Origin of the sequence: Phytobacter palmae (assembly GCF_039409775.1) — a bacterium.
GTDB lineage: Bacteria > Pseudomonadota > Gammaproteobacteria > Enterobacterales > Enterobacteriaceae > Phytobacter > Phytobacter palmae.
Map to the genome: position 1 here is coordinate 1 of NZ_JBCIVJ010000018.1, position 57,671 is coordinate 57,671.

General features: G+C 53.2%; 53 protein-coding genes (1 of these 53 running past the window's edge). 10 read left to right on the plus strand and 43 right to left on the minus strand.

Features of this window, described 5'->3' with window-relative positions:
- Positions 1 to 36: 36 nt before the first annotated feature.
- The 14 genes from nuoN to lrhA all read right to left on the minus strand — a co-directional run bounded on the left by nuoN (position 37) and on the right by lrhA (position 16,736).
- Positions 37 to 1,494, minus strand: a complete 1,458-nt coding sequence (gene nuoN, locus AAIG39_RS19390) for an NADH-quinone oxidoreductase subunit NuoN (protein WP_343194529.1) — start codon at positions 1,492 to 1,494, stop codon at positions 37 to 39.
- A 7-nt stretch (positions 1,495 to 1,501) separates the two neighbouring features.
- Positions 1,502 to 3,031, minus strand: a complete 1,530-nt coding sequence (gene nuoM, locus AAIG39_RS19395) for an NADH-quinone oxidoreductase subunit M (protein WP_090085264.1) — start codon at positions 3,029 to 3,031, stop codon at positions 1,502 to 1,504.
- 292 nt (positions 3,032 to 3,323) lie between these two features.
- The gene (gene nuoL / locus AAIG39_RS19400) at positions 3,324 to 5,165 is read right to left on the minus strand and encodes an NADH-quinone oxidoreductase subunit L (RefSeq protein ID WP_090085262.1); all 1,842 of its coding nucleotides are present in this window, start codon (positions 5,163 to 5,165) and stop codon (positions 3,324 to 3,326) included.
- Positions 5,162 to 5,464 carry an NADH-quinone oxidoreductase subunit NuoK gene (gene nuoK / locus AAIG39_RS19405; RefSeq protein WP_004388260.1) on the minus strand — a complete coding sequence of 101 codons (303 nt, stop codon included), beginning with the start codon at positions 5,462 to 5,464 and terminating at the stop codon, positions 5,162 to 5,164. The genes nuoL and nuoK overlap by 4 nt, the downstream gene beginning before the upstream one ends.
- Positions 5,461 to 6,015, minus strand: coding sequence for an NADH-quinone oxidoreductase subunit J (gene nuoJ, locus AAIG39_RS19410; protein ID WP_090085260.1), 555 nt, complete (start codon positions 6,013 to 6,015; stop codon positions 5,461 to 5,463). Before nuoJ ends, nuoK begins: the two co-directional genes overlap by 4 nt.
- An 11-nt stretch (positions 6,016 to 6,026) precedes the next feature.
- Positions 6,027 to 6,569, minus strand: coding sequence for an NADH-quinone oxidoreductase subunit NuoI (gene nuoI / locus AAIG39_RS19415; protein ID WP_039079885.1), 543 nt, complete (start codon positions 6,567 to 6,569; stop codon positions 6,027 to 6,029).
- A gap of 14 nt (positions 6,570 to 6,583) precedes the next feature.
- The gene (nuoH, locus tag AAIG39_RS19420) at positions 6,584 to 7,561 is read right to left on the minus strand and encodes an NADH-quinone oxidoreductase subunit NuoH (RefSeq protein ID WP_090085258.1); all 978 of its coding nucleotides are present in this window, start codon (positions 7,559 to 7,561) and stop codon (positions 6,584 to 6,586) included.
- A complete protein-coding gene (gene nuoG, locus AAIG39_RS19425) occupies positions 7,558 to 10,284 on the minus strand; it encodes an NADH-quinone oxidoreductase subunit NuoG (RefSeq protein ID WP_090085257.1) in 2,727 nt (908 codons plus the stop codon). Before nuoG ends, nuoH begins: the two co-directional genes overlap by 4 nt.
- 28 nt (positions 10,285 to 10,312) lie before the next feature.
- A complete protein-coding gene (gene nuoF, locus AAIG39_RS19430) occupies positions 10,313 to 11,650 on the minus strand; it encodes an NADH-quinone oxidoreductase subunit NuoF (RefSeq protein ID WP_343194530.1) in 1,338 nt (445 codons plus the stop codon).
- Complete coding sequence (gene nuoE, locus AAIG39_RS19435; protein WP_039079881.1) at positions 11,647 to 12,147, minus strand: NADH-quinone oxidoreductase subunit NuoE; 501 nt, start codon at positions 12,145 to 12,147, stop codon at positions 11,647 to 11,649. Before nuoE ends, nuoF begins: the two co-directional genes overlap by 4 nt.
- Before the next feature lie 2 nt (positions 12,148 to 12,149).
- Complete coding sequence (nuoC, locus tag AAIG39_RS19440; RefSeq protein ID WP_090085253.1) at positions 12,150 to 13,961, minus strand: NADH-quinone oxidoreductase subunit C/D; 1,812 nt, start codon at positions 13,959 to 13,961, stop codon at positions 12,150 to 12,152.
- A gap of 89 nt (positions 13,962 to 14,050) precedes the next feature.
- Complete coding sequence (gene nuoB, locus AAIG39_RS19445) at positions 14,051 to 14,713, minus strand: NADH-quinone oxidoreductase subunit NuoB (protein WP_039079880.1); 663 nt, start codon at positions 14,711 to 14,713, stop codon at positions 14,051 to 14,053.
- 15 nt (positions 14,714 to 14,728) lie between these two features.
- The gene (nuoA, locus tag AAIG39_RS19450; RefSeq protein ID WP_090085251.1) at positions 14,729 to 15,172 is read right to left on the minus strand and encodes an NADH-quinone oxidoreductase subunit NuoA; all 444 of its coding nucleotides are present in this window, start codon (positions 15,170 to 15,172) and stop codon (positions 14,729 to 14,731) included.
- 625 nt (positions 15,173 to 15,797) lie between these two features.
- On the minus strand, positions 15,798 to 16,736 hold the full coding sequence (gene lrhA, locus AAIG39_RS19455; protein ID WP_249569241.1) for a transcriptional regulator LrhA: 939 nt from the start codon (positions 16,734 to 16,736) through the stop codon (positions 15,798 to 15,800).
- Positions 16,737 to 17,685: 949 nt separating this feature from the next.
- Here lrhA and alaA point away from each other — a divergent pair.
- Positions 17,686 to 18,900, plus strand: coding sequence for an alanine transaminase AlaA (gene alaA / locus AAIG39_RS19460; RefSeq protein WP_090085245.1), 1,215 nt, complete (start codon positions 17,686 to 17,688; stop codon positions 18,898 to 18,900).
- 80 nt (positions 18,901 to 18,980) lie between these two features.
- Positions 18,981 to 19,580 (plus strand): 5'-deoxynucleotidase, encoded by a 600-nt coding sequence (gene yfbR, locus AAIG39_RS19465; protein ID WP_047369450.1) that lies wholly within the window; start codon positions 18,981 to 18,983, stop codon positions 19,578 to 19,580.
- Positions 19,581 to 19,658: 78 nt separating this feature from the next.
- Here yfbR and AAIG39_RS19470 read toward each other — a convergent pair whose 3' ends face one another.
- The 4 genes from AAIG39_RS19470 to yfbV form a co-directional block, all read right to left on the minus strand.
- Complete coding sequence (locus AAIG39_RS19470; protein ID WP_090085243.1) at positions 19,659 to 21,491, minus strand: SLC13 family permease; 1,833 nt, start codon at positions 21,489 to 21,491, stop codon at positions 19,659 to 19,661.
- 74 nt (positions 21,492 to 21,565) lie between these two features.
- Positions 21,566 to 22,243: a sugar phosphatase gene (locus AAIG39_RS19475; RefSeq protein ID WP_343194561.1), complete on the minus strand. Its 678-nt coding sequence runs from the start codon at positions 22,241 to 22,243 to the stop codon at positions 21,566 to 21,568.
- Complete coding sequence (locus tag AAIG39_RS19480) at positions 22,236 to 22,730, minus strand: YfbU family protein (RefSeq protein WP_039079873.1); 495 nt, start codon at positions 22,728 to 22,730, stop codon at positions 22,236 to 22,238. Before AAIG39_RS19480 ends, AAIG39_RS19475 begins: the two co-directional genes overlap by 8 nt.
- A gap of 94 nt (positions 22,731 to 22,824) precedes the next feature.
- Entirely contained in the window at positions 22,825 to 23,280 is a 456-nt protein-coding gene (gene yfbV / locus AAIG39_RS19485) for a terminus macrodomain insulation protein YfbV (RefSeq protein ID WP_047369446.1), read from the minus strand.
- A 337-nt stretch (positions 23,281 to 23,617) separates the two neighbouring features.
- Between yfbV and ackA the strand changes: the two genes are divergently transcribed.
- Together ackA and pta are read left to right on the plus strand one after the other, a co-directional pair.
- Positions 23,618 to 24,820 (plus strand): acetate kinase, encoded by a 1,203-nt coding sequence (ackA, locus tag AAIG39_RS19490; protein WP_090085238.1) that lies wholly within the window; start codon positions 23,618 to 23,620, stop codon positions 24,818 to 24,820.
- A gap of 76 nt (positions 24,821 to 24,896) precedes the next feature.
- The gene (gene pta, locus AAIG39_RS19495) at positions 24,897 to 27,038 is read left to right on the plus strand and encodes a phosphate acetyltransferase (protein WP_090085237.1); all 2,142 of its coding nucleotides are present in this window, start codon (positions 24,897 to 24,899) and stop codon (positions 27,036 to 27,038) included.
- 42 nt (positions 27,039 to 27,080) lie between these two features.
- Here pta and AAIG39_RS19500 read toward each other — a convergent pair whose 3' ends face one another.
- The 5 genes from AAIG39_RS19500 to yfcF form a co-directional block, all read right to left on the minus strand.
- Entirely contained in the window at positions 27,081 to 28,883 is a 1,803-nt protein-coding gene (locus tag AAIG39_RS19500; RefSeq protein WP_343194531.1) for a vWA domain-containing protein, read from the minus strand.
- 4 nt (positions 28,884 to 28,887) lie between these two features.
- The gene (locus AAIG39_RS19505) at positions 28,888 to 29,946 is read right to left on the minus strand and encodes an AAA family ATPase (RefSeq protein WP_249569244.1); all 1,059 of its coding nucleotides are present in this window, start codon (positions 29,944 to 29,946) and stop codon (positions 28,888 to 28,890) included.
- Positions 29,947 to 30,124: 178 nt separating this feature from the next.
- Complete coding sequence (gene yfcD, locus AAIG39_RS19510) at positions 30,125 to 30,670, minus strand: NUDIX hydrolase YfcD (RefSeq protein WP_090085230.1); 546 nt, start codon at positions 30,668 to 30,670, stop codon at positions 30,125 to 30,127.
- A gap of 52 nt (positions 30,671 to 30,722) precedes the next feature.
- A complete protein-coding gene (gene yfcE / locus AAIG39_RS19515) occupies positions 30,723 to 31,274 on the minus strand; it encodes a phosphodiesterase (RefSeq protein WP_139223058.1) in 552 nt (183 codons plus the stop codon).
- Positions 31,275 to 31,329: 55 nt separating this feature from the next.
- Positions 31,330 to 31,974, minus strand: a complete 645-nt coding sequence (yfcF, locus tag AAIG39_RS19520; RefSeq protein WP_090085226.1) for a glutathione transferase — start codon at positions 31,972 to 31,974, stop codon at positions 31,330 to 31,332.
- 130 nt (positions 31,975 to 32,104) lie between these two features.
- On the opposite strand from yfcF, the gene yfcG reads away from it, so the two are divergent.
- The 4 genes from yfcG (at position 32,105) to AAIG39_RS19540 (ending at position 34,644) form a co-directional block, all read left to right on the plus strand.
- Complete coding sequence (gene yfcG, locus AAIG39_RS19525) at positions 32,105 to 32,734, plus strand: GSH-dependent disulfide bond oxidoreductase (protein WP_090085224.1); 630 nt, start codon at positions 32,105 to 32,107, stop codon at positions 32,732 to 32,734.
- A 58-nt stretch (positions 32,735 to 32,792) separates the two neighbouring features.
- On the plus strand, positions 32,793 to 33,161 hold the full coding sequence (folX, locus tag AAIG39_RS19530; RefSeq protein ID WP_090085222.1) for a dihydroneopterin triphosphate 2'-epimerase: 369 nt from the start codon (positions 32,793 to 32,795) through the stop codon (positions 33,159 to 33,161).
- 13 nt (positions 33,162 to 33,174) lie between these two features.
- Positions 33,175 to 34,080, plus strand: coding sequence for a TIGR01777 family oxidoreductase (locus AAIG39_RS19535; RefSeq protein ID WP_090085220.1), 906 nt, complete (start codon positions 33,175 to 33,177; stop codon positions 34,078 to 34,080).
- Between the two features lie 66 nt (positions 34,081 to 34,146).
- On the plus strand, positions 34,147 to 34,644 hold the full coding sequence (locus AAIG39_RS19540; protein WP_090085218.1) for a GNAT family N-acetyltransferase: 498 nt from the start codon (positions 34,147 to 34,149) through the stop codon (positions 34,642 to 34,644).
- Positions 34,645 to 34,676: 32 nt separating this feature from the next.
- Here the strand turns inward: AAIG39_RS19540 and AAIG39_RS19545 are convergent, their stop codons facing one another.
- The 3 genes from AAIG39_RS19545 to dalD form a co-directional block, all read right to left on the minus strand.
- Positions 34,677 to 35,951, minus strand: a complete 1,275-nt coding sequence (locus AAIG39_RS19545) for an MFS transporter (RefSeq protein ID WP_343194532.1) — start codon at positions 35,949 to 35,951, stop codon at positions 34,677 to 34,679.
- A gap of 65 nt (positions 35,952 to 36,016) precedes the next feature.
- A complete protein-coding gene (gene xylB / locus AAIG39_RS19550) occupies positions 36,017 to 37,477 on the minus strand; it encodes a xylulokinase (RefSeq protein WP_343194533.1) in 1,461 nt (486 codons plus the stop codon).
- 9 nt (positions 37,478 to 37,486) lie between these two features.
- Positions 37,487 to 38,884 (minus strand): D-arabinitol 4-dehydrogenase, encoded by a 1,398-nt coding sequence (dalD, locus tag AAIG39_RS19555; protein ID WP_343194534.1) that lies wholly within the window; start codon positions 38,882 to 38,884, stop codon positions 37,487 to 37,489.
- A 200-nt stretch (positions 38,885 to 39,084) separates the two neighbouring features.
- On the opposite strand from dalD, the gene AAIG39_RS19560 reads away from it, so the two are divergent.
- Positions 39,085 to 40,032: a sugar-binding transcriptional regulator gene (locus AAIG39_RS19560; RefSeq protein ID WP_343194535.1), complete on the plus strand. Its 948-nt coding sequence runs from the start codon at positions 39,085 to 39,087 to the stop codon at positions 40,030 to 40,032.
- 32 nt (positions 40,033 to 40,064) lie between these two features.
- Here the strand turns inward: AAIG39_RS19560 and hisP are convergent, their stop codons facing one another.
- The 15 genes from hisP to pdxB form a co-directional block, all read right to left on the minus strand.
- On the minus strand, positions 40,065 to 40,838 hold the full coding sequence (gene hisP / locus AAIG39_RS19565; protein WP_039079858.1) for a histidine ABC transporter ATP-binding protein HisP: 774 nt from the start codon (positions 40,836 to 40,838) through the stop codon (positions 40,065 to 40,067).
- 7 nt (positions 40,839 to 40,845) lie between these two features.
- Complete coding sequence (hisM, locus tag AAIG39_RS19570) at positions 40,846 to 41,562, minus strand: histidine ABC transporter permease HisM (protein ID WP_090085211.1); 717 nt, start codon at positions 41,560 to 41,562, stop codon at positions 40,846 to 40,848.
- Positions 41,559 to 42,245: a histidine ABC transporter permease HisQ gene (locus AAIG39_RS19575; RefSeq protein WP_039079856.1), complete on the minus strand. Its 687-nt coding sequence runs from the start codon at positions 42,243 to 42,245 to the stop codon at positions 41,559 to 41,561. Before AAIG39_RS19575 ends, hisM begins: the two co-directional genes overlap by 4 nt.
- Positions 42,246 to 42,327: 82 nt before the next feature.
- The gene (gene hisJ / locus AAIG39_RS19580; protein ID WP_047369430.1) at positions 42,328 to 43,110 is read right to left on the minus strand and encodes a histidine ABC transporter substrate-binding protein HisJ; all 783 of its coding nucleotides are present in this window, start codon (positions 43,108 to 43,110) and stop codon (positions 42,328 to 42,330) included.
- 253 nt (positions 43,111 to 43,363) lie between these two features.
- On the minus strand, positions 43,364 to 44,146 hold the full coding sequence (argT, locus tag AAIG39_RS19585) for a lysine/arginine/ornithine ABC transporter substrate-binding protein ArgT (RefSeq protein ID WP_039079854.1): 783 nt from the start codon (positions 44,144 to 44,146) through the stop codon (positions 43,364 to 43,366).
- A gap of 273 nt (positions 44,147 to 44,419) precedes the next feature.
- The gene (locus AAIG39_RS19590) at positions 44,420 to 45,001 is read right to left on the minus strand and encodes a UbiX family flavin prenyltransferase (protein ID WP_090085209.1); all 582 of its coding nucleotides are present in this window, start codon (positions 44,999 to 45,001) and stop codon (positions 44,420 to 44,422) included.
- Between the two features lie 102 nt (positions 45,002 to 45,103).
- Positions 45,104 to 46,621 carry an amidophosphoribosyltransferase gene (purF, locus tag AAIG39_RS19595; protein ID WP_090085207.1) on the minus strand — a complete coding sequence of 506 codons (1,518 nt, stop codon included), beginning with the start codon at positions 46,619 to 46,621 and terminating at the stop codon, positions 45,104 to 45,106.
- A 35-nt stretch (positions 46,622 to 46,656) separates the two neighbouring features.
- Positions 46,657 to 47,145 (minus strand): colicin V production protein, encoded by a 489-nt coding sequence (gene cvpA, locus AAIG39_RS19600; protein WP_039079851.1) that lies wholly within the window; start codon positions 47,143 to 47,145, stop codon positions 46,657 to 46,659.
- A gap of 285 nt (positions 47,146 to 47,430) precedes the next feature.
- The gene (gene dedD, locus AAIG39_RS19605) at positions 47,431 to 48,117 is read right to left on the minus strand and encodes a cell division protein DedD (RefSeq protein WP_090085206.1); all 687 of its coding nucleotides are present in this window, start codon (positions 48,115 to 48,117) and stop codon (positions 47,431 to 47,433) included.
- Entirely contained in the window at positions 48,107 to 49,375 is a 1,269-nt protein-coding gene (gene folC / locus AAIG39_RS19610) for a bifunctional tetrahydrofolate synthase/dihydrofolate synthase (protein WP_343194536.1), read from the minus strand. The genes dedD and folC overlap by 11 nt, the downstream gene beginning before the upstream one ends.
- A 72-nt stretch (positions 49,376 to 49,447) precedes the next feature.
- On the minus strand, positions 49,448 to 50,362 hold the full coding sequence (accD, locus tag AAIG39_RS19615) for an acetyl-CoA carboxylase, carboxyltransferase subunit beta (protein ID WP_090085201.1): 915 nt from the start codon (positions 50,360 to 50,362) through the stop codon (positions 49,448 to 49,450).
- Between the two features lie 103 nt (positions 50,363 to 50,465).
- Positions 50,466 to 51,125 (minus strand): DedA family protein, encoded by a 660-nt coding sequence (locus AAIG39_RS19620; RefSeq protein ID WP_090085199.1) that lies wholly within the window; start codon positions 51,123 to 51,125, stop codon positions 50,466 to 50,468.
- 26 nt (positions 51,126 to 51,151) lie between these two features.
- Positions 51,152 to 51,964: a tRNA pseudouridine(38-40) synthase TruA gene (truA, locus tag AAIG39_RS19625; protein ID WP_090085197.1), complete on the minus strand. Its 813-nt coding sequence runs from the start codon at positions 51,962 to 51,964 to the stop codon at positions 51,152 to 51,154.
- On the minus strand, positions 51,964 to 52,977 hold the full coding sequence (locus AAIG39_RS19630; protein ID WP_343194537.1) for an aspartate-semialdehyde dehydrogenase: 1,014 nt from the start codon (positions 52,975 to 52,977) through the stop codon (positions 51,964 to 51,966). Before AAIG39_RS19630 ends, truA begins: the two co-directional genes overlap by 1 nt.
- Before the next feature lie 64 nt (positions 52,978 to 53,041).
- Positions 53,042 to 54,178, minus strand: a complete 1,137-nt coding sequence (gene pdxB / locus AAIG39_RS19635; RefSeq protein WP_343194538.1) for a 4-phosphoerythronate dehydrogenase PdxB — start codon at positions 54,176 to 54,178, stop codon at positions 53,042 to 53,044.
- A 113-nt stretch (positions 54,179 to 54,291) separates the two neighbouring features.
- On the opposite strand from pdxB, the gene flk reads away from it, so the two are divergent.
- The gene (gene flk / locus AAIG39_RS19640) at positions 54,292 to 55,299 is read left to right on the plus strand and encodes a flagella biosynthesis regulator Flk (RefSeq protein ID WP_343194562.1); all 1,008 of its coding nucleotides are present in this window, start codon (positions 54,292 to 54,294) and stop codon (positions 55,297 to 55,299) included.
- Positions 55,300 to 55,329: 30 nt separating this feature from the next.
- Here flk and AAIG39_RS19645 read toward each other — a convergent pair whose 3' ends face one another.
- Complete coding sequence (locus AAIG39_RS19645; RefSeq protein WP_090085190.1) at positions 55,330 to 56,760, minus strand: 6-phospho-beta-glucosidase; 1,431 nt, start codon at positions 56,758 to 56,760, stop codon at positions 55,330 to 55,332.
- 258 nt (positions 56,761 to 57,018) lie between these two features.
- On the minus strand, positions 57,019 to 57,671 hold the 3' portion of the coding sequence (locus AAIG39_RS19650; RefSeq protein ID WP_343194539.1) for an MFS transporter. It continues 523 nt past the right edge of the window; 653 of the gene's 1,176 nt are visible here — the last part of the coding sequence; its start codon lies off the right edge, out of view — the gene reads right to left on this strand; its stop codon occupies positions 57,019 to 57,021.

Here is a 57,671-nt window from a genome sequence, read left to right on the forward strand (position 1 = left end):
CCGCCGATTCGGCGGTTTTTTATTAGCGGTAAGGCCTTACATAAGCGGCCTTGCCAGTTGTACCAGCGAAATCAGCGGCTGCGGGTAGATACCAAGCAGCAGTACGAGTAGTGCAGAGATCAGTACCACAACACCACCGGCGCTGTACTGCCAGTTACTCGGTGCATCACGGTTAAGCTGTTGCGGCGCGCTCAGGTAGAGACTCACCGCCACACGCAGGTAGTAGTAAAGACCAATTGCAGAGCCCAGAACCACGGCTGCCGTCAACCACCACAGGTGTGCCTGTACACCCACGGCCAGTACGTAGAACTTACCGATAAAGCCCAGCGTCATTGGAATACCTGCCAGCGATAGCATCATCACCGTCATTACCGCTGACAGAATCGGACGATGCCAGAACAAGCCGCGATAGGAGAACAGGGATTCTGCATCCGGACCGCGATACGGGCTCGACATCAGGCTCACCACGCCGAACGCGCCGAGGCTGCTGAACAGATAACCGGCCAGATAGACACCTACTGTTTCCATCGACATCTCACCGCTTTGCAGTGCAATCAGCGCTACCAGCAGATAACCCAGATGGGAAATGGAAGAGTAACCAAGCAGACGTTTAATATTGGTCTGGCTCAGCGCCATCAGGTTACCGAAGATAATAGAAACGAAAGCGATCAGACCCAGTACGACACGGATGGCTTCGCTTTGGCCTACCGGTGCGTACAGGAACAGACGCATCACGACGCCAAAGATAGCAATCTTGCTTGCCGTCGCCAGGAAGGTCGAAACCGGCGCTGGCGCCCCCTGATAAACGTCCGGCGTCCACAGGTGGAACGGCACCAGAGACAGTTTAAAACCAAGACCAACAATCATCAGCCCCAGACCGGTCAGCAGCAGCGGTTCATGCAGCACATCCCCGGTAATGCTCTTGCCCAGCGCGACGAAAGACAGATTGCCGGACTGTGCGTAAACCAGCGCCATACCGAACAGCAGAAAAGAAGAGGCTGCGGCAGACAGGATGGTGTACTTGATACTGGCTTCCAGCGAACGTTTTTGACGAAAAGCGTAACCAATCAGCCCGAACAGCGGTAAAGAGATAAGCTCGATACCAAGGAACAGTGCGGCCATATGGTTGGCGTTCGCCAGCAGAATTCCGCCCAGTGCAGCTATCAGCACCAGTAAATAGAACTCTTCTTTGTTGTCGTTGTAGCCTTCAAGCCAGGGGTATGCAAACGTACAGGTGGCAAGGCTCGCCAGTAGCACCAGGCCGGTATACAGCATGGCGTAACCGTCGACGCGCATTAATGGCGTCACGTCCATCGCGCCCGCCTGGCCAACAAACCAGAGCGACAGCAGAGCGACGTTCAGACCAATAACCGATAGCGTGGCATTGAAGAAATGGTTGCGTCGCCACGCAATGGAGAGCATCACAACCACCACCGTCAATCCGACGATCAGCAGCGGCAGCAGCGCAATCAGGTGTTGTGTGGTTAAAGTCATAAGCGCTTTACGGCCTTGTAGTAGAAACTGAATTAACAAACCACTGCTGGATATTACTCATCGCGGAATGCGAGGTATCCAGAATCGGCTGCGGATAGAAGCCAAGCAGTACCAGAAGTACAACCAGCGACAAAATCATCAACAGCTCGCGCAGTGACATCCCTGGTAACGCTTTACTGGCCAGCTCGCTTTTTGCTTTACCGAAGTAAGCGCGATGCAGCATCGCCAGTGAGTAAACAGACGCGAACACCAGACCAAAGGTCGAAATAACGGTAATCACCGGAACGACCTGGTAGCTGCCGAACAAAATCATAAATTCGCCGACGAAGTTACCGGTGCCAGGCATACCCAGGGTGGCAACCGCGAAGAACATCGATAAGGCTGGCAACCATTTAATTTTGCCCCACAAACCGCCCATCATACGCATATCACGGGTATGCAGACGTTCGTACAGCTGGCCGCACAGGATGAAGAGGCCGGCGGCAGAAAGACCGTGGGCAATCATCTGAATAACCGCGCCCTGATAGGCCAGTTGGCTGCCGGTGTAGATGGCAATCAGCACGAAGCCCATATGCGAAACGGAGGTATAGGCGATCAGACGTTTGATATCGTACTGCGAGAAGGCCATCCACGCGCCGTAGAAAATACCAATTACACCCAGCCACATGGCAATCGGCGCAAACTCGGCAGAAGCGTTCGGGAACAGTGGCAGTGCGAAACGCAGCAGACCATAGGCCGCGGTTTTCAGCAAGATGCCTGCCAGGTCAACGGAACCTGCCGTCGGTGCCTGGGAGTGCGCATCCGGCAGCCAGCCATGCAACGGAACAACCGGCATTTTTACTGCAAACGCGATAAAGAAGCCCAGCATCAGCAGGTATTCAACGCCAGCAGACATCGGGGTTTTCAGCAGGTCTTCATAGTTGAAAGTCCAGACGCCTGTCGCGTTATGATGCACCAGTACCAGCGCCAGAATCGCAATCAACATCACCAGACCACTTGCCTGGGTATAAATGAAGAATTTGGTCGCTGCGGTGATACGCGTCTTCCCGTCGGAGGCTTTGTGGCCCCAGAGAGCGATCAGGAAGTACATCGGCACCAGCATCATTTCCCAGAAGAAGAAGAACAGGAACATGTCGATGGCCAGGAACACGCCGATGACGCCACCCAGGATCCACATCAGGTTCAGGTGGAAAAAGCCCTGATATTTTTCGATTTCACGCCAGGAACAAAGTACCGCCAGTACGCCGAGGAAACCGGTCAGCACCACCATCAGCAGAGACAAACCGTCGAGCGCTAAATGGATATTGATGCCAAAACGCGGGATCCATGGGAGTAAAAACTCCGATTGCCACTGCGGAATGCCAGCGGATTGCGTCAGTGAATAGCCGCCCTGCAACCAGAGTTGCAGGCCAAGCGCCAGCGTGAGTCCCATGGTTATCAGCGCTATCCAGCGCGGCACACGTACGCCGAAGCGTTCGGTCTGCCAGCACAGGAAGCCACCGATGAAGGGAATTAGTATTAGCCAGGGTAGTAACATGGCGATTTTTATTCCTTGTTAAAGTCCGGTTCAGGCTCTCTTGCTCGTCATAGCGAACTCCGGCTGTGCTCACAATCTTCACGTACTTTATACGCTCCGGTTGTTGCGCGCAGGCGGTGCCTACTTTGACTTCGCCGATAATGCCTGTCCTTACGGACCGATTTTCAACGAATTCTCACAACAGAAAATTCAATTCAGTTTGAGGCTTGTTATGCCGGGTGACGCCAACGCTTACCCGACCTACGGTGTCGTAGACCCGGCTGTCACACCGGGTAACACAACGCTCTCAAACTCAACGCAATACCATCAGCAATGCCAGAATCACCACTGCGCCAATGCTCATAGATGCCACATACCAGCGCAGGTATCCGTTCTCGCTGAACAGCAGGCCACGGCCAGCGAAGCGGGAAAGGATTGCCGGAATGTTCATCAGTGCATTGAGCGGATCGCTCTTAAGCAGCCAGGCCACGCCGAGGAACGGTTTAACGAACACGCGATCGTATAACCAGTCGAAGCCCCACGCGTTAAACCACCACGTACCGAAGAAACGACCCGCCGCACTGTTCGCGACAGCGTTGACCAGGCTGCGTTTACCCAACCACAGCCAGGCTGCCAGCAGGATACCGACGATAGCAACTGCGCCCGAAGCCACTTCCAGCATGACCACGCTACCGTGTTCAAGCTCTGTGGTTTCCGGCAGTACGCCATGCAGCGGCGGAACAATCATCGCGCCGACAAACGTGGACAGTACCAGCAGCACAATCAGCGGCAGATGATGGGTAATCCCCTTCCCTGCATGCGCATGAATTTGTTCTTTGCCATGGAAGACGATGAAAATCATACGGAACGTATACAGCGAGGTCATAAACGCGCCGACAAGGCCCGCAACCATCAGGTTGATATGACCGTTCGCCACGGCACCCGCAAGAATTTCGTCCTTACTAAAGAAGCCCGCCGTCACAATCGGTAATGCTGACAGCGCCGCACCACCGACAAGGAAACAGGCATAAACCAGCGGAATAGACTTACGCAAACCGCCCATTTTGAAAATGTTCTGCTCGTGATGGCAGGCCAGGATCACCGAACCCGACGAGAGGAACAGCAGCGCTTTAAAGAATGCGTGCGTCATCAGATGGAAAATCGCCGCATCCCACGCCTGCACGCCCAATGCCAGGAACATATAACCAATCTGGCTCATGGTGGAGTAAGCGAGAACGCGTTTGATGTCGGTCTGTACCAGCGCAGCAAAACCCGCCAGCAGTAAGGTTACTGCCCCGACAATCCCAACCAGATGCAGAATTTCCGGCGTTAACAGGAACAGGCCATGCGTGCGCGCAATCAGGTAAACACCCGCAGTCACCATCGTTGCGGCGTGGATCAGTGCGGAGACAGGCGTTGGGCCTGCCATCGCATCAGCCAGCCACGTTTGCAACGGCAACTGCGCCGATTTACCGACCGCACCACCCAGCAGCATCAGTGTCGCCCATTGCAGCATGGTGCTGCCGTTGGCGAAGTGCTGTGGTGCCAGTTCAACCATTTCGCGGAAGTTCAGCGTGCCCAGTTCGTTATAAAGAATGAACAGCGCAAAGGCGAGGAAGACGTCACCCACGCGGGTTACGACAAACGCTTTCATTGCAGCTGCGCCATTCTTCGGATCGGTGTAGTAGAAACCGATCAGCAGATAAGAACACAGACCCACGCCTTCCCAGCCCAGATACATCAACAGCAGGTTATCCGCCAGCACCAGAATCACCATGCTCGCGATAAACAGGTTGGTGTAGGCGAAGAAGCGGGAGTAACCCTCTTCACCGCGCATATACCAGGAGGCGAACATATGGATCAGGAAGCCAACCCCGGTGACCACAGAGAGCATGGTCAGCGACAGACCATCCAGCACCAGACTAAAGCTGATGTTGAAGTTGCCAACAGACATCCAGGTCCACAGCGGTTGGGTGAACCCCTGATGACCGTTATTGATGAAATCCAGTCCGACAATCGCCGTTACCAGCGCAGATAAGCCGATAGAGCCGATACCCACGGTGGCAGACAGATTTTCCGACCAGCGCCCGCGAGAAAAAGAGAGCAGCAAAAAGCCAATCAGAGGAAAAATAATGGTTAAGGCGAGCATGTTCATCCACGCATCTCACTTACTGAATCGATATTCAGATTCTGACGGCGACGATGGAGTTGCAGCAGCAACGCCAGGCCAATACTCGCTTCGGCAGCCGCGAGGCTAATGGCGAGGATGTACATTATCTGACCGTCAGTCTGCCCCCAGTAGCTGCCTGCCACCACAAAAGCCAGCGCAGCGGCATTGATCATGATCTCAAGCCCGATCAGCATAAACAGCAGGTTGCGACGAATAACCAGACCCGTTAAGCCCAGCACGAATAATATCGCCGCGAGGATCAGTCCATGTTGTAAAGGGATCATGCGCGCTCCTCCGTTTTTCTTTTCGCGCGATCGTCCGCCCGATTGCTCAGCACTTCACCCATGCGATCTTCACGACCAACATGGAAGGCGACCACCAGGCCTGCCAGCAGCAGCATAGAAGCCAGCTCAACCGCCAGCACATATGCGCCAAACAGGTCCTTGCCCACCGCTTTCGCGCTGATCGGCGTACCATCAATACCCTGATCGTTAACGCCAGTAATGGCATAGACAACCACGCCCAGCAGCACGGCAGACAACAGCGCCGGACCAACCCAGACTTGCGGTCTCAGCCACTGGCGCTCCTGTTCGATTTCGCTGCCGCCCAGATTGAGCATCATCACCACAAACACAAACAGCACCATAATGGCGCCCGCGTAAACGATGATTTCCAGCGCACCGGCAAAATAGGCGCCAAGTGAGAAGAAGACACCTGCAATCGCCAGCAGCGACACGATCAGGTACAGCAACGCATGCACCGGATTAGTATGGGTAATAACCCGTAGTGTCGCGAGGATGGCTACCAGGCCACAGATATAAAAAGCGAACTCCATTGCCCCTCTCCTTACGGTAACAGGCTCTTGACGTCGATAGGTTTGGCTTCGTTCTGCGCCTCGCCTTTATCTTTCCCGTCGATTGCCATACCTGCCATCCGGTAGAAGTTATATTCCGGATATTTACCCGGACCGGAGATCAGCAGATCCTCTTTTTCGTACACCAGATCCTGGCGCTTGTACTCACCCAGTTCGAAGTCTGGGGTCAGCTGGATTGCAGTCGTTGGGCACGCCTCTTCACACAGACCGCAGAAAATGCAGCGAGAGAAGTTAATACGGAAGAATTCCGGATACCAGCGGCCATCTACCGTCTCTGCTTTTTGCAGAGAGATACAGCCTACCGGACACGCAACCGCACACAGGTTACAGGCTACGCAACGCTCAGCGCCGTCCGGGTCACGCGTCAATACGATGCGACCACGATAGCGCGGCGGCAAATACACCGGTTCTTCCGGGTACATCCTGGTTTCGCGTTTTGCAAACGCATGCAGGCCGATCATCCAGATACTGCGCACCTGGGTGCCGAAGCCCACGAGTAATTCTTTTAAAGTCATGGTCTTTTCACCCCTTATTGCGCTTGCCAGAGAATGACAGCCGCCGTACCCAACAGATTGAGAAGCGTCAGCGGCAGACATATTTTCCAGCCGAAGGACATTACCTGGTCATAACGCGGACGGGGTAACGCTGCGCGAATCAAAATGAACATCATCATAAAGAACGCAGTTTTAATCGCGAACCAGATGAATGGCGGTAAGAACGGGCCATGCCAGCCACCGAAGAACAACGTCACCATCAGTGCAGAGATGGTCACGATACCGATGTATTCCCCCACAAAGAACAGGCCGAACTTCATACCGGAATATTCAATGTGGTAACCATCGGCCAGTTCCTGCTCGGCTTCTGGCTGGTCAAACGGATGACGGTGACACACCGCCACGCCCGCGATAGCAAAGGTAATAAAACCAAAGAACTGCGGAATAACGTTCCAGATATGAGCCTGGTTGTTGACGATGTCGGTCATGTTGAATGAACCCGCCTGCGCCACCACGCCCATCAGCGAAAGGCCAAGAAACACTTCGTAGCTCAGCGTCTGCGCAGAAGCACGCATCGCACCGAGCAGGGAGTATTTGTTGTTACTCGACCAGCCAGCGAACAGCACCGCGTAGACCGCCAGACCTGCCATCATCAGGAAGAACAAAATCCCGATGTTCAGATCAGCCACCACCCAGCCCGGACTCACCGGAACAATGGCGAAGGCCAACAGCAGAGAGGTAAAAGCGATCATCGGCGCGAGGGTGAAGATAACCCGGTCAGTAAATTTCGGGATCCAGTCCTCTTTAAAGAACATCTTGATCATGTCCGCGACAATCTGGAGTGAACCACCCCAGCCTACGCGGTTCGGTCCGTAGCGATTCTGGAACAGACCGAGCAGACGACGTTCGCCAAAACTCATGAGCGCGCCGCAGGTGACCACAACCAGCAGGATCACGACAGCCTTGATGATACCTAACAGAATGTCGATAACATCCGGTGTTAACCAACTCATGCTTGCGCCTCCTGCAGATTTTCAAGACGTGCTCCGGCCAGTACCGGCGCAATGCCCGGCATGCCCATCGGCAGCCCTACCTGCCCTGCCGTCAGCCCTTCGGAAAGCTGCAACGGCAGGCTGATAGTCTGACCGTCGTAACTGAACGAAATATACGCGCCCGCATTCACCCCCAACTTCGCAGCATCTGCCGGGTTGAGTTTGATATACGGCTCCGGCATACGGCTCTGGAAGACCGGAGAACGCTGAGACAGTTCATCACTGCCGAACAGATGGTAGTAAGGCGCAATTCGCCACTGGCCGTCCTGCGGTGTAAAGCCTGCCGGAACGGAAGTGAAGTAATCCAGGCCGGTAGCGGAGGCTTCAATCAGACGCACGCCCGGATCGCCGTGGCGCAGTGAACCGCCTACCTCAGCCTGGAACTTGTTCCATGCCTGCGGGGAGTTCCAGCCCGGTGCCCATGCGAACGGAATTTGTGAACGCGGTGCGGACGGCTGGTTGTTCCCTTCCATTGAGAAGGCGAACATGGTGTCTTTATCCTGCGGCTGGCGAGGTTCGTGAACACTGATATTGGCGCGCATTGCCGTACGACCACTGTAGCGGTGCGGCTCACGTGCCAGTTTCTGACCACGGATACGGAAGCTGGCATCCGGTGCGGCGTCTTTGATACCGGCGAACTGCGGCATTTTTTCAACTACAGCATCGATAACATGGTCAAGCTGCGTCCAGTCCACTTCCCGGCTCTGTACGGTGCTGTGCAGTGAGTGCAGCCAGCGCCAGCTTTCCAGCATAATTGTCTTGCTGTCGTAATAGGCCGGGTCATACACCTGGAAGAAGCGCTGGGCGCGTCCTTCGTTGTTGATAACCGTACCGTCGCTTTCCGCGAAGCTTGCCGCAGACAGCACCAGATGCGCATGGTCCATAATCGCCGTACGCTGATGATCAATAACCAGCACCAGCGGCGCTTTATCCAGCGCAGCATTCACACGGCTGGCAGCAGCATGACGATGCAGATCGTTTTCCAGCACGATGACTGCATCCGCAGCACCGGTTTCCAGTTCAGTCAGTGCGTCATCCAGCGAACCACCACCCATCAGACCCAGACCGACGCTGTTGGTCGAACGGGCAATCATGGTGATACCGACATCGGCACCGCGGCCTTTGAGCGCTTTCGCCACGTTAGCAGCGGCCTGAATTACAGCCGTGCTGCCTGTGTTGGTGCCAGAAATGATCAGCGGTTTTTTCGCGCCTGCCAGTGCCTGAACGATAACATCAACCTTGCCACGCAGATCGTTGCTCAAACCACCGACCGCTGGAGAAGCCTCATCCAGCGCATGGGCAATCGCAAAGCCTAAACGGGCCTGATCTTCTACCGGTGCGCGGTAAGTCCAAGCGGCGATATCGTCCAGACGGGTATCGTCAACGTTGGTGACAAACAATGGGTGTTTGGCGCGCTGACCAATGTTCAGGATCGCTGCAATCTGCCAGTCAGCTACTTTCTGCGCCGCTGCCATTTCACGTGCTTTCCCTTTCACTGCCTGACGGACCGCCAGTGCGACACGTGCGCCAGTCTGGGTAATGTCTTCCCCCAGCACCAGCACCGCATCATAAGATTCAATCTCGCGCAGCGCCGGGGTATGAATACCACCTTCACGCAGCACTTTAAGCATTAACTGCAGACGTTCCTGCTCGCCACTGGCGATACCGGTATAGAAGTTTTCTGCCCCTACCAGCTCACGCAGCGCAAAGTTGCTTTCAACACTGGCACGCGGGGAGCCAATACCGATCACTTTCTTCGACTGGCGCAGAATATCTGCCGCGCCCTGCATCGCCTGCTCGGCGTTGAGGGTGATAAGATCATCACCACGGCGCTGAACCGGCTGACGCGGACGGTCTTTCAGGTTCACATAGCCATAGCCAAAACGACCACGGTCACAGAGGAAGTAGTGGTTAACGGTCCCGTTATAACGGTTTTCGATACGACGCAGTTCACCGTAACGTTCACCCGGGCTGGTATTACAGCCCAGCGAGCATTGCTGGCAGATACTTGGAGCAAACTGCATATCCCACTTACGGTTGTAACGCTCGGAGTGGGTTTTATCGGTGAAGACGCCGGTCGGGCAGATTTCCACCAGGTTCCCGGAAAATTCGCTTTCAAGCGTGCCATCTTCCGGACGACCAAAGTAGACGTTGTCATGTGCGCCATAGACGCCAAGATCTGCGCCGTCTGCGTAGTCTTTGTAGTAACGCACGCAACGATAGCAAGCGATGCAGCGGTTCATTTCATGAGAGATGAACGGCCCCAGGTCCTGGTTGCGATGAGTACGTTTGGTGAAACGGTAGCGACGGAAGCTATGTCCCGTCATCACGGTCATATCCTGCAGGTGGCAGTTACCGCCCTCTTCACAAACCGGACAGTCGTGCGGGTGGTTGGTCATCAGCCACTCGACAACGCTTTCACGGAACTGCTTCGCTTCTTCATCGTCGATAGAAATAAAAGTGCCATCGGACGCCGGGGTCATACAGGACATAACCAGGCGACCACGCGTGTCTTCCGCGTTTTGATATTGCTTCACCGCACACTGGCGGCACGCACCCACGCTGCCCAGCGCCGGATGCCAGCAAAAATAAGGAATATCAAGGCCCATAGAGAGGCATGCCTGTAACAGGTTGTCCGCTCCGTTAACCTCGTATTCTTTGCCGTCTACATGAATCGTAGCCATTAGCGTGCTTCCAAATTAGAAATTTAACTCACCAGCGCGTTTTAAGCAGGTTCGGCTGAATCCCGTGAATAGCCTGGGTATTGCTGAACTGTTGCTTAATGCCTGCCTCGAATTCTTCGCGGAAGTATTTAATTGCGCTCTGCAGCGGCTCTACCGCACCTGGCGCATGCGCACAGAAGGTTTTACCCGGTCCGAGGAAACGACACAGTTGCTCAAGTGTCTCGATATCCCCGGGCTGGCCCTCGCCACGCTCTAATGCGCGCAGAATTTTCACGCTCCACGGCAAACCGTCACGGCAAGGCGTACACCAACCGCAGGACTCACGGGCGAAAAACTCTTCCAGGTTGCGCACCAGCGAAACCATGCCAATTTCGTGGTCCACCGCCATTGCCAGCGCCGTACCCAGGCGGCTACCCGCTTTACCAATGCTTTCGAATTCCATCGGCAGATCCAGATGCGCTTCGGTCAGGAAGTCCGTACCGGCTCCGCCCGGCTGCCAGGCTTTGAATTTCAGGCCATCACGCATGCCGCCCGCGTAATCCTCAAGGATCTCGCGAGCAGTGGTGCCAAACGGCAACTCCCACAGACCCGGATTTTTCACGCGACCGGAGAAACCCATCAGTTTGGTGCCAGCGTCTTTGCTCTTCGAAATATTCTGGTACCACTCCACGCCGTTAGCGAGGATCGCCGGGACGTTACACAGGGTTTCAACGTTATTAACACAGGTCGGTTTTCCCCATACGCCGGAACTCGCCGGGAACGGCGGCTTGGAGCGAGGGTTGGCGCGGCGACCTTCGAGGGAGTTAATCAGCGCAGTCTCTTCACCGCAGATATAACGCCCTGCCCCGGTATGCACGAACAGTTCGAAATCGAACCCGCTGCCGAGAATATTTTTGCCAAGCAGTCCTGCTTCGGTCGCTTCGGCAATCGCACGGCGCAAATGCACCGCCGCTTCAATATATTCACCGCGCAAGAAGATGTAGCCACGGTACGCTTTCAGCGCAAACGCGGAAATGAGCATGCCTTCAACCAGCAGGTGCGGCAGTTGCTCCATCAATAAACGGTCTTTGTAGGTACCCGGTTCCATTTCATCGGCGTTACACAGCAGGTAACGGAAATTCATGGATTCGTCTTTCGGCATCAGGCTCCACTTCAGACCCGTGGAGAAGCCAGCGCCGCCACGACCTTTCAGACCTGAGTCTTTGACCTCATTTACGATGTCATCCGGCGCCATACCGGTCAGCGCACGACGCGCACCGGCATACCCGTTTTTGCTTTGATATTCATCCAGCCACACGGGCTGCTTATCATCACGCAGACGCCAGGTCAGCGGATGCGTTTCGGGAGTACGGATAACGTTTTTCATTTATACCGCTCCAGTAATTCGGGAATGCCTTCCGGGGTCAGATGCGCATGAGTATCCTCATCAATCATCATGTTCGGCCCCTTATCGCAGTTACCCAGGCAGCAGGTTGGCAACAGCGTAAAGCGACCATCGAAGGTGGTCTGGCCCGGTTTGATTTTCAGATGGCTTTCAATAGCAGACTGAATACCCTGATAACCAGTGATATGGCATACCACGCTGTCGCAGTAGCGGATCACATGACGGCCTACCGGCTGGCGGAAGATTTGGCTATAGAATGTCGCCACACCTTCCACATCGCTCGCCGGGATACCCAGCACATCAGCGATGGCATAAATCGCACCGTCCGGCACCCAGCCACGCTGTTTCTGAACGATTTTCAGCGCTTCAATGGACGCAGCACGCGGATCTTCGTAGTGGTGCATCTCGTGCTCAATGGCTTCACGCTCTGCCGCACTCAGCTCAAAAGCCTCGGTTTCTGGTAATTGATTCTCGTGCATAATTAGCGGTCCACATCTGACATAACAAAATCAATACTACCCAGATACACAATCAGGTCAGAGACCAGACTGCCCCGGATGGCGGACGGGATCTGTTGCAGGTGCGCAAAGCTTGGCGTACGTACGCGAGTACGGTAGCTCATGGTGCTGCCATCACTGGTCAGGTAGTAACTGTTAATACCCTTGGTCGCTTCAATCATCTGGAAGGACTCCTGCGCCGGCATAACCGGGCCCCAGGAAACCTGCAGGAAGTGGGTGATCAGGGTTTCGATATGCTGCAGCGTGCGCTCTTTCGGCGGCGGCGTTGTCAGCGGGTGATCCGCTTTGAACGGGCCTTCCGGCATATTGTTGAGGCACTGCTCAAGGATGCGCAGACTCTGGCGCAGCTCTTCCACTTTCAGCATCACGCGGGTATAGCAGTCGGAAATGCCGCCGCCAACCGGGACTTCGAAGTCGAAGTTTTCATAGCCGGAGTAAGGGCGCGCCTTACGCACGTCGAAGTCAATCCCTGTCGCACGCAGGCCTGCGCCCGTGGTGCCCCACTCCAGCGCTTCTTTCGCGCCATAAGCAGCCACACCCTGAGAACGACCTTTCAGAATGGTGTTACGCAGCGCGGCTTTCTCGTAGGAGGCAAGGCGCTTCGGCATCCAGTCGAGGAATTCACGCAGCAGACGATCCCAGCCACGCGGCAGATCGTGTGCCACACCACCGATACGGAACCAGGCCGGGTGCATACGGAAACCCGTTATCGCTTCCACCAGATCGTAGATTTTCTGACGATCGGTAAAGGCGAAGAAGACCGGGGTCATCGCGCCAACGTCCTGAATAAACGTCGAGATGTACAGCAGATGGCTGTTGATACGGAACAGTTCGGAGAGCATCACGCGAATCACATTCACGCGATCCGGCACGGTAATACCGGCCAGTTTTTCCACCGCCAGCACGTATGGCATTTCATTAACGCAACCACCGAGGTACTCAATACGGTCGGTATACGGAATGTAACTATGCCAGGACTGACGCTCGCCCATCTTCTCGGCACCACGGTGGTGGTAACCGATATCCGGCACACAGTCGACGATCTCTTCGCCATCAAGCTGGAGGATAATACGGAATGCACCGTGCGCAGACGGGTGGTTCGGACCGAGGTTGAGGAACATGAAGTCCTCATTGTCGGTACCGCGCTTCATGCCCCAGTCTTCCGGTTTAAACTTCAGCGATTCCATCTCCAGATCCTGTTTCGCTTTCGTCAGCTCAAACGGATCGAATTCGGTCGCACGCGCCGGATAATCTTTACGCAGCGGGTGGCCTGTCCACGTCTGCGGCATCATAATGCGCGTCAGGTGCGGGTGGCCTTCGATATCAATACCGAACATTTCCCAGGTTTCGCGCTCATACCAGTTCGCGTTCGGGAAAAGTTTGGTGAAAGTCGGTACACGCAGATCGTTTTCAGATAACGCCACCTTGAGCATGATATCGCGATTGCGTTCAATGGAAATCAGGTGATAGAAAACGGAAAAATCCGCGGCAGGCAGACCTGCGCGGTGTGTACGTAGACGTTCGTCCATGCCGTGTAAATCAAACAGCATGACGTATGGTTTAGGCAGTTTCTTGAGGAAATCGCCTACTTCCAGTAACTGTTCGCGCTTCACCCAAACAACGGGCACCCCGGTGCGGGTAGCCTGAACGGTAAAGGCATCCGGCCCAAAACGGTTGCGCAACTCACCAATGACCGGATCATCAAGGTGATCCCGGGTCTGCCATGTGGCTTCTTTGGCTTCTTGCGCAGTTAAGTCAGTCATATTGTTCACCATTGCAAAAGGTCCGTGGTGACTGTCAGGTAAGGCTCCGCGTTAGTTGATTATTAAAATGCGAAGTGTTTGCCGTTACCTACAGGCGCAAATTAAATCTCGTCAGGTGTACGCAGATTCGTGACGGCAATACGTTCGCCGCGTTTACGCTCGCGCTCTGATTGCATATTGGCGCGATACACGCCTTGATCGCCTACAACCCACGACAGCGGGCGGCGTTCTTTACCAATGGATTCCTGCAACAGCATCAGGGCCTGCATATAGGCTTCCGGACGCGGCGGGCAGCCGGGGATGTATACATCCACCGGGATGAATTTATCAACGCCCTGGACTACGGAATAGATATCATACATTCCGCCGGAATTGGCGCATGCGCCCATGGAAATGACCCATTTTGGCTCAAGCATCTGGTCATACAGACGCTGGATAACCGGCGCCATTTTGGTGAACGGCGTGCCCGCGATAACCATCAGGTCGGCCTGACGCGGTGAAGCACGCAACACCTCAGCCCCGAAACGCGCAACGTCATGCACCGCAGTGAATGACGTCACCATCTCAACGTAGCAGCAGGAGAGGCCAAAGTTATAAGGCCAGATTGAATTTTTACGGCCCCAGTTAACCAGGTCATGGAGTTTGCCCATGAACACCGTTTTATTCACTTCCTGCTCCAGAGGGTCGGTTACGATCTCCTGTTTTTGCAGGGGGTAACGGTCGTTCTCACCGTTGGGATCTATGCGGGTGAGCGTATAATCCATCTTATTGCCTCGCGGTTAGCGTTGACGATTAGTGTAGCTGTCGGTTTCCGGATTGAGTCGTTCGCGACGTGAACGCTCAGGCGTCCAGTCCAGCGCACCGATTCGCACCAGGTAAACAAGACCTGCCAGCAGCACTAAAATGAAAATTGCGGCTTCGACAAAACCAACCCAACCACTCTCACGAATGGAGGTTGACCATGCATATAAATAGAGCGCTTCAACGTCGAAGATGACGAAGAACATGGCCACCAGGTAGAACTTGGCAGACAAACGAAGGCGAGCTGAGCCTACCGAATCGATACCGGACTCGAACGGGACGTTTTTGTGTCTTGCACGCGCCCGACCACCGAGGAACCGGCCGCCGACCAGCATCAGGCAGCACAGGCCAATAGCGACAATAAGAAAGATAGCGAATGCCCAATGATGAGCGATGATTTCAGTGGATGTTGACATACGCATTGCTTAACTCAAAAGGTAGCGCTTAATACCTCTGCTCTTCCCGGCAGATGGCGCCACATCGATTCATGGGGAGGAATAAAACCACACGTTCAGTGCGAATTTGACAAAGTCGGTCAAACGATGTGGGTTTTTACTCCTTTCTATAACCTTTTGTCAACTTTAACAAAAGTTTCCTCACATTAGTTTACATCGACAGCAATTCATTAACATTTAATGCCGTTTTCTTCTGCAACCTCAAAAAAAGCCCGTAAACAATCAGGGTGTTGAATCGTGTCCGTTGTGAAGTTTAACAAATATTACCCTCTTATTTTGACAGGATTTTGCCTGGATTCCTCCCCCTCTATGGGAGTATTTTCTTGATCTGAGACACGCTTTTGTTAATTCATTCCTAAAAAAGGCAACAAAATAGCTAGTTTTTTAACATGAATGTCCATTACCAAAAACTATAGAACAAAAGAGATGATATGACAGGAGGGATAATTAAATAATTGATTCATTTAATTATTTATTGACTTTTTACAACAAATAGCACCAATTTGTGCAAAAAACAAACCGATGACAGCTTTTTTGCTGCCAGCGGCCTGTTTTCACACTTACATTTTGTTACCAGTTTTTGGGACCAGTGTTACCCAAAATCTCCTTCAATCACCAGAGAATCCCCTCCCCCTTCGGTAGCACTACTGCCGTAATGCCATGGATTCTGATAGTGCTCCATTGCCTCGAAAATCACCTGCGCAAGTTCATTTTGGCTAAGCGGATTATAGCAAAGAAGATATTCCGTCTCAGGCAGCAGAGGTAAGCCATCAGATTTACCTAACACCCTTAAATCAGGACTCATCATCTCTACTGGCCTTGCAGTGATGCCAAGTCCGGCTTTAACTGCCGCTTTTACCGCTGAAAGGGTGGACGCCACATAGGCAATACGCCAGGGAATATTCGCTCCATTAAGCGTATTAATCACAATATCGCGGAAGGGGCTTGGTTCGTCTAACAGAACCAATGGCACTGCCTCACCTTTTTGCAACACAAACTCCGCAGAGCAGTACCAGTGCGTGGGTGAAGTCCGCAGTGTCAGGCAATTGAATTCACCTGGCCGGTTAGTAGTCACAACAAGATCGACATCATCTTCTTTCAGCCTGTCCCCGGCAAAGGGGTTGCGTTTGACACGCACATCCAATGCGAGTTTTGGATAAACAGAACTAATACGATTAAGCAGGAATGGCAAAATAGTGTCGGCAGATTCATCCGAAGCGCCGATCGTTAATGCCCCCTGTAAATTGCTAAACATTAGCGATGTACATGCTTCATCATTGAAACGTAAGATCTTTCTTGCATAGCCCAGTAACTGAATGCCGTGCTCAGTTAACAGCTTATTTCGACCATGACGGGCAAAAAGCTCCTTTCCTACTAACTGCTCCAGTCTTTGCATTTGCTGACTTACCGCTGACTGGGTGCGACAAACTGCGGCAGCTGCCGCAGCGAACGTGTTCAAATCAGCGACCGCAACAAAGGTTCTCAGCAGATCGAGGTCGAGATTCAGTATCGGACGATTTGCATTTATCATATTTTTTCACTTACGGGTTCCTCACTCGGAGTTACCCGGGTTTATGCTGTGCGCGTAAGATTTAAGCAATTCCCTTTTTAATGTGCATCCAGCAGAGTTATCACCCTGGTCAACTTGACAAAAAGTTCAGGTGTTTATAGGTCACAGTCTGGAGCAAGACAAACTCAACATCTTTATTCTGCATACTCCCTTCCCTATTGAATATATAAACCATGCGAATACTTGTTAATCCTTTTAAGGAAAAAACATTTTTTGCAACATTCTTAGCCGTACATGGCGAGCACGTCATATACAGCCAATTCATATGGCTGACCGGGAGTAGAAAAACGAGTAATAACAGCAAACTAATAATAACAAATAGTCCACACAGAAAGCATGGCTTTCCTGACAGAACCATTTCCGGGCATCATTTTAACCTAAAACCATTATATTTATAAGCATTATTGCGATTAATCTGATCGCCAAAAATCATCTCGCGAACGATTTAGTTTTATTAATATTAAAAAATTTTGGCCTTTCCATTCGCAATATTAAATAAACGTGAAAAATGAATCACCTTATGTATTAATAATACTTAACATTATCTTCACAGATTAGCTGTTTCTCAGACGGTGTGTTACTTTAAAATTTATCACTCTCTTTGAATTGAGAATGATTATGAGACGAAATCATTCTTCTTCATTGCCACCCACACTACATAACCTTTCTTTTTTAGCAGAAAAATCGACAAAAATCAGCGTAAGAAGAACCATAAACCACAAACAATATCTTTAACACTGATATGTAGAGATTTAACCAATAATGGTAGTTTAAAAAACGTTAATTGTGATGCGGTTAAGGCAAAATCTTGTTCTGCGCACCCTTCAAAACCTGCGCTCGTGGGAGTACATTGTTCGGTGCTGACTTCCACGGCAGGAAGTGGCACTCACAGCTAAAAGGTCAAAGATTCATGTCCTCCATCGAAAAATCCAGCAAATTAGATAACGTCTGTTATGACATACGCGGGCCGGTTCTCAAAGAGGCGAAACGCCTGGAAGAAGAAGGCAACAAAGTTCTTAAACTAAACATCGGCAACCCGGCGCCTTTTGGCTTTGACGCACCAGATGAAATTCTGGTCGACGTCATTCGAAATCTGCCAACCGCGCAAGGTTATTCTGACTCAAAAGGGTTGTACTCAGCGCGTAAAGCCATCATGCAGCACTATCAGGCACGTGGCATGCGCGATGTTACCGTCGAAGATATCTATATCGGTAATGGCGTTTCAGAGCTGATCGTACAATCAATGCAGGCCCTGTTGAACAGCGGTGATGAAATGCTGGTCCCGGCGCCGGACTATCCTTTGTGGACAGCGGCAGTGTCGCTCTCAAGCGGCAAAGCCGTGCACTATCTGTGTGATGAATCCTCTGACTGGTTCCCGGATCTCGATGATATTCGTGCGAAAATCACGCCACGCACGCGTGGGATCGTCATCATCAACCCGAACAACCCCACCGGTGCGGTCTATTCGAAAGAGCTGTTGATGGAGATTGTTGAGATAGCGCGTCAGCATAATCTCATTATTTTCGCCGACGAGATCTACGACAAAATCCTTTATGACGATGCCGAACACCATTCTATTGCAGCGATGGCGCCGGACGTGTTTACCATTACCTTTAACGGCCTTTCCAAGACCTACCGCGTTGCAGGGTTCCGTCAAGGCTGGATGGTGCTGAGCGGACCGCAAAAGCACGCCAAAGGTTATATCGAAGGGCTGGAAATGCTGGCCTCCATGCGTCTTTGCGCTAACGTCCCTGCACAACATGCGATTCAGACCGCACTCGGTGGCTACCAGAGTATTAGCGAGTTTATCGTACCGGGCGGACGCCTTTACGAACAACGTAATCGCGCGTGGGAGCTGATTAATGACATTCCTGGCGTGTCCTGTGTCAAGCCGAAGGGAGCGCTATATATGTTCCCGAAAATTGACGCTAAGCGCTTCAATATTCATGACGATCAGAAAATGGTGCTTGATTTCCTGTTACAGGAGAAAGTTCTTCTCGTTCAAGGAACTGCTTTCAACTGGCCGTGGCCGGATCATGTGCGCATCGTCACGCTGCCGCGCCTGGATGATTTGGAAATGTCGATCACTCGCTTTGGTCGCTTCTTGTCCGGTTATCACCAATAATCGCATGGGGGGAGGATTTGCATCTTCCCCCACTCTCTGCGCACAATGGCTCACCGTCGCAGTTTCAGACAAGGTTAACTATGAGCCAAAGCCATTTCTTCGCGCACCTGTCCCGTCTCAAATTAATCAACCGTTGGCCGCTGATGCGCAATGTGCGTACCGAGAATGTCTCCGAACACAGTCTGCAGGTCGCCATGGTGGCGCATGCACTGGCAGCGATTAAAAATCGCAAATTCGGTGGTCAGGTTAATGCGGAGCGAATCGCGCTGTTAGCGATGTATCATGATGCCTCGGAAGTATTGACCGGTGATTTACCCACCCCGGTAAAATACTTCAATTCACAAATCGCCCAGGAATATAAAGCCATTGAAAAAATTGCCCAGCAGAAGCTGGTCGAAATGGTTCCGGAAGAACTACGCGATATATTCTCTGCGCTGATCGATGAACATTATTACAGTGCTGATGAAAAATTGATCGTTAAACAGGCAGATGCGCTCTGTGCATATCTAAAGTGTCTGGAAGAACTGTCTGCCGGAAATAATGAATTTATGCTGGCAAAATCGCGGCTGGAGAAAACCCTGGATGCCCGTCGCAGTCCGGAAATGGATTACTTCATGCAAGTTTTTGTCCCCAGTTTCCATTTATCGCTGGACGAAATAAGCCAGGATTCCCCGCTTTAATACGCCTCTTTCCATTTCCGGTGTCACCCACCGTCTGAAAACGTTATCCCGGCGATCGCACTTCTGCCGGGATAATCGTTAAAACGGAAACAGGACAGGGATAAGCGCGACACACACTGCCATGACAAGAAGGGTAAAAGGCACGCCGATTTTGACGAAGTCGCTGAATTGATAATTACCCGGACCAAGAACCAGTGTATTAACCGGTGATGATACCGGCGTCATAAATGCAGCTGAGGCGGCCATCGCAACGACCATTGCAAAGGGATAAGGTGAGACCCCCATCGATTTTGCCGTCGCCAGCGCGATAGGCGCCATTAATACGGCCGTCGCGGTATTAGAGATAAACAGCCCGATGGTGGCGCACAATACAAACAGACACACCAGCATCATATATGGCCCATAGCTGCCGCCGAAATCGAGTAAAGCTTTAACGACCAGATCCACTCCCCCCGTTTTTTGCAGCGCCAGCGCAAAGGGCATCATCCCGACGATCAGAATGAGGCTTGGCCAGTGAATGGCCTTATAGGCACTCTCAGCATCAATACAGCGGAATTTACCCATCAGCAGGCAGGCCGTAATCGCAGCCACCGGGTTGGGGATTTCATCTGTCAGCATCAGCGCCACCATCAATACCAGGCAGAATATCGCATGAGGTGCCTGGCTATGTGCAGGAGAGACGGCACTCTCTTCCACGGGCATATTGAGCACCAGAAACTCTCGCCCTTTCTGGCCCAACTGGCTAATCAACTTCCAGTTACCGACAACTAATAAAATGTCCCCTGGTTGCAGGGGTTCATCAACAACGACGCCGGACATTGCTTCACCGTCACGTTTAAGCCCAACCACGTTTAAGCCATACCGGGTACGAAAGCCAATTTCACGTACGGTTTTACCTAACAGCTCAGTCTCCGGTATCGGCGAAACTTCCGCCATCCCTACATCCAGCGCCTGATCGGAAAAGTATTCGCCGCGTAAAATCATCGGTTCCAGCAGTTGTTCGGCACAAAATTGGCGTAAATCAACATCCGCCGCCGACATATCAATGAGTAATACATCGCGGGCGCGAAATTCCGATACCCCATTAACGTTAACAATCACGCGACGGAAGCGCCGCCAGCGTTCAACGCCGATAACATTCGCACCATAGCGTTCACGCAGTTTCAGGTCATCGAGTCGCTGGCCAATTAAGGGGGAACCCGGGCGAATTGCCAGACGCCTGGCGCGCCCGGTCAGCCGGTATTCTTTAATCAAATCGCGGAAAGTACGCCGTTTCCAGCCATCACGCTGGCTGTCGTCTTTGTCACTTTTAAGCATAAAGCGCATCAGCAGCATATAGACAATGCCCATCAGCAAAATCACCAGCCCCAACGGCGTAACGCTAAAAAAACTGAATCCGGCCAGCCCTTCACGCAACAATTCGCTGTTCACCACCAGATTGGGGGGTGTCGCCACCAGCGTCATCATGCCGCTGATAAGCCCGGCAAAGCTGAGCGGCATCATTAAACGGGAGGGAGAAATTTGCATACGCATACAGACACTGAGTACCACGGGAATAAAAATCGCCACCACGCCAGTGGAACTCATAAAGGCACCGAGCCCTGCGACGGTGAGCATCAGCAGGACCAGCATTTTGATTTCGCTGCTGCCGGCCATTTTTACCAGCCATGACCCCATGCTGGTCGCCACGCCAGTGCGCACCAGTCCATCACCAATAATGAAAAGCGCGGCGATCAAAATAACGTTGGGATCGCTAAAACCCGACAACGCCTCGGTCATCGTCAACGTCCCGCTCAGAATAAACGCCACAATGACCAGTAACGCCACCGCATCCATGCGCACTTTACCCGTCGCAAAGAGGACGACAGCTATCATCAACAGGCATAACACCCAGATAAGCTCACCGTTCACAACATGTCCTTGTTTAAATGGGGTAATTCATCTTGCCATAAAAAAGCCCCGGCGGTGCGGGGCTACATCATGACTCAGGCTTTTCGTCTGACAACGACATTACCATCAGGCTGCTTTGCCACGCTCACTTCATCCAGGGAAGTAAGCACTAAGTCCGCCTCATCCAGGCGCGGCGAATCTGCAGGCACATTCACCGCGATAACATGGCAATTTGCCGCCAGACCAGAAAGCACGCCTGCCCCTGCGTCTTCCACCACCACACACTCTTGCGGCGGTAGACCAAGCAGTTTTGCCCCAAGCAGATAGGGATCCGGTTCAGGCTTTCCGCGCTTCACCTGCTCCGCCGTGACAAATACATCCGGCATCGGCAGCCCTGCCGCACGGTGGCGAGCATGAGCAACAGGGATGGATCCCGACGTCACAATCCCCCAGGGAATATGGGATTCATTGAGATGGTTCAATAACTCGAGCGCGCCGGGCAAGGCCACGACACCTTCGGTATCCGTCGCTTCAATCTCCTCCAGCCAGGTAAACTCCGCGGCGATTTCCTCTTCGGAGCGACCAGCCATAAAGTGACGTAACGAAGTAATGGCCTGTTTGCCATGGATAAAATCCAGCACTTCGTCATGATCGATGCCGAAGCGGTCGGCCCAACTGCACCATGAACGCTCCACGACGGGCAACGAATTTACCAGGGTGCCATCCAGGTCAAACAGAAATCCTTTGCACTGCACGCGAGCCTCCTCAGGCATTGATAATTTGGTTAATTTCATTAGCGCTCAGATGATACTGGCGCGGGCAGGAGTGCCATACATTCAGCATCCGCTGATATTTTTCCCACATTGGCGTCTGCGCATTAAAGCCATGTGTACCGGCATCGAAATGGGTATAACGCCCTTCAATGTTAACCATAAAGCGAACATAACCGAGATAACGCGCTTCGGTGGCTGCATCAAAGCCTAAGAAGGTGACGCGGCGTTCATCAATAGATTGAGCGTCTTTCAGATTGGCCCAGGAGACATGTAACGCATGGTACATCTCCATGATATCGATAACGGTACGGCAGGTTTCTTCTTTAAGTTCGCCGAACTCACGATCCAGCTCACGCATTTGCAGACCATAGCCGCGCTCGATAATGGTCTGCAGACGACGGTAGCGCTCAGCATTAGCAGGATCCATCATGGTCATCATTTTATACTGATTAGACAAAATCAGTCGTTGGGCATTGGTCATTTCCATCTTACGACTCCTGTGCGCGTTGAAGATTAAAAAAAAGACACGGTAACTATTAATGGTTACTGTGCCTTTTTTTACTGACCGTTTCGATGATCAATCACAAGTCATCAAGGAAAGTTTTATCGAGTTGTTTGAAGGCGCGCTTAAGCGTGTCAGCTAATGCCTGATAATCAGGTTTGCCTTCGACAGGTGCCAGTGCCTGACCAGCCTCCTGCAATTTACCGCGTACTTCATAAAACCAATGCAGAATCGTCGGGGGCAACGGCGTGACAGAGCGCTTACCCAGCCACCACAGCCCTTGCATTGGCAGGCTCAGGGCAAACAGCGCCGTGGCGACCGCCGGGCCTAACTGCCCGCCAAGAGCAATTTGCCAGCACAGCGTAAACACAGCAACGGGTGGCATAAAGCGAATGGCATAACGGGTGGCGCGTATCGTTCGATTTTCTATAAATAGCGGGGCGAGGCTTTTTTCCATGGGCCAGGTCTTCGCATAGTGCTGCCCCCGGCGAAACAATCCAAAAAAACTTACGGGGCGATTTTCTGAAGTGGACATGGCGTTACCTCAACTTCACATATAAAAATTAAAATAATTGTGCAAAACAACAACTGTGCATGACAACGTTAAAATTTTTTGTCAATTGCGCACGGTATCAGGTATCCTGTGCCTGCCTTAACAGGCCGTAGACGAAGTGTGGTCGCTCGTCAACTTTGAAGTCCATTATGCCACTGTCTGAAATTTGCGCAAAATGGCATAAAATCTTAAGTATTCTTTCCATCATGCCAGAAAATTAACCGGGCATGATGTTAATCATAAATGTCAGCGTCATCATCCGTTATTCTGTGAGACTCACTGACGTTTTTTTAGCCACGTATCATAAATAGGTACTTCCATGTCGAGTAAGTTAGTACTGGTTCTGAACTGCGGTAGCTCCTCACTGAAATTCGCGATCATCGACGCAGCCAACGGTGAAGAGTACCTTTCTGGTTTAGCCGAATGTTTCCATCTTCCTGAAGCACGTATCAAATGGAAAATTGACGGCGGTAAACAAGAAGCGGCTTTAGGTGCAGGTGCCGCTCACAGTGAAGCGCTGAACTTTATCGTTAACACTATTCTGGCACAAAAACCAGAACTGTCCGCACAACTGACAGCAATCGGTCACCGTATCGTGCACGGTGGCGAAAAATACACCAGCTCCGTGGTTATCGATGAGTCCGTTATTCAGGGCATTAAAGATGCAGCCTCATTTGCACCGCTGCACAACCCGGCTCACCTGATCGGTATCGCGGAAGCGCTGAAATCTTTCCCAAGTCTGAAAGAGAAAAACGTTGCTGTTTTCGACACTGCATTCCACACCACCATGCCGGAAGAGTCTTATCTCTATGCTCTGCCGTACAAATTGTACAAAGAGCATGGTGTTCGTCGTTATGGCGCACACGGCACCAGCCACTACTATGTGACGCAGGAAGCCGCTAAAGTCCTGAACAAACCGGTAGAAGAACTGAACATCATTACCTGCCACCTGGGCAACGGTGGTTCTGTATCCGCCATCCGTAACGGTAAATGCGTTGACACCTCCATGGGCCTGACCCCGCTGGAAGGTCTGGTCATGGGTACCCGTTCTGGTGATATCGACCCGGCTATCATTTTCCATCTGCATGACACCCTGGGCATGAGCGTTGAAGCTATCAACAAAATGCTGACCAAAGAGTCCGGCCTGCTGGGCCTGACCGAAGTCACCAGCGACTGCCGTTATGTAGAAGATAACTACCAGGAGAAAGAAGACGCAAAACGCGCCATGGACGTTTACTGCCACCGTCTGGCGAAATATATCGGCTCTTACACTGCGCTGATGGATGGTCGTCTGGATGCGGTTGTGTTCACCGGTGGTATCGGTGAGAACGCAGCAATGGTGCGCGAACTGTCCCTGGGCAAACTGGGCGTTCTGGGCTTCGAAGTTGATCACGAACGTAACCTGGCTGCCCGTTTCGGTAAGTCTGGCTTCATTAACAAAGAAGGCACTCGTCCGGCTGTCGTTATCCCGACAAACGAAGAACTGGTTATCGCGCAAGACGCGAGCCGTCTGACTGCCTGATTACACACCGCCAGCTTAGCTGGCGGTGCTGTTTTGTAACCCGTCAGAAATGGCGGTAACGAAAAGAGGATTAACCGTGTCCCGTATTATCATGCTGATCCCTACCGGAACCAGCGTCGGCCTGACCAGCGTCAGCCTGGGCGTGATCCGTGCTATGGAACGTAAAGGCGTTCGTCTGAGCGTCTTTAAACCTATCGCCCAGCCGCGCGCCGGCGGCGATGCGCCAGACCAGACCACCACCATCGTACGCACCAACTCCGGCCTGCCAGCGGCAGAACCGTTGAAGATGAGCTACGTTGAGTCCCTGCTCTCCAGCAACCAGAAAGATGTGCTGATGGAAGAAATCGTCGCACGCTACCACGAAAACAGCAAAGACGCTGAGGTTGTACTGGTTGAAGGTCTGGTCCCGACCCGCAAACATCAGTTTGCTCAGTCCCTGAACTTTGAAATCGCGAAAACCCTGAACGCGGAAATTGTGTTCGTGATGTCTCAGGGCACGGATACTCAGGAACAACTGAAAGAGCGTATCGAACTGACCCGCAGCAGCTTTGGCGGCGCGAAAAACACCAACATCACCGGCGTTATCGTTAATAAACTGAACGCGCCGGTTGATGATCAGGGTCGTACTCGCCCTGATCTGTCTGAAATCTTTGATGACTCGTCTAAAGCAAAAGTCATTAAAGTCGATCCGGTAAGCCTGGCGGCCTCCAGCCCGCTGCCTGTACTCGGCGCAGTACCGTGGAGTTTCGACCTGATTGCGACTCGTGCAATCGACATGGCGCGTCACCTGAACGCGACCATCGTCAACGAAGGCGAAATCAGCACCCGCCGCGTGAAATCCGTGACCTTCTGTGCGCGTAGCATTCCACACATGCTGGAACACTTCCGCGCAGGTTCTTTGCTGGTGACCTCCGCAGACCGTCCGGACGTGCTGGTGGCAGCGTGCCTGGCCGCAATGAACGGTGTTGAAATCGGTGCGATCCTGCTGACAGGGGCCTACGAAATGGATCCGCGCGTCAGCAAATTGTGCGAACGCGCGTTCGAAACCGGCCTGCCGGTATTTATGGTTGAGACCAATACCTGGCAGACCTCTCTGAGCCTGCAGAGCTTTAACCTGGAAGTGCCGGTTGATGACCATCAGCGCATCGAGAAAGTTCAGGAATACGTTGCCAGCTATATCAATGCAGACTGGATCGAGTCTCTGACCGCGACCTCTGAACGTAGCCGCCGCCTCTCTCCGCCTGCCTTCCGTTATCAGCTGACCGAGCTGGCACGTAAAGCCGGTAAACGCGTTGTACTGCCGGAAGGCGACGAACCGCGTACCGTTAAAGCAGCGGCTATCTGTGCTGAACGCGGCATCGCAACCTGCGTACTGCTGGGTAACCCGGAAGAAATCAACCGTGTTGCGGCAGCGCAAGGCGTTGAACTGGGCACAGGTATCGAAATTGTTGATCCGGATGTGGTACGTGAAAGCTACGTTGCCCGCCTGGTCGAACTGCGTAAGAGCAAGGGTATGACCGAAGCGGTTGCCCGTGAACAACTGGAAGACAACGTTGTTCTGGGTACCCTGATGCTGGAACAGGACGAAGTTGACGGTCTGGTCTCCGGTGCGGTTCACACCACCGCGAACACCATTCGTCCGCCGCTGCAGCTGATCAAAACGGCCCCGGGTAGCTCTCTGGTCTCTTCCGTATTCTTTATGCTGCTGCCGGAACAGGTTTATGTTTACGGTGACTGCGCAATCAACCCGGATCCGACCGCTGAACAACTGGCTGAAATCGCGATTCAGTCCGCTGACTCCGCTTCTGCTTTTGGCATCGAACCGCGCGTGGCAATGCTCTCCTACTCTACCGGTAACTCCGGTGCGGGTAGCGATGTTGAGAAAGTCCGTGAAGCAACGCGCCTGGCGCAGGAAAAACGCCCGGATCTGGTTATCGACGGTCCGTTACAGTACGACGCTGCCGTTATGGCCGATGTTGCGAAATCCAAAGCACCGAACTCACCGGTTGCAGGTCGCGCTACCGTGTTCATTTTCCCGGATCTGAACACCGGTAATACCACCTACAAAGCGGTACAGCGTTCCGCTGATCTGATCTCCATCGGGCCGATGCTGCAGGGTATGCGCAAACCAGTTAACGATCTGTCACGTGGCGCACTGGTTGACGATATCGTCTACACCATCGCCCTGACTGCAATTCAGTCTGCTCAGCAGAAATAATTGCCGTTAACTGAAAAAGCTCCTGCATGCAGGAGCTTTTTTTTAGCTTAGTGAAAACACCTTCCCTCGGGGGACAAAGGGCAGCCGATGATTCTGAGGCAATAACCAGGCATGCTCCATTTTCACCGAAACATAATTCTCGCAAAACCCGTCGGTAATAATCAGTAACGGTCCGCCACGCGGGAAATCTCCGCGCAACGCCAGGCTATCCAGTAAATCAATACCAGGTTGCAAAACAGTACCACCTCGCCCTTGCAGCGTAAAATGGTGAAGAAGTTGTTCAGGCTGGACCCAGCCACGATCGTAAGCTTTTGCGTCACAACAGATAAAGCGCACGGCAAATACCTCGCGCGCCAGAGAATAACTGGCGATGGCGCCAAGCGCCTTGCCCAGCAACTTAGGGTCCATCGAACCGGAAGTATCCAGAATGACGCCAAAAACGCGCGAATGCCTCTCCTCTTCCGTCGGGGGCTGAATGGCTGGTCGGGGAATATCCGGTGTCGCGCTCTGACGACGAGACGGACGCGCATAGGTACGACGTCGCTCAGGCGGCGGGAAATGCTCATCGAACCACTCAGCCAGGGCAACATCCCAGGGGACAGGTGGTTGCGCCAGGCTACGGATTTCTTCAATCAACCCGGCTGGCAATGTTCCACGGCTCTGGTCATACAGACAACGCTCCATCCCCTGATACAAGGCCCGACGACAATAGGCCTCGGCATTCATAAATCGCGGATCGCCGTCCTCACCCAGAATATCGCCCCCCGCCCTGCCCCTCAGAGTGATCAGCTTGCGCGACCGGCGCATATCCATGGCGAGCGAATCATAAATTTCTTCTGCCGACATTCCCCTGAACCGGGCGTCATAGAGCAATCCCAGCTCTGGCGGTGCACCAACCTGCATCTCAATAAGCCAGTCGTTGATGATAAAATCGCAGGCCACATTCCACAGTTCCGCATCGCGCCCGCGGCGGCGGGATGCATGGTTCAATCCTGCATGTAACAGTTCGTGGGCAAAAACAAATAGCATCTCCGCCTGGGTTAAGCGGGCCGTCGGGTTGATCCAGATTTTGCCAATACCGACGTCAATCGCCGCCACGGCAATATCATACTGGCTGCATAACTTCGCATCTTCTTCAATGTCGAATCCTGCAGCCAGCGCCCCCAACAAGGGATAAAGGGTCATTATCTGTTGCCGGGCTTTCTGCGCTAGCGTCAGCCGATACTTCTGGCCCGGCTGTGGCTGATATCCACCCATCTGTTCAAGTGCCTGGCTGACGCTATTGCTCAGGCCATCAGCCAGCAACGCCTGCCAGTTAATGGAGTGATAGCGTGACGATTTTTCAACGTGAACAAAATGACGTTGCTCACCACAATAAATGGTCTGCCAACGGGCAAGTGATTCCGAAATACCCTCTTCCTGCAATTGTCGAAACAGAAGTTCAGCGTCGCTGTGTATATCGTGCGGAAAAAGGTAAGACTGCAATTCTTCTGGCAATGGACCGATTTTTAGCCCTTCGCAAAAATGCATTGTAGAAATCAGTACTGCCAGCTCCCATGTTGTCTCAGGCGTCCGGGGCGTTATATAACCGAACCCCAGCGCCACCAGCGCCTGGGCAACCATCCGCGCCCATTGTTCTGGCCGGGCATGGCGCTTTGCATTGAGCCACAAATAGCCATCACTGCTGATTGCCAGCCAGTTTTTCGCACTCACCTGCGCGTGCGTATGGTCAAAACGGACATAGATGTGAGCAAAAATGGGGGAGAATAACGGATGCCATGCGATAATCTGCAACCCGGCCTGACAGGCATCAAGCGCAGGGTTACGCTCCGTTTTACGTTTCATGGCCTTAATTCCTTACCGCCAGGCGAGGAAGATCGCGAGCAACCTCCAGTAAAAACCAGGCCGGAAGTTTTTTGCCCTGTTCGTCTTCACTCATCACAGATTGCGCAATCTCTACGCTAATTCGCGCCAGCGTTTTCAGGCAGTCTTTCGCTCTCATCGCGAGCTGCTTGTGCTCATTACGCAATGTCTTGTCCGTTTCTGGCAGCTCTTTATAAAGATACGTGCGGAAAGATTGCGCAAGGAAATAGAGAATATCGCGATCGGCAGGATCGTCCGGCCAGTTCGCATCACCTTTAAGGATGGAGGAAACGGTATGTTTTTGGCGAATCTGTTTAATAAAGCCTTTAAAACTCGCCGCATGCGCAGGCGATAAAAGACCATAGATCAGCGCTTCCAGCATCTCATCACTGATAGTCTCGCCAAACGATTTAAGGGCGTCAGAAAGCATGTGCCAACTGCGTGGCGTCGAAAAAGGTTCTTCATGCTTCGGTGGCTCATTCCAGAGTTGATCCGGACGCAACTGAATGTACTCCACAACCCAGGGGTGAATGGAGGATTCATTGATAGCCCAGTGCAGCCACTGACGATGGTCGGCACGCAGATGGACATGCACCATGCGGTTGATCAGCGCCGAGGGCATTGGTTTCACGATTGCCGCATCTTTTGCACGGTTCCCTGCGCCAATGACGACGGTGCCTTCCGGCAGCCGGTATTCACCAATACGCTGCTCCAGAATTAAGGAATAAAAAGCTTTCTGAATTTCGTGAGAGGAGGCGTTCAGCTCATCAAGGAATAAAACGAAGGGTTTGTCACGGACGATATTTGCCGGGGGATAAAATCGCGAACACTGCCCGTCAATTTGTGGAATGCCCAGCAGATCTTCTGGTGCAAGCTGGCTGCCAAGAAGCGAGACGCACTCCATGCCGACTTCATCAGCAAAACGCCGCACCAGCGCACTTTTGCCAATTCCCGGCGCACCCCATAAAAATACAGGACGGGTAATGGCAACATTAAGGAGAAATTCGAAGGTCTGATCTGGTGTCAGTTGTATAGCTGAAAGCATAAAAATTCCTTTTCGTTATATTTTTTCGCAACCTTTCAGATTAATGCAAAAGCCGAAACCCGTCACCTAAATTTCCCTGCCCCTTTTATGCCCGTAAAAAAGCCACGCTGATTATTCATCAGCGTGGCTCATTCCCTTGTGAAGCTCAACGCTTTCAGGCCAGGCTTTTACCGTAACCTTATTCTGTTTCTTCGGCTTTTTCGACTGGGTTGCTGGCGTTACGGCTCATCCACAGCGCCAGTGCTTTTAACGAATCTTGCGTAAATTCATCACAGCGGGCGGTGATCTCTTCTGGCGTCATCCACCAGACTTCGCTCACTTCCTCTTCCTGCAGGGCAAACGGGCCATGAGAGACGCAGCTAAACAACCCGCCCCACACCCGACAGTGTTCATCTTCAAAATAAAACGTGCCATGTTCAGCAAACGGGACACCGGCAATACCAAGCTCTTCTTCAGCTTCACGGCGAGCGGAATCCAGCAGCACTTCGTCAGCCTGCACAACGCCGCCTGCAGTGGCGTCCAGCATACCCGGCATAAAATCTTTGGTTTCCGTACGGCGCTGAACCAGGATCTTGCCCATACCATCGTGGACTACGATATAGGTCGCGCGGTGGCGCAAACATTGCGCGCGCATTTGCTCGCGACTCGCCTGAGCGATGACCTCATTGTCCTCGCTGACAATATCCACCCACTCCGTGCCTGTAAAATGATTCGGTTCCACCATCACAAATGTCTCGTCATTGCGCTCTTATGGCGCGTTTTAGTTGAAGGGTAACTTACGGATTAATCGCGACCTGTGCAATAAGCCGCTTATCATTCAGTGCCATTACGCGCAAAACACCCTCTTCCAGCATGCCGTAACTGGCGTCGAATCCCCCTTTAGGAATACTCACCGAGCCCGGATTAAAGTGAAAAACGTCCCCCTGCCGCTGCGCCACCGGCAGATGAGTATGACCATAGACCAGCACATCGCCCTGCGCCAGCGGCGGTAAATTATCCGGCCCGAACAGGTGACCGTGGGTCAAAAACAGGCGCTGTGCAGGCAATAACACCTGCTGCCAGGGGGCCGTAATGGGGAAATTGAGCAGCATCTGATCGACTTCGCTGTCACAGTTGCCACGTACCGCAATAATGCGTGATGCATGTTCATTCAGCCGCTCCGCTACCTGCGCGGGCGCGTACCCTTGCGGCAGCGCGTTTCTTGGCCCGTGATTGAGCACATCACCCAAAATCACTAACCACTGCGCCCCGCTTTCAGTAAACAACGCCAGTACGCGTTCGGTGGCAGGCAGCGAGCCGTGAATATCGGAGGCGAACATCAGTTTCATCACTACACCTCAGGTTAAAGAGAGTGCCGTATCATACCGCAAGCGCGACCAGGTCTCAGCCCGCACGCTTCGCTGACAGTGCGACATAGCGTTGTATCGAGGAGCGCTGCCACTGGAAGGTGGCGTAATCCACCAGACGCTCCGGTACCTCATCGCCATTCATTACCAGTCGGTTAATCATCAGGGCCAGATCGGCATCCGCGATACACCACTCGCCAAACAGATTCGGTTTACCGTGTGCCAGCAACTCTCCGGCAAGGACAAAAAGTTTGGCGGCACTTTGCTGACCTGCGGCGCTGAGCGGCGCTTTCTTCACCCCGGCGAAGATCACATCGGTGCTGCGCTCTTCGCGAATCGGCATCAGATCGCTGCGGACCCACGCCTGCACCTGGCGGGCACGGGCGCGTTTTTGTAAATCGTGAGGATAGATACGTTCGTATTCCGGCGGCGCAAAGCACTCTTCCAGATATTCGTCTATTGCCGAGGATTCGCTGAGCTCAAAACCGTCAATTTCCAGTACGGGTACGCGGCGAGTAAGATGATAGCCAGTCCATCCTGTCTTCTGCTGCTCCCCATTTTCCAGATCAACTGTTTTCAGGCTAAAGGACAGCCCTTTTTCCTGAAGCGCTACATAAGCAGACATGACATAAGGGGAGAAAAAATCCGCATCTGACCACAACGTGATTGTCGACTCGCTCATAACATCCTCTCAACGATTAGGTTTACCATCAAAATATAACGTCCTGTTAAGACTGTCACTTGATGAAAACTCACGCGTGATAAGTAACGCCTATACTCAATAAAACCGATATTGCGATACAGGAGAACAAATGATTGATCTCTTTTACGCTCCGACACCAAACGGGCAGAAAATCACGCTTTTCCTTGAAGAAGCTGAGCTGGCCTGGCGGCTTATTCGGGTTGATATCAGCAAAGGCGAGCAATTTCGTCCTGATTTTCTTGCTATTTCTCCCAACAACAAAATCCCGGCGATCATCGACCACGCTCCAGTCGATGGTGGCACCCCCATTAGCTTGTTTGAATCCGGAGCCATTTTGCTCTATCTGGCAGAAAAAACCGGCAAACTACTGAGCGGTGAACTGCGCGAAAGACACACCACCCTGCAATGGCTGTTCTGGCAGGTTAGCGGGCTGGGGCCGATGCTCGGCCAGAACCACCATTTTAACCACTTCGCCCCACAGCCTATCCCTTACGCCATCGAACGCTATCAGGTAGAAACCCAGCGGCTGTATGGCGTAATGAATAAAAGACTTGAGTCGACACCGTGGCTGGCAGGCGAGCATTACAGTATTGCTGATATCTCAGCCTGGCCATGGGTTAATGCCCACCAGCGGCAGCGAATCGCACTGGATAACTACCCGGCGGTGAATAACTGGTTTGAGCGCATTCGCACCCGGCCAGGGACCATAAGTGCGCTGGCAAAAGCACAGCAAATCTAAAAGTCAGTAATGTTTTCCTCGTGTATGATGAGATTGTTATTACTGAGGGAAGCCTGCAATGCCACAACCAGACGCCATTATTCGGATTAAAAATCTGCGCCTGCGCACATTTATCGGTATCAAAGAAGAAGAGGTCACTAACCGTCAGGATATCATTATCAATATCACCATTCATTATCCGGCCGATAAGGCCCGCGTCAGCGAAGATATCAATGACGCGCTAAACTACCGCACTATAACTAAAAGCATAATTCACCATGTCGAGAGTAACCGCTTCTCGTTACTGGAAAAATTAACTCAGGATGTGCTGAATATCGCACGCGAACATCACTGGGTCACTTATGCTGAGGTTGAGATCGATAAACTTCACGCATTGCGTTACGCCGACTCTGTGTCCATGACCATGAGCTGGCGTCGTCAAGCGTAGCCCTGGAGGTTGCATGAAGATTCTGATTACCGGTGGTACAGGCCTGATTGGTCGTTTTCTGATTCCTCGTTTACAAGAGCTGGACCATTCCATCACCGTGGTGACACGCGATCCCGCCAAAGCGCAGCAGACGCTTGGCGATACGGTTACGCTGCTACCGGGTCTGGACGATCTCACGGATCTCAATGATTTCGGCGCCGTCATCAATCTGGCGGGCGAACCGATTGCCGAAAAGCGCTGGACCGATGAGCAAAAACAGCGCCTGTGTGAAAGTCGCTGGAAAATAACCCAGAGACTGGTCGATCTTATCCTTGCCAGCGCGAATCCACCGGAAGTATTTATCTCCGGCTCTGCCGTCGGCTATTACGGAGATACAGGGGATGCGGTAATCACGGAGGACGAGACGCCGCATAACGAATTTACCCACGAACTGTGCGCCCGCTGGGAACAGATCGCCAGCGGTGCGGAAAGTGAACGCACCCGTGTCTGCTTGCTGCGTACAGGCGTTGTGATTGCGCGCAAAGGCGGGGCGATTGCCAAGCTACTGCCGCTCTTTCGCGTCGGCCTTGGCGGCCCGGTCGGCACCGGTCACCAGTACATGTCCTGGATTCATATCGACGATATGGCCAACGGTATCATCTGGTTGCTCAATAACGACCTGCGCGGCCCGTTCAATATGGTTTCGCCCTACCCGGCACGTAACGAACAGTTCGCCCACGCGCTGGGGCATGCGTTGAACCGCCCGGCTGTCATGCACGCTCCTGCCGCCACCGTGCGCCTGATGATGGGCGAATCCGCGGTGCTGGTGCTTGGCGGCCAGCGCGCGTTGCCAAAGCGCCTCGAAGCCTCGGGTTTCGCGTTTCGCTGGTTTGATTTAGAAGAAGCACTTAAGGATGTAGTGACGCCCCCGCCATTATAAGGTGTTTACTCGTGCCATTCCGGTGCTAAGCTAAAACGCTTTGCAACCGGAATGGTGCTCCCTTTCATGATATTGACCACCGAGCGCCTGACGCTCTCCCCATTTACCGAGGACGACTGGCCTTTTTTCCTCGCTCTACGCCAAAGCCAGGACGTCATGCGCTTTATGGGCACCATCGCCAGTGAAGAAGATATCCGCACTCTTTTTATATCCCGCCTGAACGATCGCCAGGCGCGGGTGATTCGCGACAAAAATGGCCAATCCGTGGGTGACATTGGGCTGAGCATCAGTTCGCAAAATCCTCAGGAAGCCGATGTGGGCTATGCCATCGCCCCTTTCGCGCAGGGGAAAGGTTTTGCCAGTGAGGCAGTGAAAGCCCTTCGGGATTACGCCTTTACACACACCTGGGTCACAGCGCTGAACGCATGGGTGCTGGCGGAAAATCAGGGTTCGGTTCGGCTCCTGGAAAAACTCGGGTTTACGCGTACGCAGGTGCTGGAGAAGGGCTATACAATTAACGGTGTGGATTATGACGACTGGGCTTATCGCCTGGAAAAAACGTAATAAGGCGCAGGGACACTGCGCCTTATACCCACTTATACGCTCTGTTCTACCTCTTTCGATGCACGCCCCTGGCGCACGCGTTTTGGCTGCGGCACTTTGATGATAAAGGTCAGTACGCCGGCAAAGATATACAGCCCGGTATAGGCCCAAACCACGCCCACGATATCGAAAAACGGCAGCAAGGCGGAGGCTATCGCCGGGGCGACAAAGTTGCTCATCCCGGCAGAGAGATTGTAGATGGAGACTGCCGCGCCTTTATGATGCGGCTCCAGCGTCGGGAAGACCGCCGTCATCGGCACGAAAGCCGCGACAAAAATACCCAGCATAATCGCCGGTATCAGCGCCACCGCAAAGTTATGCCCGGCATATACCGGCAGGTAATAAAATGTCAGGCTTGAGATTGCCATTCCCAGGCAGCCAAACCAGCGCACCTGGCGGATCCAGCCAATGTATTCCCCGGTGATCCCCCAGAAAATATTGGTGAAAATGGTAACGAAGAAGAACACCGCCCAGATTTGCAGCCATTCAGAGATGCTAAAGCCCAGTCGGTCAACGAACAGCAGTGGCATCACAATCGCAAAACCAAACAGCGACAGCGTATTGATAATACGAATCAGGCAGGCAAAGAAGATGTCACGGTTAGTAAACAGAATGGTCGCCGCGCGGGAAAGCTCGGTCATTTTGTCACGCAGCGGCAAATTCACCCGTGAACGATCTACCGGCACATTACGCAAACTCACGAACGCCACAAGGCCACCGCAACCGACCCAGACGATGGCAAACCACAGCGTCCCCGTTTCACCAAACATCGGAATGGTCAGGCTTGGCAGGTAACTGCCTACCACGCCAATGCCGATGGAATACATGGCCCAGAACCAGCCCGTCGCCGCCGCCAGATTTGGGCGCGGCAGCACCTGAACCAGCATCAGCATGAAAGAGTAGATAAACATCGGATAGGCCAGGCCGCGAATACCATAGAACAGCAGCATCAGCGGATAGTTGCGCATCCCCAGCCCCATAGACATAAACAACGCATGCATAATGACCCACAGGACACAGCCAATGGTCATGGCACGCTGCGGGGTGATGAGTTCTGCCACCACGCCGGATGCCCACGCCGCCAGCGCTGCCGCCAGGCCATAAATCGTAAAGACGGCAGCCGACTGTGCAGGCGAGAAGCCCATGTCGGTTATGTGTTTTGACAAGAAAGCCATTTCAAAGCCATCGCCAGCCATAAAAATGGCGATAGCCACAAATCCCCAGAGCAGTTTTTTCGGTAAGCCAAACCAGTATTCATTAGATTGCATAACAATCTTCCTTTATAAGCCGGGAGATGAGCCCCGGCGAGGGTACAGAGGCCGGGGCTGGAGGTTTAAGGCAGTAACGTGCGCGCTTCCTGTTGCTGCTGATAAAGCAGACGGAACAGCGCCAGCCGCTTCGCCAGCCATTCGCCGCGTTCAGGCTGCGGCGTAAAATGGGTGACTACCGGGGGTTTGAGGCAAACTTTCGCCTCATCGCCGCCATCTGCCAGCCAGGCCAGACGCGCAGCCCCCAGCGCACCGGAGGAACTTGCCGGATGCGTGACCACTGGAATGTTCAGCACATCAGCAATCAGTTGCGCCCAAAGCGGGCTTCGCGCCCCACCGCCGGTCAGGCTGCATCGGGAAATCGAGGCGTTACCCAGTACATTCAGCCCATCACACAGGCCGAAAGTGACCCCTTCAATCACCGCATAACCCAATAGCGCGCGGCTGGTTTCATGGCGCAGATTGAAAAAACTTCCCGCCGCCAGCGGATCGTTATGCGGCGTGCGCTCCCCGGACAGATAAGGCAGGAACACCGGTGCGCGTTTCAGCTCCTCGTCCGTCAGTTGGGCAATCTCGTCCATCAACTGGCTTTCGGTGACCGAAAGCAGATTACAGATCCAACGCAGACAACTGGCGGCGCTCAGCATCACGCTCATCTGGTGCCAACGACCGGGCAGCGCATGGCAGAAAGCATGTACGCCGGATTTCGGGTCAGCCTGTAGCGCATCGTTGACCACGAAAATCACCCCGGAAGTCCCGAGAGAAATAAACGCGTCGCCCGGCGCCACTGCGCCGACGCCCACGGCGGACGTGGCGTTATCACCCCCGCCTCCGGCCACCACCACCGACGAGCTCAGACCCCACTCGGTTGCCAGTGCGGCACGAAGCGTCCCGCTGGACTCGCTGCCTTCCACAAGTGATGGCATCTGGCTACGGTTGAGGTCGGTCATGGCAAGCAGTTCGTCCGACCAGTCGCGTTTTGCCACATCCAGCCACAGGGTGCCAGCCGCGTCGGACGGGTCGCTGACAAACTCACCGGTTAAGCGCCAGCGCAGGTAATCTTTTGGCAGCAGAACTTTTGCCACGCGGCTGAACACTTCCGGTTCGTGGCGGGCCACCCATACCAGCTTCGGCGCGGTAAAACCCGGCATGATCATGTTGCCACTAATAGCCATCATTTCCGGGTGATACTCACTCAGCCAGGCGCATTCGGCAGCGCTGCGGGTGTCATTCCACAAAATGCAGGGACGCAGCACGTTACCGTCGTTATCAAGCAGTACCGCACCGTGCATCTGGCCCGACAGACCAATGGCGCGAATGGCCGCCCACTGTTGCGGATGCTGCTGGCGCAGTTCGGTGACCACGCGGCCACAGGCCTGCCACCAGGCTTGCGGATCCTGTTCTGCCCAGTGCGGATGCGGACGTTGTACGGTCAGCGCAGCATGCGCCGAGGCGACAATCGCGCCATCGCCGTCAATCAGCAATGCTTTTAATTCTGAGGTGCCAATATCAATGCCCAGGTACATAGCGCCCCCTTACACTGCCGCCAGTTGCGATTCAGGTTGTTTTATCCACTGTTCCAGCTCCGCTACGGTACGACGCAGCAGGGTTAAGAAATCGGCGGATTTCGCAAGCCCGGCAAACAACGCTTCGTCTGCCGCCCAGACTGCCAGCGGATCGGGCGCGTTGAAAACGGCGCGTACGGCATCGGGTTGCATCACGCCATCCTGATAGGTATAAGGCAGAGAACCGTCTGCCCAGCGTTTCAGGAACAGGAAGAACAGCGCAGGTAATACGGCGGTCGCAGACGGAGTTTCGCCGCGTTTGTAACATTCGATAAGCGTCGGCGTGACCATTCCCGGAATTTTGGACAGTCCATCAGCGGCGACGCGCTGGTTAGTGTCTTTGATATACGGATTGCTAAAGCGCGCCAGTACCACATCGCGATATTTCGCCAGATCCAGCGGGCTGGGCGTCAGCGAAGGAATGACGTCACGAGAGACATATTCCCAGGCCATCTGGCGAATGGCACTCTGGCGGGTGCTGTCATCAATAAAGCTCAGACCAATCTGCGTCCCCGCCCACGCAATACAGCTGTGGGTAGCGTTAAGAATTCGGATTTTCGCCTCTTCCCAGGGCAATACCGATTCAACCAGCTCAACGCCTACCTTTTCGAGCGCCGGGCGACCATTGATAAAATCATCTTCAATCACCCACTGAATAAAGGATTCCCCCATTACCGGCACCGCGTCTTTAATGCCGGTTGCCGCCAGTACGCGCTCTGCCACATCCGGCGTCGGCCGTGGGGTAATGCGGTCAACCATGGTGTTGGGTGAAGTGGTATTTTTTTCTACCCATTGATGCAACTCGCTTTCACCCTTCGCCTTGAGGAAGGAGAGAAAACCGTGGCGGAAGCGCTCGCCGTTATGCCGCAGGTTATCGCAGTTCAGCAAGGTAACGGGGTCGCCATGCTGCGCAATCCTCTGTTTCAGGATGCGGGTCAGCGCACCGTAAAGAGTGCGAATCCCGCCATTCAGGTCGGCCTGAATATCGGCCTGCTGCTGATCCAGCTCATGTTCTGGCGTCAGGTAATAACCGCTTTCAGTAACTGTAAAGGCGATGACACGTGTTTCGGCATCAGCCCCCTGCTTCACCAGTGCGCTAATTTCACTATCCCATGGCAATACTTTGCGAATTGAGGTGATGGTTTCGTACTCGCGTTCACCCTCCGGCGACACAGTTTCCAGCACATACTTACCGTTTTGCGCGGTAAGATGGTCCAGCAACGTACTGGCGTCATCACGAATATTTCCCAGCGCAATGCTCCAGCGCTCATCACCCTGTTCCATCAGTTTGTGCAGATACCACGCCTGATGAGCACGATGAAACGACCCGGCACCAATATGCATCCACACCGCTTTTTTCTCGGACATAATCATCACCTCAATTTTGAGCATTTGACATTTTATCGGGCTTATGCCCGTTTGTTGTATGTATGTTAGTAGTGAGATGTGAAGGTTTTCTGGGATGAAACTCACGAAAATAGCTTTTGCCCTTAAAAATTACATTTGCCCATTTTTGTGAATGTGACCATTGCGCGTACAATGGCGGCAGAAAATCAGGGGAAGGTGCAATGAACAAAGAAGAGAAAAAACAGGAACTCGCCGCCCGTGCCGCATGGATGTATTACGTGGCGGGATTAACACAGCAGGATATTGCTTCGGCGCTGGGCCTGTCACGCCAGGTGGCGCAACGGCTCATTTCCGGCGCCCGCGAAACCGGGATGGTCACCGTCAATATCAGCCATCCGGTGACCCGTTGCCTGAAACTGGCGCACGACCTGCAAGAAAAATATGACCTCAGCCTGTGCCGCGTCGTGCCATCTGCCGGGCTGGAAGACGATGCCATTCAGCAGATGCTGGCTGTGGAAGGGGCACAGGTGATGGCGCAATTTATCTGTGAAGAGAAACCGCAGGTCTTTGGTGTTGGCTCCGGTAAAACGCTGCGCGCCGTGATTGACGCTCTGCCATCGCTGGAGCGACCGCAGCATCAGTGCGTATCGATGATCGGCGCTATCGCCCGGGATGACTCCGGTACCCGTTATGATGTGCCGCTGAAAATGGCGGAAAAAATGCAGGGTAAGTATTTTTTCATTCCGGCGCCGCTGTATGCCGATAGTCCGGAAGATAAAAATAGCTGGTGCCAGCATCAGATTTATCAACGCGTTGCCGCAAGAGCACTTAACGCGGATGTCACTTTTCTTGGCATTGGCGAGGTGAAACTGGGTTGCCCGCTGAACACTGAGGGGTTTATTACCGACGCCCAGGTCAAAGATCTGGAGACGCAAAATGTGGCGGGCGAAATGCTTGGCCATTTCTTTAACCATGAGGGTGTACGCCTGGATTCTGAGCTGGATGCGATGCTTACCAGCGTGCCGCTCACCAGCCACACGGAACGAAAAGTAGTCGGGTTTGCCGGAGGGGAAAGTAAACTTGCCGCCATTCGCGCCGCCCTGATCGGTGGCTGGGTCAATGGGCTGGTGACAGACGAAGATACCGCGCTGAAACTGCTGGCGGAATAAGCGGCTACCGGCGAGCGCCGGTAGCACCCTGATTATTTGAGTGAACCTTTGAGGAACTGCTGCAGACGCGGGCTTTTCGGATTGCCGAACAGCTCATCCGGCGCACCCTCTTCTTCAATTTTGCCCTGATGCAGGAAAATCACATGAGTGGAAACATGGCGGGCAAAGCCCATTTCATGTGTTACCACCACCATGGTTTTTCCCTCTTCCGCCAGTTGTTGCATGATGCGCAGCACTTCACCCACCAGTTCCGGGTCCAGTGCGGAAGTGGGTTCGTCAAATAACAACACTTCCGGTTCCATTGCCAGCGCACGGGCAATGGAGACGCGCTGCTGCTGGCCGCCAGAGAGATGCACCGGATATTTCGCCTGTTGAACACCGTCAATACCCACTTTCGCCAGGTATTTCACCGCACGCTCCCGGGCCTCCTGTTTGCTAAGACCCAGTACCTGTATTGGCGCTTCCATGACGTTTTCCAGTACCGTCATGTGGCTCCACAGATTGAAATGCTGGAACACCATCGTCAGGCGGGTACGTAACAAACGCAGTTGCTGCTTATCCGCTACCCGCAACTGACCGTCTTTATCGCGCACCAGATTGATATTCTCGCCATTGACGATAATCGTCCCTTCACTTGGCTTCTCAAGGAAGTTTATGCAGCGCAGAAAGGTACTTTTGCCGGAGCCTGAAGAGCCAATAATGCTGATCACATCCCCGGCGTTAGCCTGCAGCGACACCCCTTTCAACACCTCATGCTCGCCGTAGCGTTTATGCAGATCGATAACGTTTAATTTATTGTCAGACATGATGTTCTCAGTGCGTCGAAGAAGGTTTTATATGCTGCAACCAGCGTTTTTCCGCCTTGCGGAACAGGCTAATCAGCACATAAGAGATGATCAAATACAGTACAGCCGCAATACCAAACGCGGTGAACGGCTGATAAGTCGCAGAGTTAATATCGCGGGCGATTTTGAGCAGATCCGGCACCGTCGCGGTAAAAGCCAGCGCGGTAGAGTGGAGCATCAAAATCACTTCGTTGCTATAGGCCGGTAGCGCAATGCGCAGCGCCGATGGCAGGATAATGCAGCGATACATTTTCACCGATGAAAAACCATAAGCACGGGCGGCTTCAATTTCCCCGGCCGGTACCGAACGGATTGCCCCGGCGAAAATTTCCGTAGTATAAGCACAGGTATTAAGCGTTAACGCCAGCACCGTACAATTGAGGCCGCTGCGGAAAAAAGCATTGAGCAGTTCCGTTCCCTTCACAATTTCCAGCGTATACATGCCTGAGTAAAACACCAGCAACTGCACATAGAGCGGCGTACCACGAAAAATGTAAGTGAACAGCCAGATGGGAAATTGAATGTATTTATTGCTGGAGACGCGACCAATAGCCAGAAACACCGCCATTACTCCGCCCATCACCACCGAAGAAATCAACAACCACAGGGTAATAGCCACCCCGGTGAAGCGGTAGCCATCGGTCCACAACAGCGATTTCCAGTACTCCTGAATAATCTCGATCACAGGTCAGCCCTCTTCACACCTACGGAGTAGCGACGTTCGAGAAGAAGCAGTACGCCATTAGAAACGGTGGTAAACACCAGATAAATCAGGCCGCACACGACGGCAAAATAGAACGGCTCCCAGGTACTTTTCCCCGCGAGCTGCGTGGCTTTCACCACATCTTCCAGCCCCAGTAACGACACTAACGCTGTCGCTTTGAGAATGACCTGCCAGTTATTGCCAATCCCCGGCAATGCGAAGCGCATCATGGCCGGAAACAAAATGCGGCGAAAGGTCTGCGAGTTGGTGAAACCAAACGCGGTGGCAGCCTCGATATGCCCTTTCGGCACCGCCATATAAGCGCCACGGAAGGTTTCGGTAAAATAGGCACCATAAATAAACCCGAGGGTAATAATACCCGCCACCATCGGATCAATATCGAGTTGCTCCATTCCCATCGCATCGGTCAGCGTGTTAAGAGCTATTTGCAATCCGTAAAAAATCAGCAGCATCAGCACCAGATCGGGCACGCCGCGAATCAATGTGGTGTAGCCTTCAAAAACCAGCGCTAACGGACGGTTTTTAGAGAGCTTTGCGCCCGCACCGGCCAGGCCAATCAGCACCGCCAGCACCACGGAACTGATAGCCAGTTCCAGCGTGACGAGGGCACCATGAAAGATAACTTGAGAAAAACCATACAGCATGCAGCCTGTCCTGTCGTATTCGTGTCTGCCGCGTCTCTTCCCCTTCCGGGCGGAAGGGGTCGCACGTTAAACACGCGTGGAATTAACCACCATAAACATCAAAATCAAAGTACTTTTTCGCCAGTTTTTCGTAAGTCCCGTCTGCACGCATTTCCGCGAACGCTTTATTCAGCGCTTCACGCAGTTCGTTATCGTCTTTACGAATACCCATGCCGGTGCCGACGCCAAACAGCTTCTCGTCTTTAATGGACGGACCGCCAAATTTGTAGTCTTTACCCATCGCCGTTTTCAGGAAACCTTCGCTGGCGGCCACTTCATCCTGGAACGCAGCATCAATACGGCCTGCGGTCAGATCAGAATAGATATTGTCCTGCCCCTGGTAGGAGACGATTTCAATACCCTGCGGCGCCCAGTGAACGTTACCGTATGTTTCCTGCGTGGTGCCCTGCAATACGCCAATGCGTTTGCCTTTCAGCTTCGCAAGATCGGGAACGATATCAGAGTCTTTCGCCACGACCAGACGAGAATCCGCTGCATACAGCTTGTCGGTGAACGAAATTTCCTGTTGGCGTTTTTCAGTAATTGAGAGAGATGACATGATGGCGTCGATTTTTTTCGCTTTAAGCGAAGGAATCAGCGCATCCAGTGGGTTTTCAATAAAGACACACTGGGTTTTGATACGCGTGCACAGCTCTTTCGCCAGATCGATGTCAAAACCAACCAATTCGCCCTGCGAATTCTTCGATTCAAAAGGAGCATAAGTTGGGTCAGTACCGATGCGGAGTTTTTGCGGAATAGCTGCGAATGCGCCTGAAACGCTGGAGATAGCGAGCACCAGAGAAAGTGATAACACCAATTTTTTCATAATTATCCTCAACAGACTGTCTTTCCTAAGGGATTTATTAGAAGAATACGGTGTCGCTATCGTGCCATTATATGGCACGGCAAGGCAAAGCATTCTGCCCGCCCGCCGGCATTTTTTGCATGGTTTTTGCTTAACTATGCATCGTTGCGCCATTTTAGTGCATCACGCGCACTAACTTGCAACATCACACGTATCGATGCACCATCCTGGAAAACCAAAATGGCGCATCGTTTTATCCCTACAAACAGCTGCTTTACTCGCCGTAGACGTTAAAGTCGAAATATTTTTTCGCGAGCTTATCGTAAGTACCGTCTTTACGAATTTCAGCAAAGGCTTTGTCGAAAGCCGCTTTCAACTCAGTATCGTCTTTACGCAGACCGATCCCGGTACCATCGCCGAAATATTTCTTATCTTTAACGGACGGGCCGGCGAACGCAAAATCTTTACCGGCAGGCTGTTTCAGAAAACCTTCGCTGGCAGCCACTTCATCCTGGAATGCAGCGTCCAGACGGCCTGCGGCCAGATCAGAGTAAATCAGATCCTGGTTCTGGTAGGCCACCACATCGATACCTTTAGTGCGCCAGTTGTCGTTCGCATAACCTTCTTGCGTAGACCCCTGCAGTACCCCTACGTGTTTGCCTTTCAGGGAGTCCAGCGTTGGCACGATCGGCGAGCCTTTTTTGGCAATCAGACGGGAGTCAGCGGCGTAGAGTTTGTCGGAGAAAGCAATCTCCTGCTGACGTTTTTCCGTAATAGAGAGGGAGGAGATGATAGCGTCAATTTTCTTCGCTTTCAGGGACGGGATAAGCGCGTCGAAGTCGCTGCCAACCCAGGTACATTTGACCTTGATGCGGGTACACATCTCATTACCGAGATCGATGTCAAAACCGACAAAATTCCCTTTCGCATCTTTGGAAGAGAAAGGTGCGTATGTCGCATCAGTACCGATACGTACTGTCTGGGGAAGCGCTGCGTAAACACTGGATGCCGCGGACAGGCCCAGCAGTAAAGACAGAGCAATAACCGTCTTCTTCATACATTACCCTCAAGTATTCTGATTTTATTTTGTGCTGCGTTGTGTTGTGTGTTGCTACGAGTTTACTTGCATGTCTTATGCCAGATTTTTAGCGCTGAAAAACAACAGCGTTAAATTTGTTAATAAAACGTTGCAAATTGCCCTTAATGGTGAAAGATAGCAGGTCCGCCGAACGAACCAGAGTGTTAAAAGGGGAAAAAAGGAATTAAATGTTGAGGATATGATCGCGATTGCAAAAACGCCCTGAAAAAGGGCATCGGGCAATGATGTGCACTATCTGGAGGCATTCCCTCCTTGCCAGCGGATAAATAAATCTTCCGGCAGAGTGATATCGAACTGATCCAGTACGCGATTCACGGTCTGGTTAATGATGTCATCCAGCGTTTTCGGCGCATGATAAAACGCAGGGACCGGCGGCATGATAATGGCTCCCAGTTCTGCCGCCTGTGTCATCAACCGCAGATGCCCTAAATGCAATGGCGTTTCACGCACGCATAGCACCAGCGGGCGACGCTCCTTTAACACCACATCCGCCGCACGCGTCAGCAGTCCGTCGGTATAGCTATGCACGATTCCTGAGAGCGTTTTTATTGAGCAGGGCAACACCACCATGCCCGCAGTCTTAAATGAGCCGGAAGAGATGTTAGCGGCAATATCACGGGCGTCATGCACTACATCCGCCATAGACTGAACGTCACGCAGGGAAAAATCGGTTTCGAGAGAGAGGGTCTGACGCGCGGCCGGGCTCATCACCAGATGGGTTTCAATATCCGCCACGTCGCGTAATACCTGCAACAAGCGCACACCGTAAATCGCGCCGCTGGCCCCTGAGATCCCAACAATGAGTCGTTTCATATCCGTCGCCTTTATCTATACTGAGGCAGACTTTGCCGGATTATGCCAGCCGTTGCAACTGATGAGCGCCCCCTCCGGACGGAGAGGGCGAAAACGGGTCAATTACCCTTCGTTGTGCATCTCTAAGTTTTCCACTTCGTTCTGACGCTGTACCGCTTTGGCATCGTCATTACGCAGGGAATCGAGATAATCGAGATACTGCTGGTTAACGTCTTTGGTGACATACACGCCGTTAAATACCGAGCATTCGAACTGCTGGATATCCGGGTTTTCCGCGCGTACGGCGTCGATCAGATCATTCAGGTCCTGGAAAATCAGGCCATCAGCGCCGATGATCTGGCGAATCTCATCCACTTCACGGCCATGTGCAATCAGTTCGTTTGCGGTCGGCATGTCAATGCCATAGACGTTCGGGAAACGAATTTCCGGCGCCGCAGAGGCGAGGTACACTTTCTTCGCTCCGGCTTCACGGGCCATCTCGATAATCTGCTCAGAGGTGGTACCACGCACGATGGAATCATCCACCAGCAGCACGTTTTTATCGCGGAATTCAGCGCGATTCGCGTTCAGCTTACGGCGGACAGATTTACGACGCAGTTGCTGACCCGGCATGATAAAGGTACGGCCAACGTAGCGATTTTTCACAAAACCCTGGCGATACGGCTTGCCAAGAATACGGGCGATTTCCAGCGCGATATCGCAGGAGGTTTCCGGGATTGGAATAACCACGTCGATATCCAGATCTTCCCATTCACGCGCAATCTTCTCGCCAAGCTTCGTGCCCATATTAACGCGAGCGCTGTAGACGGAGATTTTGTCGATGAAGGAGTCGGGGCGCGCAAAATAGACGTATTCGAACAGGCACGGGTTGCTGACCGGATTATCCGCGCACTGGCGGGTAAATAGCTGGCCTTTTTCGGTAATGTAAACAGCTTCACCCGGCGCGATATCACGCAGGAATTCAAAGCCCAGCGTATCAAGTGCCACGCTTTCAGACGCCACCATATATTCAGTGCGGCCGTCGCCAATATCGCGTTTGCCCAGTACCAGAGGACGAATACCGTTCGGGTCGCGGAAAGCAACCATGCCGTGACCGATGATCATCGCAACGCACGCATACGCGCCACGAATCTGGCGGTTGGTCGCGGCGACTGCGGCAAAAATGTTGTCTGCTTCCAGCGGATAATGGCGGAAGTTATCCAGCTCGCTGGCGAAAATGTTCAGCAGGATTTCTGAATCAGACGTGGTGTTGATGTGGCGGCGTTTTTCTTCAAACAGCTTTTTGCGCAGCTCGTGGGCATTGGTCAGGTTGCCGTTGTGGGCAAGCGTGATGCCGTAAGGGGAGTTAACGTAAAAAGGCTGAGCCTCGGAGGCGCTGGAGCTGCCAGCGGTTGGGTAACGCACATGGCCGATACCCATGTTGCCCTGAAGACGCTGCATATGGCGGGCTTCGAAAACATCGTTGACCAGGCCATTTGCTTTGCGCAGACGGAAACAATTATTTGCATCGATCGTGATGATGCCAGCGGCATCCTGTCCACGGTGCTGAAGCACCGATAACGCGTCATAAATCGACTGGTTGACCGGCATAACACCGGCGATACCGACAATACCGCACATACGTCTTTTCCTCGTTAAGCCACATCTCAGAGCGATTACGCTCTGGGCAAGAAACTTGACGAACTTTGCAGATAGTCAAAGAACCATCTGATGATGAAACTGAATTGCGGGATAAGCTGCGACTTCTGCCAGTCTTCGCTTTTTGACAGGCCCGTAAAGGTATCGAGAAAGAACAGAATGGCGGCGACGATTAGCACCCCGCGTAGCGCGCCAAAACAGATCCCCAACACCCTGTCTGTACCCGACAGGCCGGTTTTCTCCACAAGTTGACCTATCACGTAATTGACGATAGCGCCAACAATCAGCGTCGCGATGAACAAGATGGCGATGGATATCCCATTGCGAACCAGTTCATCTTCAAAGCCCGTAAACCAGACTGACAGGTAAGTGTAGTAATGACTGGCAACAAAGAAAGCACAACCCCATGTCACCAGTGATAACGCTTCACGAACAAAGCCGCGGATGAGGCTAACCAGACAGGAAAAACCAATCACCGCGATGATGGCGTAATCAATCCAGACCATATGTGTCCCACGATTTACGCCCTGTCGTCCAGTTCGGGGCGCATTCTAACAGAAAAAGAAAACGTTTGCGTAGGGATTTCCTTCCCGCGCGTAAATAAAAATGGCGCTGAAAAAATATTCAACGCCATCGAATCTTTAGCCTCTTCGGGCGTGTTTTATTCGTCTCAAAAACTCAGCCTCCCTTCCCGGCAACCCTCTCCCTGCCAGAGCGAGAAGCTCGATCCGATACTACTTTTCACCCTCTCCCCTGTGGAGAGAGGGACGAAATGAGGGGAAAAACGCACACTAATTCGCGCTATAACCCATTACCACGCCGCTCAAGCCTGACAGCTGCTTAAGCTCCTCAAGCGACCCTTTGAGTTTATCTTTCGATGCGTCCGGGCCGACCAGGATGCGGGTGATTTTACCCTGTACTGGCGTGGTTGGCGCAGTATAAACACGATAGCCTGCGCCGCGCAGTTTACCGACAATCTCGTTAACTTTATCGGCGTTCTTAAGCGCACCCAGTTGCACTACCCAGGCTTTACCCACTGGCGTCGATTTATCCGCCGCAGGCGGCTGTTCCGCAGGCGGGGTTGCCGCCACCTGTTCTGCCGGTTTCTGTGGTTGTGGCTTCGGCTTCTCAACCGGCTTTGGCTGTTCAGCCTGCTTCGGCGCTACGGGTTGCGCCGTGACATCCGGCGTCGTCGCCCCACTGACAGCCCGACGTGACGCATCCAGCGACGGCGCTGCCGCATCGCCAGCCTGCACCTCTTCCGCAGCCCCTTCCGGCGGCTGTGCCGGGAGCGCCTGCGTGGCCGCAGGCATCATATCCGGCTCATCGCGATCCCCCGGTTTGGGCACCAGAGGAATGGCGGCGAACTCATCCTGATAATGTTTTTTTTGCCCGTCCAGCAGCCCGGGAAGAATAATGACCCCGAGCGCAACCAGCACAATGGTTCCCATCAAACGGTTCTGAAACTTACTTGCCACCGGTTCTCCCCGCTTCCATCGCTTCCATGACATGTGCCACCGTATGGAATGAACCACACACCAGCACGGTATCTTCTGCTGTGGCCTCCGCCATCGCTGCCTGCCAGGCCTGCGCAACGTCCTGACAGGCCTTCCCTTGCGGTAAGTGCGCCATCAATTGTTCTGCCGTCGCACCGCGTGGCCCCTCCAGAGGGGCACAATACCAGCTATCGACCACAGGCTCCAGACAGGCGAGCGTTCCGGCGATGTCTTTATCATGCAGCATGCCGATGACCGCCAGCACGCGGCCACGCTCAGGCTCTGCCGCCAGCCGCCCGGCAAGGTAAGCCGCCGCATGAGGATTATGCGCCACATCCAGAATAAGACGCGGGTTATGTCGCACAATCTGGAAGCGGCCAGGCAGAATCGCCGAGGCGATGCCGTCACGGATAGCCTGCTCGCTCACCGCCAGCCCGCTGGCCCGCAGTGCCGCAAGTGCGGTCGCGGCATTAGGCTGCGGCACCTGCGGCAACGGTAAACCTGTCAGTTCACCCTTGCCGTCGCGAAAACGCCACTGCCCCTGCTCTACTTCATACTGCCAGTCCACGCCACGACGCAGCAGCAGAGCACCTTTTTCTGCGGCCACGTCGCCAATGGTGTATGGCATATCACTTTCGCCGACCACCGCGGGTTTACCGCCACGGAAGATGCCCGCTTTTTCGCGACCGATACTTTCTCTGTCTGGTCCCAGCCAGTCGGTATGATCGAGTGCAATGCTGGTCACCACGGCGACATCTGCATCAACCATATTGGTGGCGTCAAGACGCCCGCCCAGTCCCACTTCGAGGATAACGACATCCAGCTTCGCCTGTTTAAACAACCACAGCGCCGACAGCGTACCGTATTCAAAATAGGTTAATGAGGTTTCACCGCGCACGGCTTCAATTTCTGCAAAAGAACGCGTGTGGTCGGACTCCGACAGCTCCTCGCCCTGCACGCGAACCCGCTCGGTATAGCGGATAAGATGCGGCGAACTGTAGACACCCACACGATAACCAGCTGCAAGGAGAATAGATTCGAGAGTTCGGCAAGTCGTGCCTTTGCCATTGGTTCCCGCAACGGTAAAGACAAACGGCGCCGGTCGCAAAACGTCCAGACGCGCGGCAACCTGGCTTACGCGCTCAAGTCCCAGGTCAATGGTTTTGCTGTGCAGGTTTTCCAGATAAGAAAGCCACGCGGCCAGGGGCGACGTGGCTTGCAAAATGCGTTTATTTTCCATGATGCCCGTAGGATGTTCGACGATGTAAAAAGCAAAAGGGCAGCGCCGTGATGGCCCTGCCCTTCGGTATTATCAGGCCTCTGTTTCCTGATCGGGCACCGGGGGCACCACCACGCTTTCACGCGGAGCATCCGGGTTCGGTGCTGGCTGATTGGTCAGTTTCGCCAGAATGCTGGCCAGTTTCAGGCGCATTTCCGGACGACGAACGATCATATCGATCGCCCCTTTTTCAATCAGGAATTCACTGCGCTGGAATCCCGGCGGCAGTTTTTCACGCACGGTCTGTTCAATAACGCGCGGACCGGCAAAACCAATGAGTGCTTTCGGCTCGGCAATATTCAGATCGCCCAGCATCGCGAAGCTCGCGGAAACACCACCCATGGTAGGGTCAGTCAAAACAGAGATATACGGCAGGCCGCGCTCTTGCATCTTCGCCAGCGCTGCGGAGGTTTTCGCCATCTGCATCAGCGACATCAGCGCTTCCTGCATACGTGCGCCACCCGAGGCGGAGAAACAGATCAGCGGGCAGTTATCTTCCAGTGCCTGCTCAACGGCACGGACAAAACGTGCTCCCACTACAGAGCCCATTGAGCCGCCCATAAAGGCGAATTCGAACGCTGCCGCGACAACCGGCATGCCATGCAGCGTGCCTTTCATTACCACCAGCGCATCTTTTTCGCCGGTCTCTTTCTGTGCCGTCGCCAGACGGTCTTTGTATTTTTTGGAGTCACGGAACTTGAGCACATCTTTCGGCTCAAGTTCGCTACCCAGTTCCACCAGTGAACCTTCATCCAGCAATGTATGCAGGCGGTTACGCGCAGTCATGCGCATATGGTGGTCACACTTCGGGCAGACCTCAAGGTTACGCTCCAGCTCGGCACGATACAGTACCTGGCCGCAGCTATCGCATTTCGTCCACACACCCTCAGGGATGCTCGCCTTGCGGGTGGGGGTAATATTGCTTTTGATTCGTTCAATCCAGCTCATTGATAACCTTTATACATGAACCTGGTAGCCCATAAATGGGGCACATTAAAACATAACAGTTCGCAACTTGGGATAAAAAAGTGGTCGAACCGCCATAGACATCTTATTTTCCCTGTCGCGCTGCTGCACGACGGTGGCGAATGATCTCAATCACACCAGGAAGTATAGACACCACGATAATCGCGACAATCAGTAACTTAAGATTTTCCTGCACCATGGGCAACGTGCCGAAGAAGTAGCCAGCATAAGTAAACAGTAGCACCCATAACAGCGCCCCGATCACGTTGAACGCCGCGAAATGGCGATAGGACATATGCCCCATCCCGGCAACGAAAGGCGCAAACGTCCGCACAATAGGGATAAAGCGGGCAAGAATAATGGTTTTGCCACCGTGTTTCTCATAAAACTGATGAGTTTTATCGAGATAGCTGCGACGGAACACTTTCGAGTTTGGGTTGCTAAAGAGCTTGTCACCAAACAAACGCCCTATCGTGTAATTCACCGCATCGCCGAGAATGGCCGCAACAAGCATCAGCATCACCATAACGTGAACGTTGATGTCGTTCGCTGGTAGTGAAGCCAGCGCGCCCGCGACAAACAGCAGTGAATCCCCCGGTAAGAACGGCGTGACCACCAGACCGGTTTCGCAGAACAAAATCACAAAGAGGATCGCGTAAACCCAGATGCCGTATTGCGCGACCAGTTCCGCCAGATGAACATCAATGTGCAGAATAAAATCAATAAGAAAGCGAATTACGTCCATATTGTCTATGCCCTGGTTGATTGCGACTAGTCCGCGAGAAACAGCGGACCCATTGGCGTGCGTGGCAAGTTGAAACGGTCCGGATAATCCACCGAAACCAGATACAACCCTTCTGCTCTCGCCGTTGCTGCCGCCAGCGTTCTATCCTTAGCCGCCAGTAGCTCTGCTATCCAGCTCTCCGGCTGGTTGTTGGCACCCACTTCCATCAGGCTACCGACAATATTTCTTACCATATGATGTACAAAGGCATTAGCTTTGATATCCACCACCACATAAGCACCGTAACGCTGAACGTTAATGTGCATCATGTTGCGCCACGGCGTGCGCGACTGGCACTGTACTGCACGAAATGAGGTAAAGTCATTTTCACCCAGCAGACACTGCGCCGCACGCTGCATACGCTGTGCATCAAGGGGCAGATGGTAATGCGTAACCCCCTGGTTCAGTACCGCCGGGCGTAAACGATGATTGTAAATAACATAGCGATAACGACGCGCCGTCGCGCTAAATCGCGCATGGAAATCATCGGGCACATCTTTCACCCAACGTACCGCAATGTCTCCAGGTAAATTCGCATTTACGCCCAGTGTCCAGGCCGCGTCTTTACGTACCGCGCGGGTCTCAAAATGGACCACCTGCCCTGTGGCATGCACACCTGCGTCGGTACGCCCGGCACAAAAAACCGTCACCGGCTCATTGGCGACCTGCGACAACGCTTTTTCCAGCTTTTCCTGCACGCTGCGTACTTCTTGCTGACGCTGCCAGCCGTAATATTTACTGCCGTCGTACTCAATGCCAAGCGCAATTTTCAGCAGCGGTTGTTCCACAACGTCTGACATTAGTACAGGTACTCCTGTACCAGTTTTTCGGCAATTTTCACTGCCATAAGCGCCCCACCAAAACGTACGTTATCGGCCACTGACCAGAACTGAATCTGTTCAGGCAAGCCATAATCGTTGCGCACGCAACTGACTGAAAGATGCGCGCTACCAGACGCATCACCAACCTGGGTCGGGAAATCATTCTCTTCGGACAGCACAATATCCTCGCCGCGGGCAAACGCATCACGGGCCTCTTCTGCCGCCAGTGGACGCAGCGCTTCGAAGCTGACCATCTGCGCGTGACCATAAAATACCGGCGCACGGACGCAGTTCGCGGAGATCATCAGCCCGTCGTCCTGCAAAATTTTCCGTACCTGATCCACCAGACGACGCTCTTCCGGTACGGCACCTTCCCGGTCCGGCAGAATGGGCAGCATGTTGAATGCCAGTTGACGGCCAAAGAAGTCGTCTTCATCAATAGGTATGCCATTAAGCAATTTCGCACTCTGCCCGGCAAGGGCGTCCACCGCCTGTTTGCCTTGCGCCGACACGGAGAGCAGACTGGTCACGCCAATACGCGACAGGCCGCCTTCGTCGATCAGCGGTTTTAGCGCGGTCAACAACTGGCTGGTAAGGCTATCCGGCACGGCAATGACATTACGATTGCGGTAATCCGCCAGTACAAACGGGTTCACCTCTGGCACAACCAGCGGCACATCCGGCTCCAGCGCGAACAGACCGCTGGTATCAATCACCAGACATCCGGCGTTAGTGGCTTCTTCAATATTCTCGGCAGATGCCTGCGCACCGGCGACAAAGAACGCCAGTTGCGCCTGCGTCCAGTCAAATTCTGCAACATCCTGCACGCGTATGGTTTTTCCGCCAAACCGCAGCGTCTCGCCAGCGCTTTCATTACGCGCCAGCGCATACAAATCGCCCACCGGAAACTCACGCTCCGCAAGCGTTTCGAGTAAGGCTTCTCCGACAGCGCCCGTCGCGCCCAGTACGGCAATATTCCAGCCTTCAGACATGGTGATTTACTCCAGAAAAAAAGCGTACCCGCCGGAGTATCCGGCAGGTAGCATTAAGATGACATTAACGAATTGGGTGATGGACAGCGTTGAAACCCAGCTTTTGCAGCAGTGTAGCCGCCTGGTCGTCATCACACTGCACATACAGCGATGACCATTCCCGACGCTCAAGATAATTTTTACGCAGCTTATCGAACTCACCCGGGATGCCCGCCACTTTTCGCAGCAGCGCATCGTCGCGGCGCACATCATACACCAAATGAATGAGTCTTTTCAGGATCGACTGATCGAGCGGACCGTGAAGGGTAATGCGGCCGAACTCCGGCGCAGGCAGCAAAGTGTCCAGCGCAACCTGCTGACGCTTACCGATAAAATCGCTAAACGCTTCGAATACCTGTGTGGTGCCACGCGCTTTCCCTTCCAGGGTATACCCGGCAATATGCGCCGTACCGATATCCACCTTTTCCAGAAGCGCCACATCGAGATCCGGCTCTGGTTCCCAGACGTCAAGAATAACGCTAAGCGGCTGACCAGCCTCCAGACGGCGTAACAGGGCGGCGTTATCCACCACCGGGCCACGGCAGGCATTAATCAGAATAGTGCCGGGTTTCAGCCGGCTAATCACCTCTTCATCCGCCAGATGCCAGCTTTTGTACGGCCCGTCTTTAAACAGCGGCGTGTGGAAGGTCAGCACGTCTGCATCGCGCACCAGATCTTCAAGCGGCAGAAACTCGCCGTCATCGCCCCGGTCAGCACGCGGCGGATCGCACAACAATGTTTTCACGCCCCAGGCTTCAAGACGGACCTGCAGGCGACTGCCCACATTACCTACCCCGACAATCCCGACGGTGCGATCGCGCAGATCGAAACCGTCACGTTCGGCCAACAGCATCAGGGAAGAGAAAACATATTCAACAACCGCAATGGCATTACATCCCGGTGCGGCAGAGAAACCAATCCCCGCCTGCTGTAACCATTGCTCATCAACGTGATCGGTACCCGCCGTTGCCGTCCCCACGAACTTAATCGGCGTACCGCTGAGCAGCGCTTCATTAACCTTCGTCACAGAACGCACCATCAGCGCGTCCGCATCAGCCAGTTCCGCTGCCGGAATGGGACGACCAGGCACAGCTTTTACCTCACCCAGACGACGGAACAAATCGCCAGCATAGGGCATATTTTCATCAACAAGGATTTTCACGTTACAGTACCGGTTAGAGAACGGGAGTTAAGCTGTTAAGTGTGCCATAATCTCGCAGCCAGGCATACCTGCAATGCCGCTACACGACGTGCGAGACCCAGAGGATTTCCATGATGCAACCCATTCAGGGCACGCCCGCGCGCCCTCCGGGGCAAGAGCCTACGCCCCCTACTTTGGCCGCCGGAGAGCAGCCCTTATCGACAATCCAGCGCACCGTGCTGGAGCGGTTGATTACCCGCCTGGTCGCGCTCACGCAACAGCAGAGCGCCGAAGTCTGGGCCGGGGTTAAACATGATTTGGGTCTGAAAAACGATGCGCCGCTGCTGTCACGCCATTTCCCGGCGGCAGAGCAGAATCTCAACCAGCGTCTGGATACCGCCACGCAGAATCACACCACCCGCCAGGTTATCTCGCAGCTGACTGAATTACTTGGACAGGGGAATAACCGTCAGGCGGTAAGCGACTTTATTCGCCAACAGTTTGGTCAGACGGCGCTGAGCCAGCTTACGCCACAACAGCTTAAAACGGTGTTGACGCTGCTGCAGAACAACCAGATTTCGGTACCTCAGCCCTTGCAACGTCCGGCGACCGATCGCCCTCTGTTGCCTGCTGAGCACAACTCGCTCAACCAGGCGGTGACCAAACTGGCCGCTGCGACGGGTGAATCCGGTAAGCTGATTTGGCAATCAATGATGGAACTCTCCGGCGTGAAAACCGGGGAACTCATCCCGGCAAAACATTTTACTCACCTAATGACCTGGCTGCAGGCGCGCCAGACATTGAGTACCCAGACGTCACCGACGCTGCAAAGTGTGCAAACCGCGCTTAAACAGCCGCTGGATGATGTGGAGTGGCAAACAATCACCGACTATGCCCGACAGAACTGGCAGGTCACCCCGCAAATGGTGCTGACGACGGCGCAAGTACAGGACATTCTCAATCAGGTTTTTTTAAATCGCGCAGAACGGACATCAGGCGTACTGGAAACACGAAATATTCAGCCGATCTACAGCCCGCTCTTCGCCCCGATAATCGAAAGCGTAAAAAACCTCTCAACCCGGCCAGGTCTCTTCCTGGTCGCATTGCTTATTGCCTTCGCTCTTATCTGGCTGGTTATCTGAAAAAATCCCCTCCGATGGAGGGGATTTTCGTTAAAGATTTTCACCGTTACTTTTAATGGTCTGCTGGTACCACCAGAACGATTTCTTACGGCTGCGTTCGAGCGTACCGTTGCCTTCGTTATCCTTATCGACATAGATAAAGCCGTAGCGTTTTTTCATTTCGCCTGTACCCGCAGAAACCAGATCAATACAGCCCCAGGGGGTGTAGCCCATCAAATCCACGCCATCTTCCACCACCGCTTTTTTCATTTCGCGCAGGTGGCTTTGCATATATTCAATGCGGTACTGATCGTTTACCGAACCGTCGCTCTCTTTCTGATCGATAGCGCCGAAGCCGTTCTCCACAATAAACAGCGGCAGTTGATAAAGATCGTAGAAGTAGTTTAGTGAATAACGCAGGCCCACCGGGTCAATTTGCCATCCCCAGTCCGAAGCTTTCACATACGGATTTTTCACCAGACTTTTCGTTTCGTCGTAGTCCAGTTGTGGGTTATCCGCGGTGGCTTTGGTGGCGAAAGACATGTAATAGCTAAAACCAATATAGTCCACGCAGCCCCGTTTCAGGATCTGCAGATCTTCGTCGGTAATATCGAGATTAAAGCCTTTACGGGCAAAGTAATTAAGCAGGTGGCGCGGGTAATAACCGCGAACATGCACATCGGTAAACCAGTAGCGGCGGTGCATCGCCGAGACGGACATCATCATATCATCCGGGTTACAGGTGAGCGGGTAGACCGGACACATGGCAATCATGCAGCCAATCTGGAAATCAGGGTTAATCGCATGCCCCGCTTCCACTGCCAGCGCACTGGCGACAAGCTCATAGTGTGCCGCCTGGTACATCACCGGCTCACGATCTTCACCTTCTTTATATTTAAGGCCAGAGTTGGTAAACGGTGCGAAATCTTCGTGGTAATTGGCCTGATTATTGATTTCGTTGAATGTCATCCAGTATTTCACTTTGCTTTTATAGCGAGTAAATACCGTTTTGGCGAAGCGCACAAAAAAATCAATAAGTTTACGGTTACGCCAGCCACCGTATTCGGTGACCAGGTAATAAGGCATTTCAAAATGCGAGAGCGTAATGACCGGTTCAATATTGTATTTCAGACATTCGTCGAAGAGATCGTCATAAAACTGCAGGCCAGCCTCGTTCGGTTCTAATTCATCACCTTTCGGGAAAATACGTGTCCAGGCAATTGATGTGCGGAAACATTTAAAACCCATTTCCGCAAAGAGTTTGATGTCATCTTTATAACGATGATAAAAGTCGATAGCATCGTGATTTGGGTAATTTTTTCCCGGTAATACGCCATCAGTAATTTCGCGCGGAATGCCATGCGCTCCGGCGGTCATCACGTCGGCTACGCTCACACCTTTGCCGCCTTCCTGCCAGCCGCCTTCAAGCTGATGCGCAGCCACCGCGCCGCCCCACAGAAAATCCGCTTTAAACCCAGGCATACGTCTCTCCTTTCTCTAAAAGTAGTAAAAGAATAACTTACGTACGAAGATAGCCTGACTATAGCAGCAATATAACTGACTGAGAATGTTGCAAAAAATTATATCTCCGGAATATGTTACACCAATAAAACAATATGTTTTTTCTGTGGTCTGGCGCGTGTTTTGAGTTATTTTCCGGAGATAAAGACACCATTCAGAACAATGAGAAATTGCATTTTTATTATTTCCGGCCCTCATTATGAAAGCCGGAACAGGCGATTATTTTCGAAATGAAATCAGCGTCACCACAATGCCGGTTGCCGACGCAATTGCCGCGGCCAGAAATACCGACGGATAACCCAGCGAGGAAGCCAGCAGCCCGGTAAGTGGCCCGGTGATACCGTACGCTATATCCTGAAATGCCGAATATCCACCCAGCGCAGTCCCCCGAACCTGTGGGGTCACACGTTTTACCACTTCAACGCCCAGCGCCGGAAAAATCAACGAGCAACCACAGCCGGTCAATGCCGCACCAGCCATTGCCACCCAGGCATCTGGCGCCTGCCCGAGCAATAACAGGCCCACCGTTTCTGTCATCAAGGAAACAACAGCCACCCGCACACCACCAAAGCGATCCGGCATCCAGCCAAACAGCAGACGCATCAGAACAAAGGCGCCGCCAAATGCCGTCAGCGTAAAGCCCGCTTTCTCCCAGCCGTTGCTGGCAAAATAGAGCGAAACGAAGGTACCGATAACCGCGAAACCTACGCCCTGGAGCGCGAGGCCAAGGCCCGGTTGCCAGATTTGCCCGACCACGCTCCACAGAGAAGGACGCACCCCCGGATGAGCAGGCGTTTTCTGTACGCCGCCATTAAATGCCCACGCCAGCAGCGGCAAGACCATAGTCATCGCCGCCAGGGTGGCAAAGCCAA

Coding starts and splice junctions, on each gene's coding strand:
- AAIG39_RS19560 (WP_343194535.1), top strand. CDS start 39,085: ATGAACAAAGAAGAGAAAAAACAGGAACTCGCCGCCCGTGCCGCATGG.
- AAIG39_RS19575 (WP_039079856.1), bottom strand. CDS start 42,245: ATGCTGTATGGTTTTTCTCAAGTTATCTTTCATGGTGCCCTCGTCACG.
- hisJ (WP_047369430.1), bottom strand. CDS start 43,110: ATGAAAAAATTGGTGTTATCACTTTCTCTGGTGCTCGCTATCTCCAGC.
- hisP (WP_039079858.1), bottom strand. CDS start 40,838: ATGTCTGACAATAAATTAAACGTTATCGATCTGCATAAACGCTACGGC.
- folC (WP_343194536.1), bottom strand. CDS start 49,375: ATGGAAAATAAACGCATTTTGCAAGCCACGTCGCCCCTGGCCGCGTGG.
- AAIG39_RS19545 (WP_343194532.1), bottom strand. CDS start 35,951: ATGCAATCTAATGAATACTGGTTTGGCTTACCGAAAAAACTGCTCTGG.
- nuoG (WP_090085257.1), bottom strand. CDS start 10,284: ATGGCTACGATTCATGTAGACGGCAAAGAATACGAGGTTAACGGAGCG.
- nuoH (WP_090085258.1), bottom strand. CDS start 7,561: ATGAGTTGGTTAACACCGGATGTTATCGACATTCTGTTAGGTATCATC.
- AAIG39_RS19500 (WP_343194531.1), bottom strand. CDS start 28,883: ATGAAACGTAAAACGGAGCGTAACCCTGCGCTTGATGCCTGTCAGGCC.
- nuoC (WP_090085253.1), bottom strand. CDS start 13,961: ATGGTGAACAATATGACTGACTTAACTGCGCAAGAAGCCAAAGAAGCC.
- AAIG39_RS19535 (WP_090085220.1), top strand. CDS start 33,175: ATGAAGATTCTGATTACCGGTGGTACAGGCCTGATTGGTCGTTTTCTG.
- yfcD (WP_090085230.1), bottom strand. CDS start 30,670: ATGGTGGAACCGAATCATTTTACAGGCACGGAGTGGGTGGATATTGTC.
- accD (WP_090085201.1), bottom strand. CDS start 50,362: ATGAGCTGGATTGAACGAATCAAAAGCAATATTACCCCCACCCGCAAG.
- yfcG (WP_090085224.1), top strand. CDS start 32,105: ATGATTGATCTCTTTTACGCTCCGACACCAAACGGGCAGAAAATCACG.
- flk (WP_343194562.1), top strand. CDS start 54,292: ATGCAACCCATTCAGGGCACGCCCGCGCGCCCTCCGGGGCAAGAGCCT.
- AAIG39_RS19630 (WP_343194537.1), bottom strand. CDS start 52,977: ATGTCTGAAGGCTGGAATATTGCCGTACTGGGCGCGACGGGCGCTGTC.
- xylB (WP_343194533.1), bottom strand. CDS start 37,477: ATGTACCTGGGCATTGATATTGGCACCTCAGAATTAAAAGCATTGCTG.
- nuoL (WP_090085262.1), bottom strand. CDS start 5,165: ATGAACATGCTCGCCTTAACCATTATTTTTCCTCTGATTGGCTTTTTG.
- yfbV (WP_047369446.1), bottom strand. CDS start 23,280: ATGTCCACTTCAGAAAATCGCCCCGTAAGTTTTTTTGGATTGTTTCGC.
- AAIG39_RS19620 (WP_090085199.1), bottom strand. CDS start 51,125: ATGGACGTAATTCGCTTTCTTATTGATTTTATTCTGCACATTGATGTT.
- yfbR (WP_047369450.1), top strand. CDS start 18,981: ATGAGCCAAAGCCATTTCTTCGCGCACCTGTCCCGTCTCAAATTAATC.
- AAIG39_RS19590 (WP_090085209.1), bottom strand. CDS start 45,001: ATGAAACGACTCATTGTTGGGATCTCAGGGGCCAGCGGCGCGATTTAC.
- AAIG39_RS19505 (WP_249569244.1), bottom strand. CDS start 29,946: ATGCTTTCAGCTATACAACTGACACCAGATCAGACCTTCGAATTTCTC.
- nuoB (WP_039079880.1), bottom strand. CDS start 14,713: ATGGATTATACGCTCACCCGCATAGATCCCAACGGTGAGAACGACCGT.
- nuoM (WP_090085264.1), bottom strand. CDS start 3,031: ATGTTACTACCCTGGCTAATACTAATTCCCTTCATCGGTGGCTTCCTG.
- ackA (WP_090085238.1), top strand. CDS start 23,618: ATGTCGAGTAAGTTAGTACTGGTTCTGAACTGCGGTAGCTCCTCACTG.
- alaA (WP_090085245.1), top strand. CDS start 17,686: ATGTCCTCCATCGAAAAATCCAGCAAATTAGATAACGTCTGTTATGAC.
- AAIG39_RS19645 (WP_090085190.1), bottom strand. CDS start 56,760: ATGCCTGGGTTTAAAGCGGATTTTCTGTGGGGCGGCGCGGTGGCTGCG.
- nuoF (WP_343194530.1), bottom strand. CDS start 11,650: ATGAAAAACGTTATCCGTACTCCCGAAACGCATCCGCTGACCTGGCGT.
- dalD (WP_343194534.1), bottom strand. CDS start 38,884: ATGTCCGAGAAAAAAGCGGTGTGGATGCATATTGGTGCCGGGTCGTTT.
- nuoN (WP_343194529.1), bottom strand. CDS start 1,494: ATGACTTTAACCACACAACACCTGATTGCGCTGCTGCCGCTGCTGATC.
- AAIG39_RS19480 (WP_039079873.1), bottom strand. CDS start 22,730: ATGGAAATGACCAATGCCCAACGACTGATTTTGTCTAATCAGTATAAA.
- nuoJ (WP_090085260.1), bottom strand. CDS start 6,015: ATGGAGTTCGCTTTTTATATCTGTGGCCTGGTAGCCATCCTCGCGACA.
- nuoK (WP_004388260.1), bottom strand. CDS start 5,464: ATGATCCCTTTACAACATGGACTGATCCTCGCGGCGATATTATTCGTG.
- AAIG39_RS19540 (WP_090085218.1), top strand. CDS start 34,147: ATGATATTGACCACCGAGCGCCTGACGCTCTCCCCATTTACCGAGGAC.
- truA (WP_090085197.1), bottom strand. CDS start 51,964: ATGTCAGACGTTGTGGAACAACCGCTGCTGAAAATTGCGCTTGGCATT.
- lrhA (WP_249569241.1), bottom strand. CDS start 16,736: ATGATAAATGCAAATCGTCCGATACTGAATCTCGACCTCGATCTGCTG.
- argT (WP_039079854.1), bottom strand. CDS start 44,146: ATGAAGAAGACGGTTATTGCTCTGTCTTTACTGCTGGGCCTGTCCGCG.
- yfcF (WP_090085226.1), bottom strand. CDS start 31,974: ATGAGCGAGTCGACAATCACGTTGTGGTCAGATGCGGATTTTTTCTCC.
- AAIG39_RS19475 (WP_343194561.1), bottom strand. CDS start 22,243: ATGCCTGAGGAGGCTCGCGTGCAGTGCAAAGGATTTCTGTTTGACCTG.
- nuoI (WP_039079885.1), bottom strand. CDS start 6,569: ATGACTTTAAAAGAATTACTCGTGGGCTTCGGCACCCAGGTGCGCAGT.
- cvpA (WP_039079851.1), bottom strand. CDS start 47,145: ATGGTCTGGATTGATTACGCCATCATCGCGGTGATTGGTTTTTCCTGT.
- nuoE (WP_039079881.1), bottom strand. CDS start 12,147: ATGCACGAGAATCAATTACCAGAAACCGAGGCTTTTGAGCTGAGTGCG.
- yfcE (WP_139223058.1), bottom strand. CDS start 31,274: ATGAAACTGATGTTCGCCTCCGATATTCACGGCTCGCTGCCTGCCACC.
- purF (WP_090085207.1), bottom strand. CDS start 46,621: ATGTGCGGTATTGTCGGTATCGCCGGTGTTATGCCGGTCAACCAGTCG.
- nuoA (WP_090085251.1), bottom strand. CDS start 15,172: ATGCGTATGTCAACATCCACTGAAATCATCGCTCATCATTGGGCATTC.
- folX (WP_090085222.1), top strand. CDS start 32,793: ATGCCACAACCAGACGCCATTATTCGGATTAAAAATCTGCGCCTGCGC.